The sequence below is a fragment of the Mesorhizobium sp. M0019 genome (assembly GCF_040323975.1).
GTDB lineage: Bacteria > Pseudomonadota > Alphaproteobacteria > Rhizobiales > Rhizobiaceae > Mesorhizobium.
Genome location: NZ_JAMYVK010000032.1, coordinates 1 through 54995 on the forward strand (window position 1 = coordinate 1; position 54995 = coordinate 54995).

Sequence of the window (54995 nt, forward strand, 5' to 3'; positions counted from 1 at the left end):
TCACAACCGTGCCGCGGCCCGAGATCGAGAACACGTCCTCGATCGGCATCAGGAACGGCTTGTCGAGCGGACGAACCGGCGTCGGAATGTAGGCATCGACCGCAGCCATCAGTTCGCGGATGGCGTCCTCGCCGATCTTCTTGTCGGAATCTTCAAGTGCGGCAAGCGCCGAACCCTTGACGATCGGAATGTCGTCGCCGGGGAACTCGTTCTTGGTCAAAAGCTCACGCACCTCGAGCTCAACCAGCTCGAGCAGCTCGGCGTCGTCGACCTGGTCGACCTTGTTCAAGAACACCACGATCGAGGGCACGCCGACCTGGCGGGCGAGCAGGATGTGCTCGCGCGTCTGCGGCATCGGGCCGTCGGCGGCCGACACCACCAGGATCGCGCCGTCCATCTGCGCGGCACCGGTGATCATGTTCTTCACATAGTCGGCGTGGCCGGGGCAGTCGACATGGGCATAGTGGCGGTTGGCGGTCTCGTATTCGACGTGCGCCGTCGAAATGGTGATGCCGCGCGCCTTCTCTTCGGGCGCCGCATCGATCTGGTCATAGCGCTTGTATTCGCCAAAATACTTGGTGATCGCCGCCGTCAGCGACGTCTTGCCGTGGTCGACGTGACCAATCGTGCCAATGTTCACATGAGGCTTAGTGCGCTCGAATTTACCTTTTGCCATAGTCTCTTTCCTTGGACGGCCTGGGGACGGCCTGGACCTTCAGTTCAGTCGAATGCGGGGCGATTAGCGACTAAGGCCGAAAAACACAAGTGCCTTGTCGCCGAGCGCGCTCGCCCGGCCCGAACGCGTGATCCGGTTTCGGAGAATGTGGCGTGAATATAGGAACGAACAAGGGCAAATGGAATGGTTACGGCGGCGGCTGACGGCTTTGCCGGATTTACAGCCGGATCTGGCCCATTGCCGCCCTGGCGCCGGTCTGATTTCGTGGGCCGATGCATTTCATCCCGACTGCCATACGAGGCCCGCTGTTCATGGTCGTTTCGACCGGGTCCTACATTGTCAACGACACGATGATGAAGCTCGCAACCGCGGGACTGCCGCCCTATGAGGTGCTGTTCCTGCGCGGCGCTGCGGCAATATTGTGGGGCATTCCGCTGCTGTTCATGCTGGGCTACGGCAAGCAGATCCCGCTGATCCTAGACGCTAAGGTTTTGCGCAGGAACCTGCTCGAACTGGGTGCGATCCTTTGCTACGTGGTGGCGCTCGCCAACATGCAGATCGCCGATTCGACCGCGCTCGGGCAGATCACGCCCTTGCTGATGCTGGTCGGCTCCTCGATGCTGTTTGGCGAACGGATCGGCGGGGTACGCCTGGCGCTGATCGGGCTCGGCTTTGTCGGCGCGGTGATGGTGGCACAACCGACAATGCAGGGGATTTCGGTCTATGCCCTGCTGGCGCTAGGCAATGCCGCCCTGTCCGCGGCGCGCGATCTGGCCGGACGCAAGGTCGCCGCCGACGTGCCGGGAATGGTCGTCGCTATTTCCGCGGTGATTGTGGTGCTCGCGGGCGCCGGGGCAGCTCATTTGCTTTCCGAGCAGTGGGTGGTGCCTGAAATCCGTCACCTGCTGCTGATGGGCGGCGCCGGACTGTTCCTGATCTTCGGCCACTTCTTCATCTTCATGGCCTATCGCGTCGGGCCGACCAGCGTGGTGGCGCCGTTCTACTATTGCTTTACCGTCTGGGCGGTGATTTCAGGCTTGGTGGTATTCCGGCAGCTCCCGAATGCGCTGGCCATCTGCGGAATCCTGCTGGTGGTGGCCAGCGGGTTGACCATCGTCTCGCTCGACGAGCGCAAGCGCCGGTTGACCGTCGTCGCTTGAAACTGAAATCGGCCTGCACAATGGGAGGAGCGCGTGACAAGCCCGGATGACAACCAGAATTCACGCAACCGCAGGCTTATCGGAAAATGCCTGTGCGGCGCCGTTCAGTACGCGGTGGCGGACGCGTTCGTCTATGCCGCGAACTGCCACTGCTCGAACTGCCGGCGCACCACCGGCTCGGCCTTCAAGCCATTCGCCGGCATCGAGCGCGACAGGCTGAGCCTGGCGAGGGGCGAGGACAATCTCACGATCTTCGGCGACGAAACCGGCCATGACGCGCACTGCAAGACCTGCGGCTCGTTGCTCTATTCGGTGGTCCGCGACGGTGCCTTCGTGCATGTCGCCATGGGAACCCTCGTCGACGAGCCGACCATCCGCCCGATGCAGCACATCTTCGTCGGCTCCAAGGCGAAGTGGTTCACGATCACCGACGATCTGCCGCAATACAGAGAACACGCGGTCGCCGGAGATGCCGGCGAATAGCTGACCGTTAGAAAACGCTCAACCAAATTATCGTTTCGTTTTCGCGTCGGCCGCCAACGAAACTATACTGTGCTCCGTCACTGAACTTATGTCGCGGGGATTTCTGTGGCATTGCCGCCCGACTGGTTGCCCAATGTTGCGATGAAGCGCGTCATTTGCCACTGGACGGCCGGCTCGCATTCGGCCGGCGATACCGACAAGGATGCGTATCACATACTGGTCGAGGGGAATGGCCTCCTGGTCAGGGGTCGGCCTTCGATCGCGCTCAATTCGGGCCGGGTAAAACCGGGATATGCCGCTCATACGCTCAACGGCAACGGCGGCTCGATCGGGGTTTCGCTCTGCTGCATGGCCGGGGCGGAGGAAAGGCCGTTCGATGCCGGCCGCTATCCGATGACCAGGGCGCAGTGGGACGCGATGACCGCCGTTGTCGCCGAACTCTGCAAATACTACCGCATCAAGGTCACGCCCAAAACGGTGCTGTCGCATGCCGAAGTCGACAGCAATCTCGGCATCGAGCAGCGCGGAAAATGGGATTTCACCCGGCTGCCCTTCGATCCGACGATCAGCGGCGCAAGCGCCTGTGGCGAGCGGCTGCGCCGCGACGTGACGGCGGCAATGGGCGCGATGCCAAATCTGCCGGTGAGGATTGGGCGCGATGCCGTATGGCAGCGATTGCTCGAGGAATTATGGCCGATCATGGTGAGAGGGCTGGAAGCCGGCCTCAACACGCTGATCCGCGAAGTCCTCAAAAGGATCAGATAGGCGGTCGGCATTCACCCGAATGCCGACGCAACTGCCGGACGGCTTCTACAGAGCCCTCTTGCCGCTGAACTGATGATAGGCCCACAGGACAACCACCGCACCGACCACGGCTACGATCAGGCTATAGATGTTGAGCCCGGTAACGCCCGACGCGCCAAACGCGCTGAAGATGAGCCCGCCGACGATAGCGCCGACAATCCCAAGCACGATATCGAGCACAAGGCCTTGCCCGCTTTTATTGACGATCTTGCTGCCTATGAAGCCGGCGATGACGCCGAGAATAATCCAGCTTAATATTGACATTTTTCCTCTCCGTTCCCCGCACTCGATTACTTCCACATTATTAAGCAAAGCTCAAGCCAACTTGAAAATCATGATTACGGAAAGCTCAAACCGGCTTGAAATTCGCCGTGGATGCGTCATTGTCGGAGACGGACGGGCAATTTGACATGGAGATCCACAATGGGACTGTTTGACAATGCCGTTCCCGGCGGCAACGTCGCCAAGCCGCTGATGATCGCGCTCGGCGCACTTTTGGTGGGAAAAATGCTGAGCGGTGGAAGTTCCGCCCAGACGGAGGCAGCGCAAAGCCCTGCCCCCGTCCCGCCTGATACAACCGCATCCGCCGACGGCGGACTGCTCGGCGGTCTGGGCGGCCTGCTCGACAAACTGAAGGACGCCGGCCACGGCAACGTTGCCAATTCGTGGGTCGGTACCGGTCAGAACCAGCCGATCAACCCCAGCGATCTGGGCAGTGCTCTCGGGCCACAAATCATTCAGGAGATCGCGCAAAGGACGGGCCTGAACCAGCAGGATCTGCTCAAGCAATTGTCCGCGGCCTTGCCAGGGCTTGTCGACCAGTTGACGCCGAACGGGCAAGTGCCGCAGCAGAACCAGCTCGCGTCCATATTCAGCAAATTCGCGAGCTGACGCCTGTCGCCCAACACCGCCTGCGGTTCGGGACAACGATAACACAGATTAAGATGCGCGTCCGTCTGGACGCGCAACGAATACTTTGAACTATCGGCAAAGCGCTTCGCTTGGGGCTGCCTGCTTCGGCATCGTGCGCGAGTGCGCTGCGGCTGGGGGAAATCTGGAGCGGGTAGCGGGAATCGAACCCGCATATTCAGCTTGGAAGGCTGCTGCTCTACCACTGAGCTATACCCGCGCCTTTCAGTCAAGCATCGGATCCGCTCCGACGCTCGCTCTGCGTTTCAGGGCTTCCGGGCCGGCAGTGGTGGAGAGGGTTGGATTTGAACCAACGTAGGCATAGCCAACGGATTTACAGTCCGTCCCCTTTAACCACTCGGGCACCTCTCCAGTCTGCCGCCGGAGCCATGCAACGAGGCATCGACGCGTCGCGGCTGCCAAAGCAGCCCTTCCGCGCAGCGCCTTATGGCGGCAGCGCCCAAAACTGTCAACCGCAACAGTCCGGCAAAAAGCGCTGAATCTCACGCCTCGCCCGACAAGCAGCTTATGCAGCTGTATCCATGGCCGGACGACACGGCTATAGAAGCCGGCCATGAGCAACGACAACAAATCGAAGACCCCGAAAGACACCCACTACGCCAAGCTGCGCCGCGCGCATCGCGACGAGAAGAGTGGCGGCGCGCCAGCGTTCAGGCCGCGCCAGCCGGTGCCGCCCGGCGAGAACCCGGCGGATGGGCTGGTGCGGCTTTACGGGCTGCACACGGTGCGGGCCGCGCTCGACAATCCGCGCCGCAAAATCAAGAAGATGTTGGTGACGCGCAACGCTGCCGAGCGGCTGGCAATCGCCGACCTTGGCGCTTTGCCCTTCAAGGCGGAGTTGGTCGAACCCAGGGACATCGACAAGGTCACCGGCTCGGATGCCGTGCACCAGGGCGTGCTGATCGAGGCCGAGCCGCTGAAACCGAAACGCCTCGATGCGCTCGGCGACACCAGGCTGGTGCTGGTGCTCGATCAGATCACCGATCCGCACAATGTCGGCGCGATCCTGCGCTCGGCGGTCGCCTTCGGCGCCGGCGCACTGATCACCACGGCGCGCCACAGCCCGCAGGAATCCGGCGTGCTGGCGAAGTCGGCCTCCGGCGCGCTTGAGCATATCGACCAGATCGAGGTGAAGAACCTCGCCGATGCGCTGGAGCAGCTGCACCAGGCCGGCTTCCAGACCATCGGGCTGGATTCGGACGGACCGGCGGAGCTCGAAACCAGCTTTGCCGGCGACAAGATCGCTCTGGTCCTGGGCGCCGAGGGCAAAGGCCTGCGCCAGAAAACGCGCGAAACGGTGACGACGCTCGCCCGCCTCGACATGCCGGGCGCCATCCGTTCGCTCAACGTGTCGAATGCCGCGGCGGTGGCGCTTTATGCGGCGAGGAAATTTTTGAAAGAGTGAATGGTGAATGGTGAATGGTGAATGGTGAATGGTGAGACTGTGCGTAAGTCGTGACCAATTCACTACCAACTACTCACCTATCTGCAACTGACTACCTATTCACTATTCACTATTCACTATTCACCCACTTCACATCCCGCCATTCGCTCCAGCGCCTTGACCAGCGCCGAATGATCCTCCTTTGACCCGCCATTCGCCGCGCACGAGTTGAACAATTGCTGCGTCGTTGAAGTGTTGGGCAGGGCGACGCCGAGCGCTTTCGCGCCTTCAAGGGCGAGATTCAGGTCCTTCTGGTGGAGTTCGATGCGGAAGCCGGGCGCGAAAGTGCGCTTGATCATACGCTCGCCATGCACTTCCAGGATGCGCGAGTTTGCGAGCCCGCCCATCAGCGCCTGCCTGACCTTGGCCGGGTCGGCGCCGGCTTTTGAAGCAAAGACAAGCGCTTCGGCGACGGCCTCGATGGTCAGCGCGACGACGATCTGATTGGCGACCTTGGTGATCTGGCCGACGCCGTTGGGTCCGACCAAAGTGATGTTCTTGCCAAGCTTCTCGAAGATGGGCCTGGCGCGTTCGAAGGCTTTTTCCTCGCCGCCGACCATGATGGTCAGCGAAGCCGCCTTGGCGCCGACCTCGCCGCCCGACACCGGTGCATCGAGATAGTCGCAGCCGACATCGTTGATCTTTTTTGCGAATTCCTTGGTCTCGATCGGCGAGATCGAGCTCATGTCGATGACCAGCTTGCCTTTAGTGAGGCCTGACGCGACGCCATTCTCAGCGAACAGCACGTCGGCGACCTGCGGCGTATCCGGAACCATGGTGATGACGATGTCGGCGGCACGCGCGACGGCATCATGGCCGGTGACGGCCTTCAGGCCCTTGGCGACGAGGTCGGCCGGCGGTTTCGAGCGGTGGTCGCTGGCGACGACCTGATAACCGGCGTCTAGCAAATGCCCCGCCATCGGCGCGCCCATGATGCCGAGGCCGATGAAGCCGATGATTTCCATGTCTTTCTCCGTTTCTTGTTAAGGGGGCGTTCCTGCGCGCCCCCCTCTGGCCTGCCGGCCATCTCCCCCACGAGTGGGGAGATCGGCAGTTGCCGCGCCGGCCCTTAAACTTTCCCGACCTCGAAAATTGGCGAAAGCGGCGGTGACATCCAATCTCCCTCCTTGTGGGGGAGATGCCAAGTTTTGGCAAAGAGGGCAGGCCAGAGGGGGGGCGCGAAGGAACGAGACGTGCGACACGTAGCGTCTACGCCGCCGCACTCCCCTGCCCGGCCGCGTCCTGAAACCACCCGAGCCCGGTTTCCGTTCCGCCCTTGGGCTTGTACTCCGCACCGACCCAGCCGGCATAGCCGATGCGGTCGATGTGGTTGTACAGGAAGGGAAAATTGATCTCGCCCGTCCCCGGCTCATGACGGCCGGGATTATCCGCAAGCTGGATATGCGCGATGCGGTTGAGGTTTGCCTCTATGGTACGGGCGAGATCCCCCTCCATGATCTGCATGTGATAGATGTCGTATTGCAGGAACAGGTTCTTCGATCCGACGCGGTCGATCAGGGCCAGAGCCTGGTCCGAGTAATTCAGGAAGAAGCCCGGAATGTCGCGGGTGTTGATCGGCTCGATCAGCAGCCTGATGCCGGCCTGCTCCAGCTTTTCGGCCGCGAAAGCCAGGTTCTCGGCGAAGACGTCTTCCAGCACGGAGCGATCGACGCCTTGCGGCGCGATGCCGGCGAGGCAGTTGACCTGCTCGCAGCCAAGCGCATGGGCATAGGTGACGACCTTGGCAATGCCCTGCCGGAACTCCGGGATGCGGTCGGGCAGGATCGCGATGCCGCGCTCGCCCTTGGCCCAGTCGCCGGCAGGCAGGTTGAACAGGACCTGCGTCAGCCCGTTCTTCTTCAACCTGGCCGCGACGACATCCGGCGCATGGTCATAGGGGCCGATATACTCGACGCCCTTGAAGCCCGCGCGGGCGGCGGCATCGAAGCGGTCGAGGAAGTCATGCTCGTCAAAGAGCATCGAAAGATTGGCTGAGAACCGTAGCATGGCAGTAGTTCCTCATATGCGGCTTAATCGAGCATGACGATCGCCGTGGGGGCATCTTCGTGATGTTCGGCTAGCTCCTCGAATTCGGTGATCTTGTCGATTTCGGTACCCATCGAAACGTTGGTGACGCGCTCGAGGATGAATTCGAGCACCACCGGAACCTGGTACTTGTTCATCAGGCGCTGCGCCTCCTTGAACGCGCCGGCGAATTCCTCCGGCCGGCGCACCCTGACGGCCTTGCAGCCCATCGCCTCGGCAACGGCGACGTGGTCGACGCCGTAGCCCGCCTCTGGATCGCCCTGTCGATTGACGTTCTCGAAGGCGAGACTGACTTCGAAGTCCATCGAAAATCCGCGCTGCGCCTGGCGAATCAGCCCGAGATAGGCGTTGTTCACGACGACATGGATGTAGGGTAATCCGTGCTGTGCGCCGGCCGCCAGTTCCTCGATCATGAACTGGAAATCATAGTCGCCGGACAATGCCACGATGGTGCGGTCCGGATCGGCGGCCCGAACACCGAGGGCTGCCGGCAGCGTCCAGCCGAGCGGGCCGGCCTGGCCGCAATTGATCCAGTTGCGTGGCTTGTAGACGTGCAGGAACTGCGCCCCGGCGATCTGGGACAGGCCGATCGTGGTGACATAGGTGGTGTCGCGGCCGAACGCCTTGTTCATCTCCTCGTAGACGCGCTGCGGCTTCAGCGGCACCTGGTCGAAATGGGTCTTGCGCTTCATTGTCTTCTTGCGCTGCCGGCATTCGCCGGCCCAGCCCGACCAGTCGCGCAATTTTCCGGCCGTCCTCCACTCGGTGGCGACGTCGAGCAGCATTTTCAGCGCCGCACCGGCGTCCGAGACGACGCCGAGGTCCGGCGCGAAGACGCGACCGATCTGCGTCGGCTCGATGTCGACGTGGATGAATTTCTTGCCCTTGGTGTAGACGTCGACCGAACCGGTGTGGCGGTTGGCCCAGCGGTTGCCGATGCCGAAAACGAAATCGGCTTCGAGCATCGTGGCATTGCCATAGCGGTGCGAGGTCTGCAGCCCGCACATGCCGGCCATCAGGCGGTGGTCGTCGGGGATCGCGCCCCAACCCATCAGCGTCGGGATGACAGGCACGCCGGTGACTTCGGCGAATTCGATCAACAGATCGGACGCATCGGCGTTGATGATGCCGCCGCCGGCGACGATGACAGGCTTTTCCGCCGCGTTCAGCATCGTCAACGCCTTCTCGGCCTGAGCGCGCGACATTGCCGGCTTGAACGGCACCAGCGGCTCGTAGGCATCGATGTCGAACTCGATCTCGGTCAGTTGCACATCGACAGGCAAATCGATCAGCACCGGCCCCGGCCGCGACGAGCGCATCAGATGGAACGCTTTCTGCAGCGCCATCGGCACCAGATAGGGTTCCATGACGGTGACCGCCCATTTGGCGACGGGTGCGGCGATCGCCGCAATGTCGACGGCCTGAAAATCCTCCTTGTTGAGACGCGCGCGCGGCGCCTGCCCGGTGATGCAGAGGATGGGAATTGAATCGGCAGCGGCCGAATAGAGGCCGGTGATCATGTCGGTGCCGGCAGGACCCGAGGTGCCGATGCACAGACCGATATTGCCCGATCTGGCGCGGGTAAACCCTTCGGCCATATGCGAGGCCGCCTCGACGTGACGCGCAAGGATGTGGCGGATACTGCCCCTCGCCTTCAGTGCCGAATAGAGCGGGTTGATCGCAGCACCCGGCACGCCGAAGGCACAGGAGATGCCTTCCTTTTCGAGAACGAGAACCGCTGCGTCGACTGCGCGCATCCTGGCCATGTCAGCCTCCACGGAATTGTTGATAGCCGATGATGCCAGCGCACCAATGATTTTTCAATTTTTTCAGAATATTTTTCCATTTCTAGAAAACAGCTCTTGTTGGTTGAATTGATTGGCCTTTTTGTTTTCCATGAATTCGCTTCGTAAATCACTGGAAAACTTTTTCATTGCCTGTTTGGGCGAACAGGGCGAAGAATGGCCCGATGGAAACCACCGAAAAACGCCAGCGCGGCCGGCCGCGCGCCTTCAACGGGCCGTCCGAGGCCGCATCGGTGCAGTCGCTGGACCGGGCGCTGCGCATCCTGGCAATCGTCGCCGATGGCAGTGGCCTGTCGCTGAGCGAGATCGCCGCCAGTTCCGGTCTGCCGGCATCCACCGCCTACCGCATGCTGACGACGCTGGAGAACCATGGCATGGTCGAGTTCGACGGCATCGACCAGCTGTGGTCGATCGGCGTCGAGACCTATCGCATGGGCGCGGCGTTCCTGCGCCGCCGCAAGCTGGTCGACCGCGCCCGTATCGTCATGCAGGAACTGATGGAGAAGACCGGCGAGACCGCCAATCTCGGCGTCGCCGAGGACGATTGCGTCGTCTTCGTCAGTCAGGTCGAGACGCACCAGGCGATCCGCGCCTTTTTCCGGCCGGGCACGCGCAGCTCCTTCCATGCCTCGGGCATCGGCAAGGCGGTGCTGGCGCATCTCGAGCCGGAGCGCGTCGCCACCATCCTGCGCCGGGCCGGGTTGGAGCGCTTCACCGAAAATACGCTGTCCGACATCTCGGCGCTCGCCCGCGACCTGGTGACGATCAAGCTGCGCGGCTGGTCGGTAGACGACGAGGAGCGGCATCCCGGCATGCGCTGCGTTGCCGCCGCCATCTTCAATGAATTCGGCGAGCCGATCGGCGGCGTTTCGGTCTCCGGGCCGACAGTACGGGTCACGCCGGAACGGCTGGCCGAGATCGGCCCGCTGGTGCACGATGCGGCGGCGGAGGTGACGAGGATGATCGGCGGCCTGCCGACCCCTCCCGGCCTTGGCAGCGAATCGAGCGCATGGCAGCGCTGACCAGCACCGAATGGTGCGACATCTGCCAGGATGGCCAGAGCTAGCCCCCGGGCACCGCGCTCTTGGTCGATAGGTCGTAGAAATCAAGCAGCATCGCCAGCCCAACTCCGCAGGCGGTGAAGATGAGGCCGGCAATGAAGATACGATTGGCGCGTTCATAAACGCGCCGTTGTAGAGACGTTACGTTGAGCAGCAACCGCAGCGCTCGTATCTGCAGGGCAATGCCGATCAAAATCGGCACGACGGCGGCCAGGTGATAGATTTCCCATGGTATCGGGTTGGCGGCCCAATGCGTGATGAAGCCCAGCGAGAACGCCAGCAGGATGCCGACGGTGGTGATTGTGCCGTTGCGGAAAACCGTCTCGATCGGCTCTTCGTTCGGATCGTGCTCGCCCAAGCGCCCTCTCCCTGTTTCGGTATCGGTGCAGATTAGGCTGTTGGGAAATCGCTGTACATCGGCAAGAGTGTTGGCGAATGCTGAAGCGGCATCCGATCTCGCCTTAAGTGGGCGATGTTCGACAGGACAGAGAGGCTGACGGAGCGCGGCTTTATTCCAGCTTGGGTTCCTCGCCCCACGGAAGTGGGGAGAGGTGGCGCGGCGAAGCCGCGACGGAGAGGGGACCGCGCCCTACGAAGGGCCCCCTCTCCGGCCGCGGAGCCTGTCCTCGGGCTTGCCGAAGGCAAGACCCGTGGGCGGCCACCTCTCCCCCGCTTCGCGGCGGGCGAGGAACCCAGGTCCTAAGAGGTCGGAGGAACAACCCCTCTGCCCTGCCACTCAGACACGCCGAAAAAGGGGCAGTGGGGTGCCCCTTCTTCCGGTTGCCTGAAACGGTCACCTCCTCCCAAGCTGGCATAGTGGCCCTCAAAGCCGGCAGCGATGGCGATAGCCGTCGTAGCCGACATAGGTGTCCGAGTACGGGTCGTAGCTCTGGTAGCGATTGAGGCAGCGCCTGACGTGCCACGAGCCGCCGTCTTCCTCGATATAGACGGTGCGCGGCTGGGCCAGCGCGCTGCCGAGCAGGAAGCCGCCGACACCTGCGGCAATGCCGATGCCGAGGTGCTTGTGCTTGTGATGGGCGGCCGACGGCTGAACGGTGCCGACCAGCATGGCGGCGGCGACAGTGGTGGCGACGAGGCCGGAAATGATGGTGCGCTTGAACATGACGATCTCCTTGTTGTGGGAGGCGATCCAACCGCCTCTTGACCATCAGTCGTCGCAACAAGGAAAAAGGTTCGAAGGTCCTTCTGGATTTTTTCGAAGAGAGAAATCGCGCGGTCTGATGCGCGACCACGAACGGTCGCGCCGTCGACAGTTCACCGGAACAACCGGCAGGCCTCAGCCCATGCCGGTGATATGGCGAAGCCAGAAGGCGAGCGCGATGAAGCCGATGATGGTGGTGACGCCGGTCCAGTCGATATTGGCGTGCTTCAGGTCCTTGATGAGCTTCACCAGGAGAACCCAAGCCACGACGACGAGCGGGAGAATGATGACAAACCTGATCATGCGACAGCCTCGCTGATGCGATTGCACCTTCGATCAATATAGGAAGCGAATTGGCCGTTTTCAGGACGCCTTGGCGGCAGAACCGGCGCGTTCGCGGCGGCCGAAAACGGAGTTTTGTCTTTACTGGCGCGGCAAATATGGTAACCGGAGCGCCGTGCCCTTGTAGCTCAGCTGGTAGAGCAGCGGTTTTGTAAACCGAAGGTCGGCGGTTCGATTCCGTCCGGGGGCACCAGTACGGGCTTCTTGAGACCTCCGGGGCGCTTGATATCTGCTCATCCCCGATATCCACAGGCCGGGGCCGTCAGGATCGGTAGCACATCAGCTTCAACGCATATATTCCCTAGCGGAAACCATAGTTCCCTAGCGGAAAACCTAGGAGTCTTCGTTGGAGCAGAAACGCACGACCGCCCCCTTCATCAACGGCATATTTGGCGGATTTATCGTCTTCGCCTTCGCGTTCGGTTTCCGTTTCCTGCTAAGTCCCGATCCCGATCCAACATCAAGAGCAACGACAAGCCTTTCAGTACTGGCCTTCGCCATTTGTTTCGGCGCAGCCTTCCTCCGCGAGCACCGGCGCCAGATTGCCGCCGCCAGAGAATATATAAGCCGCCCAAGATCGTATTAGGGGCGTACGTGTCGGGACCGTCCTCGTCGGGTCACCAGAAACTTCCGTGAAATTGCTGGCAAAATCTGTCGCCAGACAACGAGTTAGCATCTCATATCTAGAGACGCTGAGCCCGGGCGTGACTTCGCCGTTGCAGAGCCGTCATTTCGGCCCTCTCTCCCGGCCTCGGCCATCTCGTACCATTCGATTAAATTGCTCCTTTGTATATTAGCACTCGCTCAATTAAGCGCGCCGACAATGTCGGTGCGGCGGGCCAAAAACCAAAGGGTGTTGTCATGCGAAGTGATTTCGCCGCGGCGCGCGAGCTTTTGGAGTGCGCACAAAACCGCCTCTGCGGCGCGGATGAAACGAGCCGACGCGTCAACGAGGCCCTCGACGCGCTGATTGAAGAAATAGCCATCGCGGAATTCCGCAAGGCGCCACTGACGGTCGTGCCGTTTCCGCGAGCGCGGCCGCCTAAGCATGTTCGGTAGAGCGCTGATCGCCCGCGTTGACGAAGAGCCGGCAACTGGTGTTTCCGCAATCGCCCGTTGGAGCGTCGTTGAACGACCAAGCCTTTGACGATAGAGTTGCCGGGCAGTGGTGCTCTGAAACTCCGGAGCCGATCCATGTCACGCTGTGGAGATGTCTACGAGAACAAGGTGACCGGCGAATATGCGGTCATCCTGCGTGGCACCGAAGACCGCGGCCAGGGACCTGGCATCGCTCATCTGACCGCCCGGCCGGGAGCCGCAGTGGTGGGCGAGCACTTCCACCCGAACCTGACGGAACGGTTTTCCGTCCTCCGTGGCCGTCTCGACGCTTGCATCGCCGGGAAGACTTTGTCCCTGGGGCCTGGCCAATCCGCCACGGTCGAAGCAGGCGTCGCACATGATTGGTGGAACAGCAGCAAAACCGAAGAAGCGCATGTCCTGGTCGAAGTCGACCGGGCGCCAGGTGCGGACAATGTCGACCCGAACCGTTTCGAGCTGCTGATCGGCATGCTCTTCGGCCTGGCCAATGCCGGCAAGGTGGACAGAAAAGGTAGACCTTCGCCGCTTCAGGCAGCAGTCATCGCCAGAGAATTTGCCGACGTGATCGTCTTCACGCACCCGCCACCTGCGATTCAGCGAGTGGCGCTGGGGATCCTGGCGCCACTCGGCCATCTGCTTGGCTATCACGCGATCGACCCCGTCTACTGCAAGCCGCACGGGCATGTCATGCCGGCTCCTGAAATCCTCGCTCGAGCAGGCCTAACGGCTGGGTGATCCGGGTCCATACTAGGCGCCCGGCATTTTTATCGGCAGGATGCTGCCATGTCGCGAACTCTGATCGTCGTTGGTCTCAGCATAGTTGCCTTAGGCCTGCTGTGGCCTTGGTTGGCCCGGACCGGCCTTGGCAGGCTGCCCGGCGATATCGTGATCGATCGTGAGAACTTCAGGCTTTATGTCCCTATCACCACGGGGATACTGGTCAGCATCGTGCTCTCGGCCATTCTATGGCTGATCAACCGTTAGGCGATGCTCCGGCTGCGGCGATTTGTGTTGCAGGCCCTACTCGCCCTTGATCTTCTTACACTCCGATCGCCGCCACCAATATCCTGTTCTGCCTGCGTATCGCCGTGCGCAGTTCGGCAATCCTCGCCTCCTCGCGCTTCACGAATTCGATGAACATCATGTTCATGTTGTTGAAGATGAGTTCGCCGAGCGCCGGCCCGTCGATGTCGCGGCGCACCAGGCCGAGCGCCTGCAGGCGGACGATCAGCGCGCGGATCTGCTCGGTCAGGGCGCGGTCTAGCGCGGTATAGGCCTGGCCGAACGGGCTGTCGGGCAGTTGCGTCGAGATCGCCATCGCCTGCCGCCACATCTCCTTGCTGAGATAATGCAGCGAGTGCTCGATATAGATGCCGAGCAACGTATCGAGAGCGTCGCCGACATTGGCCGGCGGGTTGGCGACGACGCCGCGCCCGGCATTCAGCACCTCGTTGACCTCCATCGAGACGATGGCGCCGAGGATGTCGCCCTTGTTCTGGTAGTAATTGTAAATCGTGCCGACCGAGACCTCGGCCTGCGCGGCGATGGTCTCGATCTTGGCGCCCTCATAGCCGGCATCGCGGAAAAGCGCCGCCGCCGCCTCGATGATGCGGCGGTGCCGATCCGCCTTCTGCCTTGCCCGCAATCCGCTCATATCGGCTGTTTGCCACAAAAACAGAATTGACTCAATTTTAGAATTGGTTCAATTTTTTCCTACAAGCCAAAAAGGCAAGGGAGAACACTCGATGTCCGTCAATCCAAAGACCCCCAATCCAACCGTCAGGAATCCGCTTTCCGTTCTGAAGAGCCATCTCCAAGGCGCCTGCGCCGCGGCAGCACTGCTGCTGGCGGCGGGCAGCCTCGCTCAGGCGCAGGATCTCAACGCACTGATCTGGTGCGATCACGCCGATCCGGCGCTGCTCCAGCCGTTCGAGGAGGCCAACGGCGTCAAGGTCAATGTTAAGGAGTTCGAAGGCACCGGCGCCGGCCTGGCCATCGTCGATCAGTCGCAGCCGGGCGACTGGGACGTGATGGTGATCGACAGCATCGACATACCGCGCGGCGTCGAAAAAGGCCTGTTCGAACCGCTACCGGAAGACAAGCTGCCGCTGGCCGACCTGTTTCCGCAGGTGAAGATGGATAGCTCCACCGTCGTCGACGGCAAGCGTTACGGCATCACCGAAAAGTTCGGCTACAACACGATCGGCTACAACAAGACCAAGGTCGACCCGGCCGACATGCAGTCGATGGCGGCGCTGACCGGCGACAAATACAAGGGCAAGATCGCCATCTACGATTATTACCTGCCGGTCATCGGCATGGCCGCACTGGCGATCGGCAAGAAGACGGCGGAACTGACCGAAGCCGACCTTCCCGCCATCAAGGAAGAGCTGCTCAAAATGAAGGCCAACGCCAAGCTGGTCGGCGAGGTGACCGCCAGCCAGACGGCACTGGCGACCGGCGAGGTCGACATACTGGTCGGCGGCGGCGAATGGGTGACGGCGGGGCTGGCCAAGGAAAACCCTGCGCTGGACTTCTCTATCCCGAAAGAAGGCGCCGTGCTGTGGTCGCAGTCGCTGGCAATGTTCAAAGATTCCAAGAACAAGGAGCTGGCGCTTAAATTCATCCAGTACATTATGAGCCCCGAAGGCCAGGCGCGGCTCGCCACCTCGTCCTGCTATTGGGGCATGCCGGCCAACAGCAAGGCGGCGCTCAGCGACGAGCAGAAGAAGATCCTGCGCTTCGACGAGCAGCCGGAATTCCTCGCCCGCGCCCAGTCCTATCCGGCGCCGAATGCCGATCTCGACAAGAAGATGCAGGACGTCTGGACCGAAATGCTGCAGGCGCAATGACCGGCTGCTGGTCGTGAACGCCGCCAACAGCGGGCGTGCCCTGCCCTGGGCGCTGGTCACGCCGGCGCTCGGCTGGACGTTGCTGTTCTTCGTGCTGCCCTTCGTCGCTATGGCGGTATCCAGCCTGACGGCGCATGACCGCGGCGGCTTCACGCTGTCCAACTACAGCCAGTTCTTTGCCAATCCGTCCTACTGGCAGGCGATGGTGAACTCGCTGCAGGTCACAGCCATTGTCACCGTGATCTCGGTGCTGCTTGCCTATCCCTTTGCCTGGATCCTGGCCGAGCAGGTGCCGGAGCGCTGGCAGCGGCTGGCGCTGATGCTGGCCGTGCTGCCCTTCTGGACCTCCTATGTCGTGCGCTCCTATTCGTGGCTGCTGGTGCTGGCACAGAACGGCGTCGTCAACCGCGCGTTGACCGGCTCCGGCCTGTTCGGCGAACCGCTGCAGCTCGCCAATACGCGGTTGGCCACCATCACCGGCTTCGTGCATTTCTTCGTCATGCTGTTGACGCTGACGATCTTCGCCAATCTGAAGCAGCTCAGCCCCAGCTACCGGAAGGCCGCCGCCGACCTCGGCGCCGGGCCGCTGCGGACTTTCCTGCATGTCGTTCTGCCGCTGACGCTGCCTGGCATCATGGTCGGCGCCTTCCTCACCTTTGTGCTGTGCATCGGCGACTACATCACGCCGCAGATCCTCGGCGGCAACAACGAGCTTTTGATGCCGCAGCTCGTCATGATGCAGATCGGCCGGCGCGGCGACTTTTCGCTCGCCTCGGCGCTGTCGATCATCCTGATGGCGGTGGTCACCATCGCCTACCTCGCCTGCGCCCGCTGGCTGAAGATCGAGCGGGCCTGACCATGCGCGCTTTCATCCGCCTCGTCTCCGGCCTTTACGCCATCGCCATCTACGGCTTCATCTTTCTGCCGGTCATCGTTCTGGTGCTGTTTTCGCTGCAGGCAACCTCGTTTCCGATCCCGCCCTTCACCGGGCCGTCGCTGCGCTGGTACGAGGCCGTGCTCGCCGACACGCGGCTGACTTCGGCGCTGGTCAATTCGCTGCTGGTGGCGGTCGTCTCCTCGACTGTCGCCGTCACGCTTGGCTTTCTCTCCGCCTGGGGTTTTGCGCGCTTCGCCTTGCCGGGCTCGGGCCTGATGCGCGGGCTGATCACCTTGCCCTTGACCGTCAGCTATCTCATCATCGGCATGGGGCTGCTGGTGCTGTTCAACTGGGCCGGCGTGCCGAAGTCGCTCACTGCCGCCGGCATCGGCCATGTGGTGATCAACCTGCCGCTCTGCTTTGCCATCGTCTACAGCCAGATGGGCGACCACCAGATCAACATCGAGCGCGCCGCGCGCGACCTCGGCGCGCCCGAATGGAAGGTGCTGCTTTTGATTACCGTACCCGTTATGGCGCCGGCGCTCTTCGCCGGTTTCTTCCTGTCGATGACCTTCTCCTGGGACGAGTTCGTCATCTCGTTCCTGTTGACGCGCTTCGATACGACGCTGCCGGTCGAGATCTGGAACCTGCTGCGCTCCGGCCTCAATCCGAAGACCAACGCCGTCGGCTCGCTGGTCTTCGCCGTCTCAATCGTACTGGTGGTATTGTTCGAGCTGATGCTGTTGCGGAGGAAGCCGGCATGAGTGCGCCACTGGTCGATATAAGCTCCGTCTCGCATCGCTTCGGCCAGCACACGGTGCTGAAGAACGTCTCGCTGACGATCGAGCCGGGCAGCTACACGATCCTGCTCGGGCCGTCCGGCTCCGGCAAGACGACGCTTCTGTCCATCCTCGGCGGCTTCGTCACGCCGAGCGAAGGCAAGGTGCTGATCCGCGGCGAGGACTGCACTGCCGTGCCACCGGCGAAGCGGCCGACGACGACCGTGTTCCAGGATTATGCGCTGTTCCCGCATATGAGCGTTGGCAACAATGTCGGCTTCGGGCTGCGCATGCGGGGTGTCGATGGCGCAACCCGGGCAGCAAGGGCACGCGAGGCGCTGGCGCTGGTTGGGCTGGCCACTGCCTTCGACAAGAAGCCGCACCAGCTTTCCGGTGGTCAGCGGCAGCGCGTGGCGCTGGCGCGCGCCCTGGTGGTCGAGCCGGCGGTGCTCCTGCTCGACGAGCCGCTCGGCGCGCTCGACCTGAAATTGCGCCGGCAGATGCAGGACGAGTTGAAGGCGATCCAGAAACGCGTCGGCACCGCCTTCATCCACGTCACCCATGACCAGGAAGAGGCGATGGCGCTGGCCGATCATTGCGTGGTGATGAACGACGGGCGCATCGAGGACGAAGGACCGCCCGAGCGCGTCTATGCACGGCCAGCGACGCGCTTTTCCGCGACTTTCATGGGCGAAAACACGCTGTTATCGGGAACGGTGACCGAGGCGAAGAGCGGCAAAGTCACCGTCACCACGAAGCTTGGGTCGCTCTCTTTGCCCGGCACATTGCCGGCCGGCTCGACCGTTGCGCTGGCCGTCCGGCCGGAGCATCTTGTTCTCGGCGCTGCCGGCGGTGCTGTGGCGCTCGGTACGGCCAAGGTCAGCGACGTCGTCTTCCAGGGCAGCTTCAAGCGTGTGCTGGGGACCTCCACGACCGACCCGGCGCTGCACTTCATCGCCAAGGTTCCCTCGGCATCGGCCGTCCAGCCGGGCGACGTGGTCGCGGTATCGTGCGATGCTGGCGACATCATCCTGCTTGCGGACCAAACATGAGCACGCTTCCAATCATCGACGCTCCTGACTGGTACGAAACCATCCGCATGGGCGATGGCGTGACGCTGATCCACGAGCCGTGGATCAAGCCGTTCTTCCGCTGCAACATCTGGCATGTGCGCGGCCGCGACCGCGATCTTCTGTTCGACACCGGCCTTGGCCATTTCAGCCTGCGCCGCCACGTGCCGCTGGTGACGGAGCGCAAGCTCACCTGCGTGGCCAGCCACACCCATTTCGATCATATCGGCTGCCATCACGAATTTCCCGACCGCTGCGTGCACCCGGCCGAGGCCGAAATCCTCGCCGATCCACGCAACGAATGGACGGTTGCCGACCGCTATGCCACTGACGAGATGTTCGACGGCATGCCGCAAGGTTGGGACACGAAGCGCTACCAGATCCTGCCCGCACCAGCCGGCCGGTTGCTCGAGCAAGGCGACATCGTCGATCTCGGCGACCGTGCCTTCGAGGTCATCCACACGCCCGGCCATTCACCCGGCGGCATTGCGCTCTACGAAAACAGGACGGGTATCCTGTTTTCCGGCGACATCATCTATGACGGCCCGCTGATCGACGACGTCTATCACTCCGATATCGACGATTATGTCGAAACGCTGCTGCGCATGCGCGATCTCGATGTCTCGGTCGTGCACGGCGGCCATTTCCCGAGCTTCGGCAAAGTCCGCTATCGCCAGCTTGTCGACGAGTATCTCGCGCAAAAGCGCCAGGCCGGCTGCCATCTGTTGCAAGCCCGATAAGCACTGGCGCTGTGGCGTCAAAGCGCCCTTTGCGGACAGGGTGTCCCCGCCGCGTCGCCGCAGCGTGAGGCCGTGGGCTCGGGTCTAAAGCTCTTTTCCTCCGACTGGCGCACCAGTTCCGCGAAAGCCAGGGCAAAACTTGCCAGCATCAGGAAGACAATAATCAAGCGTGCCAGCGGCAATAGATCGGCCTCGACTGGTTAGCCCCCACGCCGCCCGTCCGCTGCCGGCTAACATGATCGATATGGCTTTACGAGAGTTTAAGGCGAGTCTTAACCATCACATCATTTTGTCCTCCGACATGATGCGCGAGTGCGGCTTGTTTGGTCGCCATCTCCAGGCACCTCCCTCCCTTTGCAGAAATGCCCACCCATGCTAACCCGGCGCTGGCGCGGCCCAGCAACCGGTCGCCGCCAATCGGTCGCCAGACGGTCGTCGCCAATCGGTTGTCGTTGAGAGCCATGAGCAAAACCGCCAGCCGTTTCGCCTTCGTCTCATCCGGTACAGCCGACGCCAATGCAGCGCTGGAAAGCCTCTCTGCACGTTACGGCCAGGCATCCGTCGAAGAAGCCGGGATCGTCGTGGCGCTCGGCGGCGACGGCTTTCTGCTGCAGACCCTGCGTGAGACGATGAGCACGGGAAAGAAGGTCTACGGCATGAACCGTGGCACCATCGGTTTCCTGATGAACGAATACCGCGCCAGCGGCTTGACCGGGCGCATCGCGGCGGCCGTTGCCGAAACGATCCGTCCGCTGGAGATGCAGGCAGTGACGGCCGAAGGCGAGACGATTTCGGCGCTCGCGATCAACGAGGTCGCGCTTTGGCGCCAGTCCTACCAGACGGCCAAGATCCGCATCACCGTGGATGGGCAAGAGCGGCTGGAAGAATTGCACTGCGACGGCGTGATGATTGCGACGCCGGCCGGCTCGACCGCATATAATCTGTCGGCGCACGGGCCGATCCTGCCGCTCGACGCTCCGCTGCTGGCGCTGACCCCGGTCAGCCCGTTTCGTCCGCGCCGCTGGCGCGGCGCGCTGCTCTCCAACAAGGCGATCGTGCGTTTCGACATTCTGGAGCCGGAAAAGCGGCCGGTGAATGCCGCCGCCGACCACACCGAGGTCAAGGCGGTGACGACGGTCACGGTGAGGGAATCGCCGACGGCAACGGCGACGCTGCTGTTCGATCCCAACCATTCGTGGAACGAGCGCATTCTCGCCGAACAGTTCAGGTATTGAGCCGGCGCAGCGGCCACTGCGCAAATTAAGCATCGCGATTAAGATTACGACTTCACAATCGCGCCAATCCCGCCCGTTTGTGTTGACAAATCGTGGGCTTGCGCCTACCTGCAATACCGATCTTGCAGGCGCGCGGCGCTTGCCGCGACTGCATATGTTGCGCCCCCGAACCAGCCAAAGACAGCCAAACTTGTCCTCAGACACCCAGATCGCTCAAGAAGCGTTGACCTTCGCAGACCTCGGCCTGTCGCCGAAGGTCCTTTCCGCAGTTACCGATGCCGGCTACACCGAGCCGACGCCGATCCAGGCTGGCGCCATCCCTCACGCCTTGCTGGGCAAGGACGTGCTGGGCATAGCCCAGACCGGCACCGGCAAGACGGCGTCCTTCGTCCTGCCGATGCTCACCCGGCTGGAAAAGGGCCGCGCCCGCGCCCGCATGCCGCGCACGCTGATCCTCGAGCCGACGCGCGAGCTCGCCGCGCAGGTCGAGGAAAACTTCGTCAAATACGGCAAGAACCACAAGCTCAATATCGCACTGCTGATCGGCGGCGTGTCCTTCGACGAGCAGGACAAGAAGCTCGAGCGCGGCGCCGATGTGCTGATCGCGACCCCCGGCCGCCTGCTCGACCATCGCGAGCGCGGCAAGCTCCTGCTCAACGGCGTCGAGATCCTCGTCATCGACGAGGCCGACCGCATGCTCGACATGGGCTTCATCCCCGACATCGAGCGTATCTGCGAGATGATCCCGTTCACCAGGCAGACGCTGTTCTTCTCGGCGACGATGCCGCCGGAAATCACCAAGCTCACCGAGAAATTCCTGCACGCACCGGTGCGCGTCGAAGTGTCGAAGGCTGCATCGGCCGCCACCAACATCATCCAGCGGCTGGTGAAATCCGGGCCAAAGCCCTGGGACAAGCGCGAGACGCTGCGCAATCTGATGAAAGCCGAGGATGCCGAGCTGAAGAATGCCATCATCTTCTGCAACCGCAAGATCGAGGTATCGGAGCTGTTCCGCTCGCTGCTGAAATATGATTTCGACGCCGGCGCTCTGCACGGCGACATGGACCAGCGCGCGCGCATGCAGATGCTGGCCAATTTCCGTGACGGCAAGCTGCGCTACCTCGTTGCTTCGGATGTCGCGGCGCGCGGCCTCGACATTCCCGATGTCAGCCATGTCTTCAATTACGACGTGCCGATCCACGCGGAGGATTACGTCCACCGCATCGGCCGTACCGGCCGCGCCGGGCGCTCGGGCAAATCCTTCACCATCGCGACCAAGTCGGACACCAAATACATCGACGCCATCGAGCGGCTGATCGGCACGAAGATCGAGTGGCATGACGGCGATTTGTCGACGGTCGTTGCCAGCGAAGGCGGCGAGGATGAGGCCCCGCGCCGTGGCCGCGGTGCGCCACGCCGTGCCGGCCGCAAGGACGACGCCAAGGACAGGGGCGAGCGCAAACCGCGTGAACGCCACGTCAAGCGCAGCGAAGAAGCAGCGCCGGAAGCGGTTAGCGAGGAACAGCCGGTCGTGGCCGAAGCCGCGGTCGCCGGCATCGGCGAGCGGCGTACCCGCAAGGACGCGATCCGGTCGGAAAACAGCGAACGCCAAGCTTCACCTGAACGGAAGGCATCGCCGGATCGCAACGAACGGCGCGCGCCGGAACGGGGCGACACCAGGCCGCAGCGCGAGCGCCCTGCCCGCCAGCGCCAGGAAGACAATGACGCGACCGTCGGCTTCGGCGACGACATGCCGGCCTTCATGCGGATCGTCGCCAAGGTCTGATGCTGCAGCGCTTGTGCGTCCTGCGGACGCGCGAAGCACCGAAACCTGCATAAGACAGCCTCGCTTCGCGCTGAGATGGGGTTAGTCCGGCAGGCCCGCCTTGCGAAGGCCTTCGATATATCTGCTGCGATCGTCCGGTCGATAAAACGGCGGCAGCACCTCGGCGAGATTCGAAAGCCGCAGCGAGGGATCGAACTCGCAAAGCCGGGCCATCATTTGCTGCGCTTCCGTTAGGCGCCCCGCAAGGGCATGACCGGCCGCCACTACACGCATCGCGCTCACGTAGTTCGGCTGGTGCCGCAGCGACTTTCCCGCCCAAGCGACGGCGTCATCGTAGTGGCCTGCACAAAAATGAGCGAGCCCGGTGTTGAACTGCCAAGCGAACAGGCGTGGATCCAGCGGGCTCAGACGCATGGCGCCCGCAGCGTGCTCGATGGCCTTGCCTGGCTCGCCCAAGCAAGCCCTCACCCAGCTGCTGACGCCCAAAGCAGCGGCCAAGTTCGGGTTGAGAGCGAGCGCGCGATCGATGCAAGCCGCACTATCATCAAGGTCGCCGCCTACGTAGCCGAGGACGTATCCACCGTAGGAAAGCGCAATTGCATCGTCCCTTCCGAGTTCGACCGCTCTCCTGGCCAGTCGAGTAGCTTCGGCAATCTCTTCTGCACGGTCGACCATCCAGCCGTTGCTTTTTCGGGTAGCATAGCACCGCGCCGCCCGCGCATGGGCTATCGCGAACTCCGGGTCACGGTCGATCGCCTTCATGAAGAGGCGCAAGGCGTCGTCAATGGCCGATCTACTAGTGATCGTTCGGTCAAAGGCCGCCAGCCCGCGGAGATAGTAGTCATAAGCATCGAGGCTTTCTGTCGGTTTGCGTTTGGCACGCTCGATCTCAGCCTCCTCCATTTTCGGTGTGATTGCGCCGACGATGCTCGAGGCGACCTGGTCCTGCAGATTGAAAACTTCGGCGAGCGTTCCATCAAAACGGTCGGCCCAGAGATAGGCCCCCGTCGAGGTGTCGATGAGCTGCCCGGCGATGCGCAGGCGGTCGCCCGCCCGGCGAACACTTCCCTCGACCACATAGCGCACGCCCAGCTCACGCCCGACCTGCTTTATATCTATGGACCGTCCCCTGTAGGTGAAGCTCGAATTCCGTGCGACCACGAACAGGTGACGAAAGTGAGCCAAGGCGGTGACAATGTCTTCCACCATGCCGTCGGCGAAATATTCCTGCTCCACATCACCGCTTAGATTCTGAAACGGCAGCACCGCAATCGACGGCTGGTCGTCGCGCCTCGTCGGGACCGCCAGAACCTGCGCCAGTGATGCGGCGCCAGAGCTTGGCTCCGGCCGCTGACGTTCAGTTCTTTCACGGGACTGCAGGGAAGCCGCAAGTGAGCTTGTCTGCTCCTCTGGGTCCGCATTCAGATGTTTTTTTAAAGCTGCCCGACACAGCTCGAACTGGCGCAAAGCGGCGTTTTCGTGGCCCCGATGAGCGTGGATGCGGATAAGCGCCCGATGGGCTGCCTCCGCCGTCGGATCCGAGGCGAGCAATCTCTCCGCGAGCCCTTCGCAGGCCGTCTCTTCCGCTGAGCCGGGTGCGGGCAGCGCCAGGCTCAGCCGATCGACCAACTGCAGCGCCTTGCGCTGATACTTGCTCAGAAGGGGTCCAAACCACTCGTCCAGTTCGTCAGGAATCGTTTGCCCGGCAAGCAGCTCACCGCGATAGAGATCGGCGGCGAAGGCGAGATCGGTGGTTCGGCCCTCCTCTAATTTCCGGTCGAAGATCGAGATGTCCGCCTCATCCGGTCCGGCAATCAGCGCAACGGTTTCCTGATCCCCATCGATGTAGACGGTGGCATCCAAGCTGGCCGGGAACGTGCGCCTGATGTCGACCAGCGCTTGCCGCAGACTATTGCGGGCCTGCCCATTGCTTCGCCCCGGCCAAAAGACTTCGGAAAGCTGCTCGCGACGATGGCCGCGGCGGCCTGCGAGAACCAGAGCAGCAAAAAGAAGCGAAGTCTTGCGTGTGGCGAACCGGACAGGCCGATGCTCCGGGGAAGTAACCTCCAGGCCACCAAGCAACCGGATGCGCACAAATCGTCTCCAGACTTTGACCGCAGCGACAGAATAGCATCTCGGTAGATTGATTTAACACCGATTTAACGGCGGATCGTCGGACTTCTCCCAGTTGTTCACGCACAGCCGAACAGCCCGAAAACGCCTGCGTGGCACGCTCCCACCCACAAACTGGAAATGGGAGACCAAAACAATGGCTCACACGGAACCTCGCGCCGCCCGCAGCATGTCCAACCGCTTGCTTGCGTCTAGCCTGAAAGGCGCAGCAATGATGATCGCTGCCTTCACGGGATGGCGGCGGACCGTCGCGAGACGCAGGGCACTGGCAGATCTGACGACCGAACAGCTGAAGGACATCGGTCATTCGGAGGTCCATCAACCCGCACTCGATGCCGCCACGGCTGTTCTAATCACGAACTTAATGTCGATGAGGTAAGATCGGCGTTGAGTTTGGTCTAGGCCCTAAAGATTCCTGAGTTCCAGGCGAGACGCCAACAGATCCAGAAAAGCGCGAACTTTGGCTGAGGACGACCTGCCTTCCGGCCACACGGCGTGTATCGGCACCGGCACCGGCTCGAATTCGGTTAGAACCAGTTCCAGGCGGCCATCGTCCACCAGGTGTTTTACCTGCCAAAGCGGCGAGTAGCCCAGACCCAATCCGTGAACCGCGGCCGCATAGATGGATATCATCAAATTCGACCGGAAAGTGCCCGCGACCTTCACCGGCCGGGGCTTGCCTTCAATCTGAAACATCCATTCGCCCGGGCGGCCGTCGACGGTTCGCACGATGCATTCATGCTCACGCAATTCGAGCGGATGGGCCGGTCGGCCGTGTTGCTGGAAGTAGGCAGGTGCGCCGAACACCACGCGTCGCAGCGCGCCCAGGGGCTTCGCACGTAAATTGGAATCCGGCAAATTGCCGATCCGGACAGCCAAATCGAGGCCCTCGGCATCAAGATCGACAAATTCATCGGAAAGCTGGAGGTCAACCTCAACCCGGGGATATGTCCGCATATAGTCGGCGATAACCGGCACGAGGAAGTCCGGGCCGAACAGAACTGGGGCACTCACACGCAGGATGCCCGATGGCTCCGACCGTCGATTGGCCGCCTGAAGCCTGGCTTCGTTAATTTCCTCGACGGCGGGTTTGATGCGCTGGAAAAAGGCCGCTCCGGCTTCGCTCGGCGTCGAGCGGCGTGTCGTCCTGTGCAGAAGCTCGACCCCGATGGATTCCTCCAATGTCGCCAAGGACCGGCTGACCGACTGCAGCGAGCGGTTCAGCCGGCGTGCGGCAGCCGTCAGACTGCCATGCTCGACAATGGCAATGAAGGCTTCGAAATCATCTATCCGGCTCATCGCCTATTTCTCCCGAAAACCGGGAGAAACTATGGCAAAATCGATGAATTGTAACGCAGTTCGCTAGATTTTATCTTCCCTGCACAGGCCGAAAGGCAGACTCGAGGGAAGGAGATTGCCATGCGAACACCCAGTCCAACGGTCCTGGTAGTAGGTGCCACAGGCCGCGTTGCCGGTTTGGTGGTGCCTGAACTCGTCGGCCGCAATACCAGGATTCGGGCGCTTGTTCGTGACGCCGCGAGTGCCGAAAAAGCCCGAAAAGCCGGCGCATCCGAGATCGCGATCGGAGATCTGCGCAACCATCAGAGCCTTGAGCAGGCCGTGAAAGGTGTCGACGGTGTCTTTCACATCGGACCGGCCTTTGCTCCCGACGAAGCCGCCATGGGAGTTGCCATGGTTGAGGCGGCGGCGCGAGCAGGCGTTCGAAAGTTCGTCTTTTCGTCGGTGATCCAGCCGACCAATACGAGGCTGGAAAACCATGCAAGCAAGGTACCCGTCGAAGCTGCCCTCTATTCGACGAACATGGAGTACACCATTCTGCACCCGGCCAATTTCATGCAAAATATCGCGGCGGCCTGGCCGTCTGTCGTCGAGCACGGCGTTTTCGCCGAGCCGTTTCCAAGGACGGCGAAGCTCGCCCGCGTCGACTATCGCGATGTGGCTGAAGTGGCGGCAATCGCACTGACCGAAGCGCGTTTGTCCTATGCGACCCTCGAGCTGTGCGCCGACGGTATGCACAGCCGCGAAGAGGTCGTCGCCATGATGAGCGAAGCGCTTGGCCGGCCGGTTTCGGCCGGCGAGCCGACATTTCAGGACTGGGCGGCGAAGGCCCGCCTTCCCTATACTGACCGGCAGTTGCAGATGCTGGCCAAAGTACACAGCCACTACGCCAAATACGGCCTCGGCGGGAACAGCCAGGTGTTGCGCGCCGCCCTTGGCCGCGAGCCGCGTTCGCTGCAAAGCTTCATTCGGGAATTGGCGCTGCAGGCGGCATATGCCGCCTGATCGTCCTCACAGTAACGCTGACGCACATTTTTTCTGATTGGGAGATTTCGATGCAAGCATCACCGGATCGAGCCTTCAAGTTGAGAAAGCTGCCGCCCTCCTACGGCGCGGTGGTGATGCCGTTGGTTCTTTCGATTCTGATGTCCTCGATTGTCTCGGCGGTTTCGACGGCAGTCGGCGCAGGCTGGACGAACGGGTTCATAGCGGCCTGGAGCTATGCGTGGGGCGCTTCATGGCTTGTTGCGTTTCCCAGCCTGCTGATTGTGCTTCCGATCGTGCGCCGGATCGTTGCCGCAATTGTCGATCAGCCGGCCCGGTCCTGATATCGCGAACGAAGGGCGCCGGCGGCCGGTGGTCCGGCATAACCATTGGAGCGGCCCCGGACGGGGCCGCTCTCGGTTCATGTGCTTGCCTCAGGTGAGCGGCGACAGCTGGATCTCGACGCGGCGGTTCTGAGCCCGGCCGGCAGCCGTCGCATTGGAGGCGATCGGACGCGTCTTGCCGAAGCCGGTGACGGCGAAGCGGCGGGAATCGACGCCCTGCCCGGACAGATAGTTGGCGACCGCCAGGGCGCGGCGCTGCGACAGGTCGAAATTGTGCTCGTCGCCGCCGGTCGAGTCGGTGTGGCCGAACACGTCGACCGTGGTCTGGCGGAACTTTTTCAGCACAAGGGCCACTGAATTCAGCACCGGATAGAAACCGGCCTTCACCGCGTCCTGGTCGACGTTGAAGGTGATGTCGGACGGCATATTGAGGATGATCTGGTCGCCAGTGCGGGTGACGCTGACGCCGGTGCCCTGAAGCTGTCGGCGCAGTTCGGCCTCATTCTGGTCCATGGTGGCACCAATGGCACCGCCGGCAAGCGCGCCGATGCCCGCGCCGATCAGCGCATTGCGGCGGTCGTTACCGCCGGCAAGCATGCCGAGCCCGGCACCCGCCAAAGCACCGAGACCGGCGCCGGCAGCGGTGTTGGAAACCTTCTGTTCCCCGGTGTAGGGATCGGTGGTGCATGCGCTCACGAGCACAGCCGTCGCCACGACGGCGAGCACAATCTTTTTCATATGGTGGTCCCTCTCCATTCCACGGCCGCGCAACGGCGCACCGCATCAGCCCTTCCAGCGACTTGTACCATGAAATGCGGCGAAAAACGGACCAGCAAAAGCCGTTGCCGCGGCTTTCCCCGGCTCAATTCCACACGCCTGCAGCGGCTCGCGCGACCACCCCAATTCGACCGGCTACCAGAGATTCTTGCCGTCGATGACCACCACTTCGACCTTGTCGAAATCGAAATCGTCGAACAGCCGCGAGTTCACGCTGATCTTCGGATTGTCGAAATTCGGCTCGCCTGTCGACCAGTCCGGCGTCTCGGTGAAGGTGCCGCAGCCGCAGGTGGCGCAAAAACCGTGTTTTATGGTTTTCGATCCCCACTGGTAGAACGAAACATTCTCCGGCGGGCTGGTGAGTCTGAATTGCGATGGGGTGTAATAGGCCCACAACGAACCGCGTTTCGAACAGAAGGAACAGGTGCATCGCGTCACTGTCTGCGGCGCTTGCGAAACCTCGAACGTCGTCGCCTTGCAGTGGCAGCTTGCCTTGATGGTCATGAATTGGTCCCTCACAATGCCGCCGCCCCGTACGGCAAAGGCAGCATAAAGAAACGCTCCTGACAACTGCCGGTCAGCAGGCTTGTGAGCCTGCGATGCACAGATCGAAGGCCCATCGATCCAAAACCGCTGCACACGCTCGGGTCAGCCCGTGGGCAAGCTTTTGGGTGTCATGCGCTAGTAGGACGATGGGGGCACGAACAGGCAGATGGTCTTTCCGTCATTGGCACCGGCAACGGAGCACCAATGATATTCGCCGTCGGGCGAATTCTTGATCCGCTTGTCGCTATAGGCCACGACTTCCCCGGTTCCTTTGATGACATAGCCCTCGGGACGTTCGCTGATCGATGTCTGAGAGACCTCGCGGCAATCATAGCCCGAGCAACAGGAGAACGGATAGCTCCAGCCTTGCGGCATTGCCGCGGTCGGCTTGGCATCATGCGCCAGAGCAGGCGCCGCAAATGGAATGGCGGCAGCAATCAAAACCACTGCCGCGACAAGTGAATTCAGGAGTCGGCGCGCCGTGCGGGCGACTGGGGCCGGTCTGGTTGTGAGAGCAGGCATGAGCGCAGTTCCTATCAACGGTTGTCAAGCATTTCGCTTGCCCGTTCCCGGAACGTGTCTTCCCAGTGGCCGGATCGTCAGGTCGCAGATACGCCGCGTCCGGCCATAAATGCTTTTTTCCTCCCCAGCGCATGAATGCTGGGCTGATTCCTTGGTTGGCGCAAGGAATTGCTGTCGCAACCGAACGCCGACCTCTGCAACTGGAACCAACCTGCCGTCCTGATTGACGAAACCTGGTCAACCCCGGCAGCGGGATCGCCAATAACGGGATTTGGCTCGCGCTGGTTCCAGGCTTGGCACCGGCAGGCCCGAGGCATCCGCGTCAAAAGCCGAAATCGATTTTGAAAAACTCTACGAAAAACAAAGTTGTAGAACGACAGGTAGGTGCAAATTGAGAGCTCGTCACTCTCGCACGATGGCCGTAACTCTCGCGTGATGAACCCACATTCCTGCCGGATTGGTGCCCGGCGGCCTCAGTCGATATCGGCCACCGTTTCGCCGGCGCCACCCTCGATCCGCTGCGACAGCGAGGCTTCCATGAAATCATCGAGGTCGCCGTCGAGCACGCTCGACGGGCTGGTGCTCTCGACACCGGTGCGCAGATCTTTCACCAACTGATAGGGCTGCAGCACGTAGGACCGTATCTGGTGGCCCCAGCCGATATCGCTCTTCGACGCTTCGGTGGCGTTCGCCACAGCTTCGCGCTTCTTCAGCTCTTCCTCGTAAAGCCGCGAGCGCAGCATTTCCCAGGCCTTGGCCTTGTTCTTGTGCTGGGAGCGCTCGGCCTGGCAGGCAACCGCGATGCCGGTGGCGAGATGGGTTATGCGCACGGCCGAATCGGTGGTGTTGACGTGCTGGCCGCCCGATCCCGACGACCGATACGTGTCGATACGGACGTCGGATTCGGAAACGTCGATGTCGATCGTATCGTCGATGACGGGATAGACCCAGACGCTGGCGAAGGAGGTGTGGCGGCGCGCATTGCTGTCATACGGCGAAATGCGCACGAGACGATGCACGCCGGATTCCGTCTTCAGCCAGCCGTAGGCGTTGTGGCCCTTGATCAGCAGCGTGGCGGACTTGATGCCGGCTTCTTCACCGTCATGCACTTCCAGCACTTCGACCTTGAAGCGGCGGCGCTCGGCCCAGCGCGTATACATGCGCAGAAGCATCGAGGCCCAGTCCTGGCTTTCGGTGCCGCCGGCGCCGGCATGAACTTCCAGATAGCTATCGTTGGCGTCCGCCTCGCCCGACAACAGCGTTTCGATCTGGCGCGCCTTGGCCTCGCCGCGCATCGAGCGGATCGCCGCCTCGGCCTCCGCAACGACGCCCTCGTCGCCCTCTTCCTCGCCAAGCTCGATCAGGCCGATATGGTCTTCCAAGGCCTGGGTGAGGCCTTTGACCGCGGCAATACCTTCCTCGAGGCCCTGACGCTCGCGCATCAGCTTTTGCGCTTCCAACGGCTCGTTCCAGAGGCTCGAATCCTCGGCACGGACGTTCAGGTACTCAAGCCGCTTTATGGCTTGGTCCCAGTCAAAGATGCCTCCTCAGCAGGGTGATCGCCTGCCTGATCTCGTCGACAATGTTTTGCGTTTCCGCGCGCATGGCTGGCTGTTCTGTCCTGTTGCTGGATGGCGGTTTGGTGGCGCGATACATAGGGACGGCACGGTCTCCTGTAAAGCGCCGGCCCCTGTAATGTACCGGCCCCTGTAAAGCGGAATGGACCGGCTCGACCATGATCGTCAAGCCGGCTCGACCCGATGTAGCGACTGTCAGTAGAGCCCGCCGCCGCCCGACTGGATGGCCTGGTTGGCCTGCGGCGACAGCGCCCCGCCGGTGGCGTTGGAGCCGTCCGCACCCATGCCGATCACCCAGTAGCTGTCGGCGGGACCGGTACCCGGTTTGAAGGCTTCGATGATGGTTCCGGCGTCGCCCGCGTTGGCCCGCATGCCGGTCTTGCGATTGATCGCAATCAGCTTCATGCCTTCCGGAACCTTGAAGTCGACATTGGGCGTGCCATCCAGCGCCACGCGCATGAAATCCTTGAAGATCGGCGCGGCAAGGCCGCCGCCGGTCGCGCCCTTGCCAAGACCTTTCGGCTGATCGTAGCCCATATAGAGGCCGACAACGAGGTTCGGCGTATAGCCGATGAACCAGGCATCCTTTTCGTCGTTGGTCGTTCCGGTCTTGCCGGCGATGTGACGGCCAAGCTCGTTGATGGTGGCGCCGGTACCGCGTTGCACGACGCCCTCCATCATCGATGTGATCTGGTAGGCGGTCATCGGATCGAGCACCTGCTCGGAGTTGTCGACCAGCTCCGGCTCTGGCTGGTCCTGCCACTCGGCGGCATTGCAGTTCGAGCAGCCGCGTTCGTCCTGCCTAAAGACGGTCTTGCCGTAGCGATCCTGGATGCGGTCGATCAGCGATGGCTTGATCGACTTGCCGCCATTGGCCATGATCGAATAGGCCGACACCATGCGCATCACCGTCGTCTCGCCGGATCCCAGCGCCATCGGCAGATACGGCGCCAGGTGGTCGTAGACGCCGAAACGCTCGGCATATTCCACGACCAGCTTCATGCCCATGTCGTTGGCAAGCCGCACCGTCATCAGGTTGCGCGATTTCTCGATGCCGGAGCGCAACGTCGCCGGGCCGGCCACCGTTCCGTCGTAGTTCTTGGGCGTCCAGGTCGTGTTGCCGCTCTGGATGGTGATCGGCCCGTCCATGATCACCGACGCGGGCGTATAGCCATTGTCGAGGGCGGCCGAATAGACGATCGGCTTGAACGACGATCCCGGCTGGCGCATGGCCTGCGTCGCCCGGTTGAACTCCGACTGCGCGTAGGAGAAACCGCCGACCATGGCCAGGACGCGTCCGGTATGCGGGTCCATGGCGATCAGGCCGCCTTCCACTTCGGGAACCTGGCGCAAGCTGTAGCTGTTGTCCGAGCCGTCGTTCTTCTGCACGAAAATCACGTCGCCCGGCTTCAGCACGTCGGCGGGCGACTTCGCCTTGACGGTCCTGCCGTCGACCACGTGGCGCATGGCGAAGCTCATGTCTTCCTTGCTGACGGTGCCTTCGACGCGGTCCTTGACGATTTCGCCGGAGATCTGGCGCGTCGGCTGCAAGCCGATGGACAGGCCGGTGGCCGAGCTGTCGAGCACGACGGCGAGCGACCATTCCGGCACGTCCTCCAACCGCTTGACGTTGCCCAGCGGCACACCCCAGTCGCCGGAAACGTCGATGCTCGTGACCGGCCCGCGGTAGCCGCGCAGCGTGTCGAACTTCATAAGTCCGTTCTGCATGGCCTTGCGGGCAATCAGCTGCATCTTCGGATCGAGCGTCGTGCGGACGGAAAGGCCGCCCTCGTAGAGCGCATTCTCGCCATAGCGCGCGATGATCTGGCGACGCACTTCCTCGGTGAAATACTCCCCGGCGAAGAGATAGTTGCCGGTGCGGCGCGGCGTGACGCCGAGCGGCTCGGCCTTGGCCTTCTCGCCTTCCTCATGCGTGACGTAACCGTTCTCGACCATCTGGTCGATCACCCAGTTGCGGCGCTCCAAGGCGCGATCGGCATGCTTGAAGGGATGATAGTTGTTCGGCCCCTTTGGCAGCGAGGCGAGATAGGCGGCTTCGGCCACGGTGAGCTCGTTCACCGATTTGTCGAAATAGGTTAGCGCAGCACCGGCGACGCCATAGGCGCCGAAGCCGAAGAAAATCTCGTTGAGATAGAGCTCGAGAATGCGATCCTTCGAGTAGGCCTGCTCGATGCGGAAGGCGAGGATCATCTCCTTGATCTTGCGCTCGTAGGTCTGGTCTGAAGACAACAGGAAGTTCTTCGCCACCTGCTGGGTGATGGTCGAGGCGCCGACCTGGCGCTTTCCCGAGCCAACATTCTGCAGGTTGACGACAATGGCCCGGCCAAGGCCGGTCACGTCGATGCCGGGGTGATTGTAGAAGTTCTTGTCCTCGGCCGACAGGAAGGCCGCCTTGACACGGTCCGGGATCGCCTGAATCGGCAGATAAAGCCGCCGCTCACGCGCATATTCGGCCATCAGCGCGCCATCCGACGCGTGGATGCGGGTCGTCACCGGCGGCTCGTATTTGGCCAGCACCTCGTAATCGGGCAGGTCCTTCGACAAATGGCCGATATAGATCGCCACGCCCGCCGCGACCAAAAGGGCCAGCGTCGTGCCGATGCCGAAGAAATAGCCAATGAGACGAATCATACCCGCTCCAGTCCTTGGTTCGGGAATTTCCTAAACGAAGCCGCCCTTCACGCAAGCTTTCGGGACGATCCCAAACCGTAATCGCAAAATCCATGTCGCGACCATGTGGGCAAAATACGGCAGCGCGGGATTTCGGTTTCGAATGCCGGAAATAAAAGCACAGGGTGTTGTCGCCGTGCAACGCTGCTTCAGGTTGTGGGCGCCGGCGGACATTTCAGCCTCCGGCCCCCGTTCCGCTCTTGGCCGAAGCAAACAGGGCAACGGCGTTGGTTATGCTCTGGGTCGCCTTGTTGCGCCAATCGGCGCTGAGCAATTGCGCTTCGTCCTTGGCGTTCGACAGATAGCCGAGTTCGACCAGCACGGATGGAACGTCCGGCGCTTTCAGCACCTTGAAGCCGGCAGAACGCTGCGGGTTGTTGATCAGACCGACGCTGGTGGAAAGCTGTCCGACGAGAGTATGGGCGAAGCTCATCGAAAAATTATGCGTCTCGCGGCGGATCAGGTCGATCAGGATATCGGTCACTTCCTTGCTGTCGTCCTTGATCTCCATGCCGGCGAACTGGTCGGAAAGATTTTCACGGTCGGCAAGCGCCTGCGCCTCGGGATCGGAAGCCTTGTCGGACACGGTGTAGACCGTTGCGCCGCGAATGCCCTTGAGGCTGATCGTGTCGGCATGGATCGAGATGAGCAGGTCGGCCTCATGCTGGCGGGCAATGCGCACGCGGTCGTCGAGCCGCAGGAACATGTCGGTCTCACGTGTCAGGAACACGTCGTATTTGCCGCCGGCGGCGAGCTTGTCGCGCAGTTCCATTGCGAAGGCGAGCGTCACGTTCTTCTCGACCGTCCCGTTCAGGCCCTCGGCGCCGCCGTCGATGCCGCCATGGCCGGGATCGATGACGACGGTGAAACGATGGCCCGGATTGGAGACCGGCCCGGTACCGACCCTGCCGGCCTTGTCGGCGGAGACCGTCGAGCCGGTGGTCAGCGCCTGATTGGCGAGCGCTGCGTCGAATTCCCGCTGCGAGGCCGCCGACATGTCGATGGCGATGCGGTAGCCGTTGCCGTCATCGTTCTTGAGCACGTCGAGATTGTCGACGGCGAACGGTCCCTTGCCGGTGAGAATCAGCCGCGATTTCCCCTCGCCGAGTCCGCCGTAACGCACGGCGCGGACAAGCCCGCGCGGCTTCATATCCTTGGCATTGAGGGCGAATCTCGTGGCCGGGAGATCGATGACCAGGCGATTGGGGCCGCGCAGCAGGAACCATTTGATGTCGGGCTCGCGGTCGAAATTGATGACGATACGCATCTTGGTGGCATCGCCGGCCATCTTGTAGCTTATGGCACCGAGCGGTGCGTCGGCAGCACGCGAAAGCGGCGAAAAGACCAGGCAAACCAGGATCAGCGGCAGCAGGCAGGCGGTGCGGAAGAACCAGCCTCCATGATGACGGCCCTTGTCTGCGAAGCCTGCCAGTCCCATCTTTCTACCAATCGCTCCCGTTGGCGTCATGCCCGATCGCTTGTCGAAGTGCCCTATTGCTTGTCAAAGTGCTGGCAGGCCGCGAACTCGATTAACGATTGGTATCCAGAGAAGGTTAACCAAGCCTTTTCATGGAAGGCTTGGGACCGGGGCTTCCGCTGCGGAACGGCTTTTTGCCGGCATCGGGAATCGGGGTTGCCTTCCAACCCGCCAAATCATAAAAGCGATGGTGGATCACTGCAATCCTGGAACCGTCCTCCTCCGCAGCTTCCTGCTACAGGTCAGACGCAAGACGGCTCCTTTCGCTTCAGGCGAAGAAGGCATCGGTGATCGCGACGATTTTCGCAGGCGTGCTCCCGTGGCGGGGGAATCGCCTGCGTGAGCAAAACGGCCGGGATTGTCCCGTGCCGGCTCTGTATGAGCAAACAAGCTGGTCCGGTTTTTCCCGGGCTTTGGTTCAAAAGGTTCTGCTGGTGACGATGGCTTCAAGCGCAATCATGGAAAGGTCCGCAACAAACCGCGCCACTACGGCTGCGGGCGGCACCGCCATGGCGCTCAGGCAGCGGCCGGCGGACGTTCAATTGTCCGGCACCCATGTTCCAGGTCCACGGCAGCGGGCAGTGTCCTGCAAGCTGCGGCCGACGGCTGCCGGGAGGAAACGAAATAATGCCCAACAAAATGCTGATAGACGCCTCCCACCCGGAGGAAACACGCGTTGTCGTCGTTCGCGGTAACCGTATTGAAGAATTCGACTTTGAATCCCAGGACAAGAAGCAGCTCAAAGGAAATATCTATCTCGCCCGCGTAACGCGCGTCGAACCTTCCCTCCAGGCAGCCTTTGTCGAATATGGCGGCAACCGTCACGGTTTCCTCGCCTTCAGTGAAATACATCCCGACTACTACCAGATTCCGGTCGCCGACCGTCAGGCGCTGCTGCGTGCGGAAGCACAGGAAGCCCAGGACGAAGAGGACGAGGAAGCTGCCGAAGGCGAGGACCGCCAGAGCCGCGACCGTGGCAAGCGCGGACGCAGGCGCGGCGGCAAGAGCCGCGACCGCGGCGAGCACAGGCGCGAGGCAGGCGCGGCCGACGGTGAGAATGGCGAGAACGGCGAAGATGCCATCGCAGAAAAGCTGGATGCCGTTGCCGACAACACCACGTCCGACACTGCCGGACAGAGCGAGGATGCCGCTGGACAGATTGAAGAAGTCGCTGATAGCGGCGAGACCGGGCCTTCCGAAGGCGGATCGAGTTCCATCGCTGCCAGCGTCGATGCCGACGTAATCTCCGAAGCCGTCCCACAAGTCGAGACAAGCGGGGCCGAGACAAGCGGCGAAGCAACCTCCGAAGACAATGACCGCGGCATGCTGGAGGAGGTGCAATCCTCGCATCCGGACGATCACGAGGTCGAATCGGTCGGCGCCGAGGACGCGCTCGAAGAAGTACGCAACCGCCGCAAGCCGGTGCGCCGCCAGTACAAGATCCAGGAAGTGATCAAGCGCCGGCAGATCCTGCTGGTGCAGGTCGTCAAGGAAGAGCGCGGCAACAAGGGCGCGGCGCTGACCACCTACCTGTCGCTGGCTGGCCGCTATTCGGTGCTGATGCCGAACACGGCACGCGGCGGCGGCATTTCGCGCAAGATCACCAATGCGCAGGACCGCAAGCGGCTAAAGGAAGTTGTCGCCGATCTCGAAGTGCCGCAAGGCATGGGTGTCATCCTGCGTACGGCAGGCGAAAGCCGCACCAAGGCAGAGATCAAGCGCGACTACGAATATTTGATGCGGCTTTGGGAAAACGTCCGCAATCTGACGCTGCAATCCACGGCCCCTGCCCTGGTTTACGAGGAAGGCAGCCTGATCAAGCGCTCGGTGCGCGACCTTTACAACAAGGATATCGACGAGATCCTGGTTTCCGGCGAAGAAGGCTACCGCGAGGCCAAGGACTTCATGCGCATGCTGATGCCGAGCCACGCCAAGGTGGTTCAGCCGTTCCGCGACACGACGCCGATCTTTGTGCGCAACGGCATCGAAGCGCAGCTCGACCGCATGCTGCAGCCGCAGGTGACGCTGAAGAGCGGCGGCTACATCATCATCAACCAGACGGAAGCGCTGGTCGCCATCGACGTCAATTCGGGCCGTTCCACCAAGGAGCACTCGATCGAGGACACCGCACTTCACACCAATCTGGAAGCCGCCGAGGAAGTCGCCCGGCAATTGAGGCTGCGCGATCTCGCCGGCCTCATCGTCATCGACTTCATCGATATGGAGGAGAACCGCAACAACCGCTCCGTCGAGAAGCGGCTGAAGGATCACCTCAAGAACGATCGTGCCCGCATCCAGGTCGGCCGCATCTCGCATTTCGGCCTGATGGAGATGTCGCGCCAGCGCATCCGTGCCAGCGTGCTGGAATCGACCATGAAGCCTTGCCCGCATTGCGGCGGCACCGGCCATGTGCGCTCCGATTCGTCGGTCGCGCTGATGGTGGTGCGGGCAATCGAGGAATTCCTGCTCAAGGATTCGCGCAGCCACATCACGGTGCGGACGCCGGCGGCGACCGCGCTCTATGTGCTCAATCACAAGCGCGGCACGCTGGTGGAATTCGAGCACCGCTTCGGCGTGACCATCACCATCGAAGCCGATGACGCGGTCGGTGCACAACACTATGCCATCTTCCGCGGCGCGCTGGCCGAAAAGCCGGAAGGCTTTGTCGAGGCGCGCACGTTCCCGGCCTATGTCGAGCCGGAAGAACCCGAGGACGAGATCGTCATCGAAGAGGAAGACGAGGCACCGGTGCAGGCCGAGCAGCCACGCCCTGCCCAGCAGCCGCAGCAGCCAAGGTCCGGCGAGGACGGCGAAGGCCGCGATCGCAAGCGCCGCAAGCGCCGCAGACGGCGCGGCGGCAAGGATCGTGAACACGGGGATCGTGAACACGGGGAACGTGAACATGGCGATCGCGAGCATGGCGCTGCTGTGGAAGGTGCTTCCGTTTCGGCGCCGATAGACGATGCCTTCGTAGCCGCCGGCGATCAAGGCGCCGAAGCGGAACGTGAAACGCCGGCAGGTGTTGTGGCCGAAACGGCGGAAGCGGCGGACGACGGTCACGGCAAGAAGCGCCGGCGCGGCAAGCGCGGCGGCAAGCGCAATCGCCGTGAGGACGGCGAGGACGGCTTGGAAGCTGCCCCCGGCGAGCCAGCCGCCATGACGGAAGGTGCCGTGTCGGAAGCAGAGCCCGTAACCGGCGAGCCGGAAGGTGCGCCGCCGGCCGAAGAGCTTGCGGTGCTCGCTTCGGCGAATGACGACATGCCGAGCGCCGAAAAGCCGAAGAAGCCGCGCCGTGCCGCCAAGCCGAAGAAGGTTGCGGCGGATGCAGTTGCCGAGATTGCGGGCGCCGAGACATCGGCTGCCGAGGCCGCCTCCGTGGCTTCCGGCGAGACCGCTGCGCCGGCTTCGCAGGAGACTGAAGTGGCGGCTGCCGAGGAAACGCCGAAGGTCCGGCCGTCGCGGCGCAAGCCCGTACCGGTGGATGCTCCGGTCGTGCCGGTCGTCTCCTCGATCGTCCCCGACGAGGCAAAGACCGAGGAAGCAAAGGCCGAGGACAAGCCGAAGCGTGCCGGCTGGTGGCAACGGAAGGGCTTTTTCTAAGCCTTTCCGTGCATTAGCCAGACTTTCTGATTAAAAAAAAATCCCGCGCTGCCGATCGGCTGCGCGGGATTTTTTGTCCCAATTCCAGGCGACAGGCACCAGAGCGGAATGCATTCAAATTGAATGGGGCATTCCGCTCTAACTGTTTGTTTTGCCGCATTTGTGCGGACGCCAAATGATTCCATTTGGCTGCAAAATGCTTATGGTGCGAAGATCGACCAGTTCATCGTCTTCGCCAGTTTTTCCAGCGCGATCGAGCCCAGCCTGGAATTGCCGTTGGCATTAAGGCCAGGCGACCAGACGGCAAGCGAGGCGACGCCCGGCACGATCCCCAATATGCCGCCGCCAACGCCGCTCTTGCCGGGAATGCCGACGCGGAAAGCGAAGTCGCCGGAGCCGTCATAGTGGCCGCAGGTCAGCATCATCGCGCCGATGCGGCGGGCGCGCTCTGCCGAGACGACGGAATGCCCGGTCGCCGGGTTCTTGCCGCCATTGGCAAGGAAGCGGCCAGCCAGGGCCAGTTGCCGGCAGCTCATGGCGATAGCGCAATGGTGGAAGTAAACGCCCAGCGCCAGTTCCGGCGCGTGATTGAGATTACCGAACGATTTCATGTAATTGGCAAGTGCGAAATTGCGAAAGCCGGTGGCGCGTTCGGACGCCGCGACCTCGCGGTCGATGATGATCGTGTCGTCATCGGCCAGGAACTGGATTAAGCGCAGGATCTCGCCGATCGCCTCGCGCGGCTGATGGCCGGCAAGCAGGATGTCCGAGACCACGATGGCGCCGGCATTGATGAATGGATTGCGCGGAATGCCGTTCTCGTGCTCGAGCTGGACGATCGAGTTGAACGGATTGCCCGAAGGTTCGCGCCCAACCCGCTGCCACAGCGCGTCGCCGACATTGCCGAGCGCCAGCGTCAGCGTGAACACCTTTGAGATGCTCTGGATCGAAAACGCCTCGTCGGCATCGCCTGCGGTCAGCATGCGGCCGTCATTGGTCACCGCGGCAATGCCAAATTTTTTCGGATCGATCTTGCCGAGCTGGGGGATATAGCTGGCGACGTCGCCGCGATCGGTACGCTCCGCCATTTCGGCAGCGACCTCGCGCAACGCATGTTCGAGTTGGGGCGCCTGTTCAAGCTCCGGCATCGTCGCCCCGCTACTTCAGCCAGCGTTCGATACGCGCCATCGCCTCGACCATGTCGTCGTGGCTGCCGGCATAGGAAAAGCGCATCGTGCGATGGCCTTGCAGCGGGTCGAAATCGCGGCCCGGCGTCGCAGCCACATGCGCCTCGGCAAGCATCCGGCGCGCAAACGCCATGCTGTCATTGGTGTGCCTGGTGACGTCGCAGAAGGCGTAGAACGCGCCGTCCATGGGCGCGGCCAAAGCAAAGCCGAGCTCCGGCAGGCGTTGCATCAGGAGCTCGCGGTTCCAGGCATAGCGCGCCTTCACCGCTTCCAGCTCTGGCGTCGCCTTGAATGCCTCGATCGCGGCAATCTGGGACAGTTCGGGCGGCGAGATGTAGAGGCTCTGGGCGATGCGCTCGACTGGCCGCACCAGTTCCTGCGGCAGCACCATCCAGCCGATGCGCCAGCCGGTCATGCAATAATATTTCGAGAAGGAATTGATCACCGTCACATCCGCGCCGAAAGCAAGCGCCGTCGTGTCGGGCGCCGCATAGGCCAGCCGGTGATAGATTTCGTCCGAGATGACGGCGATGCCGAGCTCTTGCGCCGTCTCGACCAGCGCCTCGAGATCGCCGGCGGGAATGACCGCGCCGGTCGGGTTGGCCGGGCTGGCGAACAGCACGCCCTTCAGCGGTTTTTCGCGATGCGCGGCTTGCAGGTGCTCGGCATGCAGATAGGCGGCGCCGTCCAACTCGATCTCGGCGATGTCGATGCCGAGCGCGGCCATGATGTTGCGATAGGCAGGATAGCCGGGCGCAGCGATGGCGACGCGGTCGCCTGGATCGAACATTGCCAGGAAAGCGAGGTTGAAGGCAGCCGACGATCCGGTGGTGACGGCTATCCGCTCGGGCGAAACGTCAAGCCCGTAGTGCTCGCCATAATGCGCCGCGATCGCCTTGCGCAGGCCGGCGAGGCCCAGCGCGTCGGTATAGCCGATGCGGCCTGCTTTCAAGGCATTGGCCGCCGCTTCGCGAACCCCGGCCGGCGCCGGATCGGAAGGCTGGCCGACGGCCATGGAAACGACCGGCAGGCCCTTGGCTTTCAGCCGATTCGCCTCGGCCAGGATGTCCATGGCATGGAACGGTTCGACCGCGCCGCGGCGCGAAAGCGAAACAACCATTTTTCAATCCACCACACTTGTCCGCACGTGCCGGCCATGCTGGCCGCGCCGCACAAATGCCCGATTGGTGTGGGGATCACAAGTTCGGTAAGTTTAGGCTGCCGACTTTTCATCCTTCGCCCACTCGTCTACCAGTGGACCTGCCATGTTGAGCCGACCCAAATCGACGATCGCCAGGACAGCGCGCGCCCTCGCGACGCTTTCGCTTGGCGCGGTGGTCGCCATGGCCGGCTCGGTCAATGCCTTTGCGCAGAATGTGCCGGTTGTGCGCGATGCCGAGATCGAGGCGCTGGTGCGCGATTACGCGCGGCCGATCTTCAAGGCGGCGGGCTTGTCGGGCGACGCCATCAACATCGTGCTGGTCAACGACCAGAGCTTCAACGCCTTTGTTGCCGGCCGCCGCCTGTTCATCAACACCGGCGCGCTGATGACGGCCGAAACGCCCAACGAGATCATTGGCGTCATTGCCCACGAGGCCGGCCATATCGCCGGCGGACACCAGCAGAAATTGCGAGAACAGCTCGAGCGCGCCAAGACGATGGCGATCCTGGCGACGCTGCTTGGCGCCGGCGCCATGGTGGCCGGCGCCACCAGCAACAGCCGCGGTCTCGCCGGCGCCGGCATGGGCGTGGTGGCCGGCGGCGGCGAGATGGCGCAACGCAGTATCCTCGCTTATCAGCGCACCGAAGAGATGACCGCCGACCGTTCGGCGATCACCTATCTCAATGCAACCGGCCAGTCCGGCATGGGCATGCTGAAGACGTTTGGCCGCTTCCAGAACGCATTGTCGCTCTCGGGCGCGCAAGTCGATCCCTACAGGATCAGCCATCCGATGCCGCAGGAGCGTATCGCCAATCTCGAAGTGCTGGTGAAGCAGAGCCCTTACGTCGACAAGGTCGACCCGCCGGCACTGCAGCAGCGCCACGACATGATGCGCATCAAGATCGCCGCCTACATGCAGGGCCAGGCGGCGGCGTCGCGATTGATGCGCAAGAACCCCGGCAGCCTCGCCTCACGCTATGGCGACGCGCAGATGACCTATCTTTTCGGCAATCTGGCGTCGGCGCTCACCAAGACCAACGCGTTGATCAAGGAACAGCCGAAAAATCCCTATTTCCAGGAATTACGCGGCGACATCCTGATGAAGGCGAACCGGCCGAAGGATGCGGCGGACGGCTATGCCAAGTCGGTCAGCCTCGATCCGGCGCGATCGGGGCTGCTGCCGGTCTCTTACGGCCAGGCGCTGATGGCGATCGGCACGCAGGATTCGCTGAAGAAGGCAGTGGCGCAGATCAACACCGGCCTCGGACGGGATCGCGAAAACGCCGCCGGATACCGCTACCTGGCACAGGCTTACGGGGAACTCGGCAACATCCCGGCCGCCGAGCTTGCAACCGCCGAAGGGCATTTCTATTCCGGCGACTACAAGAATGCGAAGATATTCGCCATGCGGGCGCAGCAGAGCATGAAGCGGGGCGAGCCGGGCTGGCTTCGCGCGCAGGACATTATAAACTACGCACCATCAGGTAAGAAGAAGTGAACCTTTCGGACGCAGGCTGCGACACAGCCAAACCGGGCGGACCCGAACACAGGCAAGAGGATCGAGGATCATGACCAAGGCAATTCTGCTGGGCACTACCGGAGTGGCAGCGGCTCTCGTCATGCTGGCGTTCGGCTTCGTCGCCGGCAATCCGCAGACGGCGAAGGCCGGCACGGCACAGCTTGCCCAGACGACGTCCTCAGGTACCAAGCTCGACCGTGCCGAAGTCGAAGGCATCGTCCGCGACTATCTGCTGAAGAACCCGGAAGTGCTTCTGGAGGCACAGCAGGCACTCGAGGCCAAGCAGAAGGAAGAACAGCGCGTCGCCAGTCTCGGCGTCATCAAAGACGCCAAGGACCAGATCTTCAATTCCTCATTCGACGGTGTTGTCGGCAATCCGAACGGCAAGGTCACCATCGTCGAATTCTATGATTATAATTGCGGCTACTGCAAACGCGCCATCGACGACATGCGCGCGCTGACCAAGGCCGATCCGGACCTGCGCTTCGTACTCAAGGAGTTCCCGATCCTCGGCCCGGATTCGCAGAAGGCGAGCGTCGTCTCGATGGCCTTCCATTTGATGAAGCCGGAGAAATACGGCGAATTCCACAATGCGCTGCTCGGCGGCCAGGGGCGCGCCACCGAGGCGGCGGCAATCAAGGTGGCGCTGTCGCTCGGCGCCGACGAGGCGGCGCTGCGCGAAAAGATGAAGGACCCGAGCATCACCGAGGCCTTCTCCAAGACCTATGACCTCGCCACCAAGCTCGCCATCACCGGAACGCCGTCCTATGTCGTCGGCAACGAGGTGGTGTTCGGCGCGCTTGGCCAGGAAGTGCTGGCCGAAAAGATCGAGGCGGCGAAGGCCGCGCTCTGATCAGCATTCGGGTTTCGATTAGGCTGCGGGTTTCCGGCACCGGCCGTTTTTCCGGCTGTTGTGGACGGCGAAAGAACGCACTTGCGCTCTTTTCGCCAGCGTCTATGCCCATTATAGAGGGTCCGGCGCGCCGGCTTAGCCGCGCCGGGAAAGGTCGGCATATTTTGAAAACGGTTTTCGTCCTGAACGGCCCCAATCTCAACGCGCTCGGCAAGCGCGAGCCAGGCATCTATGGCGGCAAGACGCTTGCCGCGATCGCCGACGACTGCAAGCAGGCAGGTGCCGCACTTGGGCTGGAGATCGATTTCCGCCAGTCGAACCATGAGGGCGACCTCGTCGACTGGATCCAGGAGGCCGCCGACAAGGCCGCCGCGATCGTCATCAATCCGGGCGCCTACGGCCATACCTCGATCGCCATTCACGATGCCATCCGCGCTGTCGCGCCGCTGCCGGTCGCTGAGGTGCATCTCTCCAACATCCACGCGCGGGAACCATTCCGCCACGTCTCCATGGTCGCGCCGGTCGCCGTCGGCATGATCTGCGGGTTCGGGCCGCTCGGCTACACGCTGGCGCTGCAGGCGCTGGCTGCACGCCTATGACCGGCCAACAAACAGAAGGCTCGAAAATGTCGATAAAGAAGAACGGTGTTGACCAGCAGCTGATCCGCGATCTGGCGGGCATACTGAACGACACCAACCTGACCGAGATCGAGGTCGAGCTGGGCGATCTGAAGGTGCGCGTCTCGCGGCAGGCCCCGGCCGTCCATGCCGTCGCCACAGCTCAGCCGGCCTATGCCCCGGCAGCCGCGCAGCCTGCGGCAGCGGCCGCGCCGGCGACGCCCGACGTGTCGAAGAACGCCGTTGCCTCGCCGATGGTCGGCACCGCCTATCTGGCACCGTCGCCCGACGCCAGGCCGTTCATCGAAATCGGCCAGAAGGTCAAGGAAGGCCAGACGCTGCTGATCATCGAAGCAATGAAGACGATGAACCAGATCCCCTCGCCGCGCGCCGGCACGGTGACGGCGATCCTGTTTGAAGATGCGCAGCCGGTCGAATATGGTATGCCGCTCGTCGTGATCGAGTAGAGCCGGGAACAGGCGAAAGATGTTCCAGAAAATCCTCATCGCCAATCGCGGCGAAATCGCCCTCAGGGTGCTGCGCGCCTGCAAGGAGCTCGGCATCCAGACGGTGGTGGTGCATTCGACCGCCGACGCCGACGCCATGCATGTGCGTCTCGCCGACGAGAGCGTCTGCATCGGCCCGCCGCCGTCGCGCGACAGCTATCTCAACATCCACCAGATCGTCGCCGCCTGCGAGATCACCGGCGCCGACGCGGTGCATCCCGGCTACGGTTTTCTGTCGGAGAACGCCAAGTTCGCCGACATCCTCGCCGCGCACAACATCACCTTCATCGGCCCGACCGGCGACCATATCCGCATCATGGGTGACAAGATCGAGGCCAAGCGTACCGCAAAACGCCTCGGCATTCCCGTGGTGCCCGGCTCCGACGGCGCGGTCACCGAGGACAAGGAAGCCAAGCGCATTGCCGCCGCGATCGGCTACCCCGTGATCATCAAGGCGTCGGCCGGCGGCGGCGGGCGCGGCATGAAAGTGGCGCGTAGCGAGGCCGATCTCGAGGTGGCGCTGCAGACGGCACGCTCGGAGGCGGGTGCGGCCTTCGGCGACGACGCAGTCTATATCGAGAAATATCTGCAGAAGCCGCGCCATATCGAAGTGCAGGTGTTCGGCGACGGCGCCGGGCGCGGCGTGCATTTCGGCGAGCGCGACTGCTCGCTGCAGCGCCGCCACCAGAAGGTCTGGGAAGAAGCGCCCTCGCCGGCGCTCAATGCCGAGGAGCGCGCGCATATTGGCGGCGTCTGCGCCAGGGCGATCGCCGATCTCGGCTATTCCGGCGCCGGCACCATCGAATTCCTCTATGAGGATGGCGAGTTCTATTTCATCGAGATGAACACGCGCCTGCAGGTCGAACATCCGGTGACCGAGGCGATTACCGGCATCGACCTCGTGCACGAGCAGATCCGCGTCGCCTCGGGCGGCGGACTTTCGGTGCGCCAGGAGGACATCCGCTTCCACGGCCATGCCATCGAATGCCGCATCAATGCCGAGGATCCGCGCACCTTCACCCCCTCGCCGGGCACCATCACCCATTTCCACACGCCGGGCGGCCTCGGCATCCGTGTCGATTCCGGCGTCTATTCCGGCTACAAGATCCCGCCCTACTACGACAGCCTGATCGGCAAGCTGATCGTGCATGGCCGCAACCGCGTCGAATGCATGATGCGGCTGCGGCGCGCGCTCGACGAATTCGTCGTCGACGGCATCAAGACGACGCTGCCACTGTTTCGCGACCTCGTTGGCAACGCCGACATCGCCAATGGCGACTACGATATCCACTGGCTGGAAAAATACCTGGCCGAAGGCGAGTGACACAGGGGCGAAGCGATGACCCGTCCCTACGCACCCGGTTATCGCATCCCGACCGACCTTTTGCTTAAAGCCTATGCCTCCGGCGTCTTCCCGATGGCCGAAAGCGCCAATGACCCCGAAGTATTCTGGGTGCGACCGGAGACGCGCGGCATCATTCCGCTCGACGGGTTCCACATACCGAAAAGCCTGAGAAAGACGATCCGCAAGAACCTGTTCGAGTTCCGCATCGATTTCGACTTCGAGGCGACGATCGAGGCCTGCGCCGAAAGGCGCGAGGAACGGCGGTCGACCTGGATCAACGCACCGATCCGCGAAGCCTATATCGAGCTGCATCGGATGGGCCATTGCCATTCGGTCGAGGCCTGGCACAACGACCGATTGGTCGGGGGGCTCTACGGCGTATCGCTCGGCCGCGTGTTCTTCGGCGAGAGCATGTTCGCCAGGGAGACCGACGCGTCAAAGGCCTGCCTGGTTCACCTCGTCGAACGCCTGAAGGCGCGTGGCTTTGCACTGCTTGATACGCAGTTCACCACCGAGCATCTCAAACGCTTCGGCGCAATCGACGTGCCGCGCGGCAAGTACGAGAAGATGCTGGCCGAGGCGCTGAAGGGCGAGGCCGTGTTTTTTCCATAACCTGGAATGGTTCATCGTTTCACAGAAACGCAATTCCGGACGGAAAGCCGTTCACAGTTTCCTGGAATTGCTCTTGCGGCCGGTCAGCCTTTTTCTGCCGTCACCAGCGGCGTCTGTGCGTGGAACATCATCTTCCAGCCATTGACGCGGTGGACATAGCCGGTGCTGACCAGCGCCGCATAGGCTTCGCCATCTTGCCGCGTCGCACGCGCCTCGTAGGTCAGCATGACGATGTCGCTGCCCGGCTCGATGATGCCCTTGAGGTCGATGTCGAGATCGCGCCAGCGGTTCGGGTCCGTGGCAGTTGCGGCCAGATCGGTATTGCTCATCACCCGCGCCATCTGCGGGAAGGCCACCAGGCATTCGATATCGGCATTGGCCTTGAAATAGTCGGCGCCACCGCTCCAGAATCCCCTTTCGATGTCGAGAAGTTCGTTCTTGTTGGCCATCATCATGGCAACCTCCTCCGTAGAGAGGCACCAACGCTCGGGCAACACGGCGGTTCCGCAAGACGCGGTATCCGCCGCGCGCTGACAGATTCTAGTTGGTTTTGGGGGCGGCGGGTGCTGGCACGTCGGACTTCTGCTTGCAGCCCTTCAGCCAGATATCATAGACGGCATGCTCGACGGCGTTGATCCCGGGGCTTTCGGCAAACATCCAGCCGGTGAAGATACGGCGTATTTTCCGGTCGAGCGTGATCTCGTCGACCTCGACGAACGAATCCGTCTTCGGCTCTTCGTTTTCGGGCCGCGAATAGCAGATGCGCGGCGTCACCTGCAAAGCGCCGAACTGCACCGTCTCGTCGATGTAGACATCGAAGGTGATGATACGGCCGGTGATCTTGTCGATGCCGGCGAATTCAGCGACGGGATTGGTGATGCGCTCGGATACTGCGGGTGCTGCAGGCGCCACCGACGCGTCCGGCGCAGGCGGCGCCAATTCCTGCGCAGTAGCAAGCGCCACCATAGAAGCGAGAACGACCGCGGTTAATCCGCCCGTCAAAATTCGGCTGAACATGCTCATGCAAGGTCCGGTGGTTTGCGCCCGGGTGATTCTCTTAACGCCAAGGCTAGTTGCTGCTGTCGGATCAGCAAACAGCTAAACAGCAATTGTGGCGACAAAGGACCGCCCTCGTGGGGACCGCCCCCGTGGGGACCGCGCGCGTGTCGCGGCGATCGATCACGAACCAGGCGTCCAGGCGTCGTAGTCGCCCGTCACCTGCGGACGATGCTGGTTGGTCAGCACCGAGCCTTTCGGGCGATAGGCCGCGGGGCTGCCGGTGAGGTTCGGCACATGCGGCTTTTGCCAGTCGCGTGGCTTGTAGTCTTCGCTTGGCGGCGCAACGTCGACACGATGATGGATCCAGCCGTGCCAGCCGGGCGGAATCGCCGAGGCTTCCGAATAGTTGCGGTAGATGACCCAGCGACGGGTGCGGCCTTCCGAATCGACGCCGCCCTCATAGTAGACGTTGCCGACCTCGTCCTGCCCGACCTTCTTGCCGTGCCGCCAGGTGTGGAAGCGCGTTCCCAATGTCTGGCTATTCCACCAGGTGAAAAACTGCAGAAGGAAAGTTTTCATCCAAATCCTCGTGGCAAGTCCTTGAAGCAAGTCCTCGCGGCGGCTGCGGCGCCTGTTCCTGCTTATGGCGTCACGGCATTGCGAAGGCAAGGGTCTTGCCGCAACCGACGAGCAAATGGCTGGCGGGGATGCGAACGGTCATACGATCTTCGTGTGCCCCACGAAGCAGATGAAATGGGTTGTTGGCAACCTTACGCAGCGTTATCCTAGGGGGTGATGCTTCGTCGCCTCAAGGGCGGCAAATGAGAGGGGCTCATGTCATCGCTGGCGGGTACGGCCGGTCGCGCGTTGCCGCAGGTCGTTGAGGCGATCTACGATTCGATTGCCGACGTCGACCGCTGGCAGGCGACACTCGAGGCCATCTGCAACCTGGCGGAAGGCCAGCTTGCCATGCTCGCCGTCATCGACACGATCAGCAGCTCCGCGCGGTTTTCGGTGTCTTGCGGCGATCCCGCAGTTCTTGAGCCGTTGAAGCATGACTACGGCTCGCAAGTGCCGTTCTATGCGGCGGTTCCCAAGATGGAGATCGACGTGCCGTTCACCGTCGATTCGATCTACGCCCTGCAAGGCCCGGATACGCGACAGAGATGGCTCGAAAGCCGCATCGTGCGCGAATGGGTGCAACCCAACCGCCTGGACGATTTCTTCTGGGTGGCGTTGATGAAGCGGCCGACCCGGATCGGCACGTTGATGGTGGTTACCGACAAGGACAGGCGCCAGATTTCCCGCGAGGATCTCGAGCTTGTCAGCCTGCTGGCACCGCATGTGCGGCGCGCGGTGACCATCGGCGACCTGTTCGAAGCCGAGCGGCGCAAGGCCGAAATTTTCCGTTCCATCATTGAAAGCCTCGACCATCCGGTGCTGATCGTGGCCGAAGACATGACCATCATCTTCGCCAACCCGTCAGCCGAAGCGCTGCTCGCCGAAAATATCTCAGTCGCTTGCGTGCGCGGACAGCTTTCCTTCACCTATGCCAAAGCCAACGCCGCGATCGGCCGTGCCGTCCAGCTCGGCACGCGCGACGAATTCGCGCTCGGACCTTGCGGCATCAACATTCCCCTGGCCAGGACGGTCGTTCCGGCGGTGGCCCATGTCATGCCGCTGGCGCGGCGTGAAATCTCGGCGCGCATCTCGCAACGCGCCGCCGCAGCGATCTTCATCGCCGCAGCCGGTTCGACACCGACCCCGGCGCTGGACGCCATTGCGGCGCTGTTCGGACTGACCGCGGCAGAAAGGCGAGTCGCCGGTCACGTTGCCGCCGGCCTGACGCGAAAGGAAATCGCCGCGGCCGGCGGCGTCTCGGACGGCACCGTCAAGTCGCAGCTGGCGACGATCTTCGACAAGACCGGTACCGGCGATCAGCGCGAGCTCGAACTGTTGATGCGCGAATTGTCACCGCCGTTGCGCTCCAGTTGATTTGCGCAGATTCCTCGAACCGGCGGTGGTCCAAATGACTCGGCAGGTAAGTTTTTCAAACCTTTGAGACCATCGTCCGCAAAATCTGCGAAACGAAACCGGCATCGTTGCAATTCGGCCAAAATCATGGTGCGGTCGTTCGCGGTCCAGAAACGCGGCACTATGCTCGGCTGGAATGAAAATGGTTTCTGGCGCGGATCTCGATCTTTGACACCGACATCTACCGAGCGGCTGCTCCCCTACCTCTTTCTGCTTGGGCTGATCGTAATCGCGGTCGCTTTCCGGCCACTGCTGCCCGTCGACGAAACGCGATATCTCAGCGTCACCTGGGAAATGTATCTGAGCGGACAGATCTTCGTCCCGACGATGAATTTCGCGCCCTATCTGCAGAAGCCGCCACTGCTGTTTTGGCTTATCGACCTTGTCTGGAATATTTTCGGCGCCAGCCGGCCGGCGGCGATGCTGGTCATCTTCGCCGCCTCCTCGCTCGTCATCTGGCTGACGACGGCGTTGGCAAAGACCCTGTTTCCGGGCCGCGACGACATCGCGCGGCGCATCCCCTGGCTGGTTGCCGGAAGCAGCGTGTTCGTCATCTATTCGACGCTGATCCTGTTCGACCTGTTGCTGACGGTCTTCGTGCTCGCCGCGCTGTTGTCGTTGATTGCCTTTGCCCGCAGCGGCAACCGCTGGCAGGCCGTTCTGGCCGGGCTGTTCATCGGCATGGGCGTGCTGACGAAAGGCCCGGTGGTGCTGATCCATATCGGCGCGCCCATCCTGTTCTACCCGTTCTGGCGCGACCGGCGGGCGGGACTGACGACACCGAACTTCCTCGCTGGAGTGGGCCTGGCAGTGCTCGCCGCGCTGATTCCGGTGGCGATCTGGCTGGTGCCGGCGACCATCCTGACAAAAGGCAATTTCGTCTACGATCTCGTCTGGAACCAGTCGGCGGGACGTGTCACCGGCAATTTGCGCAATTCGCATGGCCGGCCGTTCTATTTCTATCTGCTGCTGCTGCCCGTCATGTTCATACCGTGGATCTTCATACCCGAGGTGTGGCGGTTGAAGCTGCGCACGCGGATACGCAGCCTGATCGACGCGAAGTCGCCGGATCTGCGCGCCTTGCGCCTGCTGTCATTCTCGTTCGTTGCCGTGTTTCTCGTGTTCAGCGCGATATCCGGCAAGCAGCCTCATTATGTCGTGCCGATGTTGCCGTTCGTGGTCATCCTGTTCGGCTATTTCATGGCGGAGATCCCGCTCGCCAGGCTGAAGAGCTCGGCCATCGTCATGCTTGTCATTTTCGGGATCGGCCACGCGGTGGCATCGGCAACCGCGTTCAAACGCTATGATCTGACGCCGCTCGCCAACTTCATCGACGAGCGAAAGGATGCGGACTGGGCCGTGGCTTTCGACTATCAAGGCGAAGTCGGCTTCCTGGCCCGGTTGCAAAAGCCATTCGAAAGCACCGACAAACCGGAAGAATGGCTTGGCTCGCATCCCAGCGGCTATGTCATCGACAAGGTTTCCAAGGATCCCGGCACTGCAGGGCAAATCGCGTTCCGGCTTCGCGTCGAACGCGGCTATCTCGTCGTGCTGAAGGGACAGCATTGACGATCGTCACCGGTATGCGAGTTCGTCCCCCGCGCGGGAGATGAAGGCGTTGCTGCTTCGTGGTTCCATCGCTCGATAGAACCGGGAGGTATTCATGCGCAAGCTCATCTCGACGACGCTTTTTGCCTTATCGCTCGCTGTGGCCGGCCTTGCCGCCGATCCGGCATGGAGCTTCAAATGTCAGTCCGGAACGATTGGGCAAGGCAGTTGCTCCTGCTCCGGGACCGCCGACTGCACCGATATGCGGCATTCCAAAATGTGCAAGGGCGACCTGAACTGCGGTTCGGGCAAATGCTCCTGCACGGCCGCATTGGTAGTCGACCCCGGCCCGAAAACCCCCAAGCCCAAGGTCGTCGCGCCGATGGCGACAACCAAAGGCGTCGTGAAGCAGTAGATATCCAATCCGAACGGACGGCGGCTCGACGTCGCTGGGCCGGCCCGATGTTTCGCAGTTCATCCCCCGTGCGGGCGATAAACCGCCATCGAACAAATGCTGCTGTCTAGCCGGAGGGTGGTTTCCAACCGAAAGAGCGAGGATACCATGTTGAAAACCTGCACGATGCTGTTCTTCGGCCTGATGGCGGCCACCGCGGCCGCCCAGCCGCCGCCTTCGGGGCCGCCGGTTCCCAGTGCGGCACTTGCCCCATGCAACGCCACACAATCGAACAGGCCCTGCAAAGCCGAACTCGGCGTGTTCCTGATCACCAACACCGTCCGCAACCTGGCGCAAGCCAAGGTCGACGCCACCAACGCACAGCTGGCCGCCCAGGGACGATCGTCACGCGCATCGATCGAATCGCTGAAGCAATGGCGGCCGTCGCGCTTTGCGACGCAGATGCTGAACCAGCCGAACAGCTGGTTTGTCAAAGTTCCTTACATCCTGACCATCAAAGTCTCGATCCCGGTGACCTCCGACCGCCACATCGGCATTCCCATAGACGTCAACGTCTTCTGCAGCGGCTGGCAGACCGATTCCAGCCAGGTCATCATCCGCTCGCAACCCGGCCCGGCGAGCTTCGAGGGCGGCAACATCCTCGAAGACGTTTTCAACGTCGGCAATTACATCGACGCTCAGGTACGCAGCTCGTTTTCGGCACCTCTGCCGGTGACGACGCCGGTTCCAAATTCGAAATGCTCGGCAATAGACGGCTCCGATGCCGGCACGCAGGCCACCGGCGATGATCTCATCTTCTGGACGGTGCCGCGGCGCAACCTGGTGGTGACGGACGCCATAGCCAAGCCGACGGTTGAAGTGACCTTCGACAGCCTCACACGCCTGCCAGCCCGCGACTTCCACAACAATGTCGTCTATGCGGAATCCGAGGCCATAAACCTCAACGTCTATGCCAATGAGGATGGCCGTCAGAAGGCGCTGACGATGCGCGAAGGCGACGTGGCTGCGCTGAACCTTCCCGCAGTACGGCTGGACGCGCGAAAATACGATTCGCTGGTCGTCATCGGCAATGTCGACCAGCCGCCGAACGACCCCAGAGACAGCGCCTTCGCGGTAGCGGCCAAGACTGCGGGATTCGGTGGCGGTTCCAAGATCATGCAGATCCCGAAGTGGTATTCGAGGCCGCCGGACCAGTTCAATCCCAAGCCTACATGGATCAGAGTTCCCGGCTATGAGCTGCACTATACGGTACGCTATCTCAACAGCGGCGGGCTGGCCGTCGATGGTGGAACCAGTACGGTCCGGCCTCCAAAAGTCGCCGTTCCGATAAAGACGCTCATCAAGCCGAAGACGCCCTGACGCGGCCGCTCGCGGATGACGGCGGCGGCTCAGATCGCTGCCGCCTTCCCCCGCGCGGCAGATGCGGCAGCGCCGGCATCATGGCCTGATCTTGCCGGAACAAATGCGCCGCTTCGCCCAAAAGCGAGCGGCGCCATCGATGGAGACAAACGATGCTGCACCTTCCCCACACCATGCCCGCCGTCCGGATCATTGCGGCAATCTCGCTGCTTGCCTTCCCGAACTTCCTGCCGCCGGTCACGAGCCCGGCGAACGCGCTGCCGGTCAGCCAATCCTGCAGGATCACCACGTATTACAAGACTGCGGCAAAGGCGACGGAGGTTGGCGTGCGCTCGACGTGCCAGGGCGTCAAAAAATGGGGCGTCACCTCGAAATATTACGAGGTCGAAAAAATCGAAGCCGCCACGCCCCCGCACACGTCGGGTGGCGGCGGCAGCCTGCCGTGCGAGTTTCTCGCTGCCGGCTGCTCCAACCTGCCTGAGAAACGCAACTGAGCGTCAGGCGAACGAGCTATCCGAGTTGCTTCTCCAAAACCAGCGCCGGCAAGCCCGAGGCGCCGCCGCAATCGGCCGTGTTGCCGGCGGGCAAGAACCCTCTCGCGCGGTAAAAGGCGATGGCCGGAGCATTTGCTTCCTCGACCTCGACGCGCAGCGTCCGGGCCTCCGGAAAGCTGGCCTCGATCTCGTCCAGCAGCGCCTGGCCGATGCCTTGCCTCTGCCAGGCCGGGTGCACGTAGAGCTGGTTCAGCATGACGATCGCGGGATCCGTGGTGGCGGCGGCAAAGGCCATGCCGCCGATGCTTTTGCCGTCGTCGGCGAGCAGGAACTCCGAGTTCGGCCGCGTCAGCCGTGCCTTGAGCGCGGCGATCGAATGCCATTCATCGGTGATTTCGGTAACCCGCGCCGCGCCGTAGATGGCGTCATAGGTGGCATGCCACGTCTCGATCAGCAATGCGCGCACCGCCGCCAGATCGCGCTCGCCGGCGGTGCGGACGAACATCCTACTCGATCCCGAGCCTAGCCTTGACCAGCTCGTTGACCGCCTGCGGATTGGCCTTGCCGCCGGTCGCCTTCATCACCTGGCCGACGAACCAGCCGGCCATGGTCGGCTTGGCGCGCGCCTGTTCGACCTTGTCTGGGTTGGCCGCGATCACCTCGTCCACCGCCTTTTCGATGGCGCCGGTATCGGTGACCTGCTTCATGCCGCGGCTTTCGACCAGCTGACGCGGATCGCCGCCCTCGTTCCAGACGATCTCGAACAGATCCTTGGCGATCTTGCCGGAGATGGTGCCTTCCTTGATCAGATCGATGACCGCGCCAAGCTGGTCGGGTGAAACAGGAGCGTTTTCAATGTCCTTGCCGGCCTTGTTCAAGGCACCCAGGAGGTCGTTGATGACCCAGTTGGCGGCGAGCTTGCCGTCGCGCCCGGCCGCCACCTTCTCGAAATAATCGGCGACCGCCTTTTCCGATACCAGGATCGAGGCATCGTAGGTCGACAGGCCAAGCGAAGCGATCAGCCGCGCCTTTTTGGCATCGGGAAGTTCCGGCAGGTCCTTTGCCAGTTCGTCGACATAGGCCTGGTCGAATTCCAGCGGCAGAAGATCGGGATCGGGGAAATAGCGGTAGTCATGCGCTTCTTCCTTGGAGCGCATCGAGCGCGTCTCACCCTTATTGGGGTCGAACAGCCGCGTTTCCTGCTCGATCCTGCCGCCGTCCTCGAGGATGGCAATCTGCCGGCGCGCTTCATAGTCGATGGCCTGGCCGATGAAACGGATCGAGTTGACGTTCTTGATCTCGCAGCGCGTGCCGAATTCGCCGCCGGGCCGCCGCACCGAGACGTTGACGTCTGCGCGCAGCGAGCCTTCGTCCATATTGCCGTCGCACGTGCCGAGATAGCGCACGATGGTGCGCAGCTTGGTGACATAGGCCTTGGCTTCATCGGCGGAGCGCATATCCGGCTTGGAGACGATCTCCATCAGCGCCACGCCGGAGCGGTTGAGATCGACATAGGACATCGTCGCATGCTGGTCGTGCATCGACTTGCCGGCGTCCTGCTCCAGGTGCAGGCGCTCGATGCCGACCTCGATGTCCTCGAATTCGCCCTGCCGGTCCGGGCCGACCGAGACGATCACCTTGCCCTCGCCGACGATCGGCTGCTTGAACTGCGAGATCTGGTAGCCCTGCGGCAGGTCGGGATAGAAATAGTTTTTCCTGTCGAAAACCGATTTGTGGTTGATCTCGGCCTTCAGGCCCAGCCCGGTGCGGATCGCCTGCTTGACGCATTCCTCGTTGATGACCGGCAGCATGCCGGGCATCGCCGCATCGACCAGGCTGACATTGGCGTTGGGCACGGCGCCGAAAATGGTCGAGGCGCCGGAAAACAGCTTTGCCTGCGAGGTCACCTGCGCGTGGACCTCGAGGCCGATGATGATCTCCCAGTCGCCGGTGGCGCCGGGAACCAGGCGCTTGGCGTCGGGCGTGCGGGTATCGATGATGCTCATAAGGGCCTGCATATTGAAATTGCGGATATGCGAGAACGC

At 62.3% G+C, this 54995-nt stretch carries 56 protein-coding genes and 3 tRNA genes; 32 read left to right on the top strand and 27 right to left on the bottom strand.

The features are described from left to right. The coding region (locus tag NKK47_RS21850) for a GTP-binding protein (protein WP_352578222.1) at nt 1-676 on the bottom strand (676 nt) is incomplete at its 3' end. Nucleotides 677-948: 272 nt separating this feature from the next. On the opposite strand from NKK47_RS21850, the gene NKK47_RS21855 reads away from it, so the two are divergent. From NKK47_RS21855 to NKK47_RS21865, 3 genes are all read left to right on the top strand, one after another. Beyond that, the gene (locus NKK47_RS21855) at nt 949-1836 is read left to right on the top strand and encodes a DMT family transporter (protein ID WP_352457477.1); all 888 of its coding nucleotides are present in this window, start codon (nt 949-951) and stop codon (nt 1834-1836) included. A gap of 33 nt (nt 1837-1869) precedes the next feature. Further along, nucleotides 1870-2319 (top strand): GFA family protein, encoded by a 450-nt coding sequence (locus NKK47_RS21860; RefSeq protein ID WP_352578223.1) that lies wholly within the window; start codon nt 1870-1872, stop codon nt 2317-2319. Nucleotides 2320-2424: 105 nt separating this feature from the next. After that, nucleotides 2425-3084: a peptidoglycan recognition protein family protein gene (locus NKK47_RS21865; protein ID WP_352578224.1), complete on the top strand. Its 660-nt coding sequence runs from the start codon at nt 2425-2427 to the stop codon at nt 3082-3084. 45 nt (nt 3085-3129) lie between these two features. Here the strand turns inward: NKK47_RS21865 and NKK47_RS21870 are convergent, their stop codons facing one another. Then, nucleotides 3130-3387 carry a GlsB/YeaQ/YmgE family stress response membrane protein gene (locus NKK47_RS21870; protein WP_023717513.1) on the bottom strand — a complete coding sequence of 86 codons (258 nt, stop codon included), beginning with the start codon at nt 3385-3387 and terminating at the stop codon, nt 3130-3132. Between the two features lie 159 nt (nt 3388-3546). Here NKK47_RS21870 and NKK47_RS21875 point away from each other — a divergent pair, with 159 nt between their 5' ends. Further along, complete coding sequence (locus NKK47_RS21875; protein ID WP_352578225.1) at nt 3547-4014, top strand: YidB family protein; 468 nt, start codon at nt 3547-3549, stop codon at nt 4012-4014. A gap of 164 nt (nt 4015-4178) precedes the next feature. On the opposite strand, the gene NKK47_RS21880 is transcribed toward NKK47_RS21875, so the two are convergent. After that, nucleotides 4179-4252: transfer RNA gene (locus tag NKK47_RS21880), tRNA-Gly, on the bottom strand. A 67-nt stretch (nt 4253-4319) separates the two neighbouring features. Then, a tRNA-Tyr gene (locus tag NKK47_RS21885) sits at nt 4320-4404 on the bottom strand. Between the two features lie 202 nt (nt 4405-4606). Between NKK47_RS21885 and NKK47_RS21890 the strand changes: the two genes are divergently transcribed. Continuing rightward, a complete protein-coding gene (locus tag NKK47_RS21890; RefSeq protein ID WP_352578226.1) occupies nt 4607-5458 on the top strand; it encodes a TrmH family RNA methyltransferase in 852 nt (283 codons plus the stop codon). Nucleotides 5459-5574: 116 nt separating this feature from the next. Here NKK47_RS21890 and NKK47_RS21895 read toward each other — a convergent pair whose 3' ends face one another. The 3 genes from NKK47_RS21895 to gcl form a co-directional block, all read right to left on the bottom strand. Further along, nucleotides 5575-6462, bottom strand: coding sequence for a 2-hydroxy-3-oxopropionate reductase (locus NKK47_RS21895; RefSeq protein ID WP_352578227.1), 888 nt, complete (start codon nt 6460-6462; stop codon nt 5575-5577). 244 nt (nt 6463-6706) lie between these two features. Beyond that, nucleotides 6707-7504 carry a hydroxypyruvate isomerase gene (hyi, locus tag NKK47_RS21900; protein ID WP_352578228.1) on the bottom strand — a complete coding sequence of 266 codons (798 nt, stop codon included), beginning with the start codon at nt 7502-7504 and terminating at the stop codon, nt 6707-6709. A gap of 23 nt (nt 7505-7527) precedes the next feature. After that, complete coding sequence (gcl, locus tag NKK47_RS21905) at nt 7528-9309, bottom strand: glyoxylate carboligase (protein ID WP_352578229.1); 1782 nt, start codon at nt 9307-9309, stop codon at nt 7528-7530. A gap of 203 nt (nt 9310-9512) precedes the next feature. Here gcl and bhcR point away from each other — a divergent pair, with 203 nt between their 5' ends. After that, nucleotides 9513-10370 carry an HTH-type transcriptional regulator BhcR gene (bhcR, locus tag NKK47_RS21910; protein WP_352578230.1) on the top strand — a complete coding sequence of 286 codons (858 nt, stop codon included), beginning with the start codon at nt 9513-9515 and terminating at the stop codon, nt 10368-10370. A 40-nt stretch (nt 10371-10410) separates the two neighbouring features. Here the strand turns inward: bhcR and NKK47_RS21915 are convergent, their stop codons facing one another. From NKK47_RS21915 to NKK47_RS21925, 3 genes are all read right to left on the bottom strand, one after another. Continuing rightward, a complete protein-coding gene (locus tag NKK47_RS21915) occupies nt 10411-10767 on the bottom strand; it encodes a hypothetical protein (RefSeq protein ID WP_352578231.1) in 357 nt (118 codons plus the stop codon). Nucleotides 10768-11232: 465 nt separating this feature from the next. Next, the gene (locus NKK47_RS21920; RefSeq protein WP_352578232.1) at nt 11233-11532 is read right to left on the bottom strand and encodes a BA14K family protein; all 300 of its coding nucleotides are present in this window, start codon (nt 11530-11532) and stop codon (nt 11233-11235) included. A gap of 174 nt (nt 11533-11706) precedes the next feature. Beyond that, on the bottom strand, nt 11707-11874 hold the full coding sequence (locus NKK47_RS21925; protein ID WP_352451069.1) for a hypothetical protein: 168 nt from the start codon (nt 11872-11874) through the stop codon (nt 11707-11709). Between the two features lie 156 nt (nt 11875-12030). On the opposite strand from NKK47_RS21925, the gene NKK47_RS21930 reads away from it, so the two are divergent. From NKK47_RS21930 to NKK47_RS21945, 4 genes are all read left to right on the top strand, one after another. Next, nucleotides 12031-12106 (top strand) — tRNA-Thr (locus NKK47_RS21930). Between the two features lie 153 nt (nt 12107-12259). After that, a complete protein-coding gene (locus NKK47_RS21935; RefSeq protein WP_156937488.1) occupies nt 12260-12499 on the top strand; it encodes a hypothetical protein in 240 nt (79 codons plus the stop codon). 608 nt (nt 12500-13107) lie between these two features. Next, on the top strand, nt 13108-13746 hold the full coding sequence (locus NKK47_RS21940) for a cupin domain-containing protein (protein ID WP_352578233.1): 639 nt from the start codon (nt 13108-13110) through the stop codon (nt 13744-13746). A 48-nt stretch (nt 13747-13794) separates the two neighbouring features. After that, nucleotides 13795-13995, top strand: a complete 201-nt coding sequence (locus tag NKK47_RS21945) for a DUF2905 domain-containing protein (protein WP_352451072.1) — start codon at nt 13795-13797, stop codon at nt 13993-13995. A 55-nt stretch (nt 13996-14050) separates the two neighbouring features. On the opposite strand, the gene NKK47_RS21950 is transcribed toward NKK47_RS21945, so the two are convergent. Further along, on the bottom strand, nt 14051-14665 hold the full coding sequence (locus NKK47_RS21950; RefSeq protein ID WP_023679909.1) for a TetR/AcrR family transcriptional regulator: 615 nt from the start codon (nt 14663-14665) through the stop codon (nt 14051-14053). Nucleotides 14666-14756: 91 nt separating this feature from the next. Here NKK47_RS21950 and NKK47_RS21955 point away from each other — a divergent pair, with 91 nt between their 5' ends. From NKK47_RS21955 to NKK47_RS21985, 7 genes are all read left to right on the top strand, one after another. Further along, nucleotides 14757-15863 carry a polyamine ABC transporter substrate-binding protein gene (locus NKK47_RS21955; protein ID WP_352578234.1) on the top strand — a complete coding sequence of 369 codons (1107 nt, stop codon included), beginning with the start codon at nt 14757-14759 and terminating at the stop codon, nt 15861-15863. A gap of 13 nt (nt 15864-15876) precedes the next feature. Next, complete coding sequence (locus NKK47_RS21960) at nt 15877-16719, top strand: ABC transporter permease (protein ID WP_502905029.1); 843 nt, start codon at nt 15877-15879, stop codon at nt 16717-16719. 2 nt (nt 16720-16721) lie between these two features. Then, the gene (locus tag NKK47_RS21965) at nt 16722-17504 is read left to right on the top strand and encodes an ABC transporter permease (protein WP_352457459.1); all 783 of its coding nucleotides are present in this window, start codon (nt 16722-16724) and stop codon (nt 17502-17504) included. Continuing rightward, entirely contained in the window at nt 17501-18571 is a 1071-nt protein-coding gene (locus NKK47_RS21970; protein ID WP_352578235.1) for an ABC transporter ATP-binding protein, read from the top strand. Before NKK47_RS21965 ends, NKK47_RS21970 begins: the two co-directional genes overlap by 4 nt. After that, nucleotides 18568-19329 (top strand): MBL fold metallo-hydrolase, encoded by a 762-nt coding sequence (locus tag NKK47_RS21975; protein ID WP_352578236.1) that lies wholly within the window; start codon nt 18568-18570, stop codon nt 19327-19329. The genes NKK47_RS21970 and NKK47_RS21975 overlap by 4 nt, the downstream gene beginning before the upstream one ends. A gap of 461 nt (nt 19330-19790) precedes the next feature. Continuing rightward, a complete protein-coding gene (locus NKK47_RS21980) occupies nt 19791-20564 on the top strand; it encodes an NAD kinase (RefSeq protein ID WP_023679915.1) in 774 nt (257 codons plus the stop codon). 190 nt (nt 20565-20754) lie between these two features. Continuing rightward, complete coding sequence (locus NKK47_RS21985; protein WP_352457456.1) at nt 20755-22350, top strand: DEAD/DEAH box helicase; 1596 nt, start codon at nt 20755-20757, stop codon at nt 22348-22350. A gap of 81 nt (nt 22351-22431) precedes the next feature. Here NKK47_RS21985 and NKK47_RS21990 read toward each other — a convergent pair whose 3' ends face one another. Further along, nucleotides 22432-24444: a BTAD domain-containing putative transcriptional regulator gene (locus NKK47_RS21990; protein WP_352578237.1), complete on the bottom strand. Its 2013-nt coding sequence runs from the start codon at nt 24442-24444 to the stop codon at nt 22432-22434. A 253-nt stretch (nt 24445-24697) separates the two neighbouring features. Here NKK47_RS21990 and NKK47_RS21995 point away from each other — a divergent pair, with 253 nt between their 5' ends. Continuing rightward, nucleotides 24698-24862 (top strand): YjiS-like domain-containing protein, encoded by a 165-nt coding sequence (locus NKK47_RS21995; protein WP_352578265.1) that lies wholly within the window; start codon nt 24698-24700, stop codon nt 24860-24862. Between the two features lie 26 nt (nt 24863-24888). Here the strand turns inward: NKK47_RS21995 and NKK47_RS22000 are convergent, their stop codons facing one another. Continuing rightward, nucleotides 24889-25782, bottom strand: coding sequence for a LysR family transcriptional regulator (locus NKK47_RS22000; protein WP_352457453.1), 894 nt, complete (start codon nt 25780-25782; stop codon nt 24889-24891). Nucleotides 25783-25902: 120 nt separating this feature from the next. On the opposite strand from NKK47_RS22000, the gene NKK47_RS22005 reads away from it, so the two are divergent. Together NKK47_RS22005 and NKK47_RS22010 are read left to right on the top strand one after the other, a co-directional pair. Then, entirely contained in the window at nt 25903-26787 is an 885-nt protein-coding gene (locus NKK47_RS22005) for an NmrA/HSCARG family protein (protein WP_352578238.1), read from the top strand. A gap of 50 nt (nt 26788-26837) precedes the next feature. Continuing rightward, nucleotides 26838-27110, top strand: a complete 273-nt coding sequence (locus NKK47_RS22010; RefSeq protein ID WP_352457451.1) for a DUF2798 domain-containing protein — start codon at nt 26838-26840, stop codon at nt 27108-27110. Nucleotides 27111-27200: 90 nt separating this feature from the next. Here NKK47_RS22010 and NKK47_RS22015 read toward each other — a convergent pair whose 3' ends face one another. The 7 genes from NKK47_RS22015 to NKK47_RS22045 form a co-directional block, all read right to left on the bottom strand. Further along, nucleotides 27201-27848, bottom strand: a complete 648-nt coding sequence (locus tag NKK47_RS22015; RefSeq protein WP_023679922.1) for a YiaD family glycine zipper/OmpA-like lipoprotein — start codon at nt 27846-27848, stop codon at nt 27201-27203. 174 nt (nt 27849-28022) lie between these two features. Then, nucleotides 28023-28391: a GFA family protein gene (locus tag NKK47_RS22020; protein ID WP_352578239.1), complete on the bottom strand. Its 369-nt coding sequence runs from the start codon at nt 28389-28391 to the stop codon at nt 28023-28025. A 177-nt stretch (nt 28392-28568) separates the two neighbouring features. Continuing rightward, nucleotides 28569-28955, bottom strand: a complete 387-nt coding sequence (locus NKK47_RS22025) for a hypothetical protein (RefSeq protein ID WP_031212810.1) — start codon at nt 28953-28955, stop codon at nt 28569-28571. Nucleotides 28956-29428: 473 nt separating this feature from the next. Then, nucleotides 29429-30560, bottom strand: a protein-coding gene (gene prfB, locus NKK47_RS22030; RefSeq protein ID WP_352578240.1) for a peptide chain release factor 2 whose coding sequence is annotated in 2 segments (ribosomal slippage) — nt 29429-30493 and nt 30495-30560 — 1131 coding nt in all. Because the reading frame shifts where the segments join, the coding sequence is not laid out codon by codon here. Nucleotides 30561-30727: 167 nt separating this feature from the next. After that, nucleotides 30728-33184 (bottom strand): penicillin-binding protein 1A, encoded by a 2457-nt coding sequence (locus tag NKK47_RS22035; protein WP_352457450.1) that lies wholly within the window; start codon nt 33182-33184, stop codon nt 30728-30730. Nucleotides 33185-33214: 30 nt separating this feature from the next. Continuing rightward, nucleotides 33215-33397, bottom strand: a complete 183-nt coding sequence (locus NKK47_RS22040) for a hypothetical protein (RefSeq protein WP_352457449.1) — start codon at nt 33395-33397, stop codon at nt 33215-33217. Nucleotide 33398: 1 nt separating this feature from the next. Continuing rightward, nucleotides 33399-34661 (bottom strand): N-acetylmuramoyl-L-alanine amidase, encoded by a 1263-nt coding sequence (locus NKK47_RS22045; protein WP_352570913.1) that lies wholly within the window; start codon nt 34659-34661, stop codon nt 33399-33401. A 666-nt stretch (nt 34662-35327) separates the two neighbouring features. On the opposite strand from NKK47_RS22045, the gene NKK47_RS22050 reads away from it, so the two are divergent. Further along, complete coding sequence (locus NKK47_RS22050; RefSeq protein WP_352578241.1) at nt 35328-38300, top strand: ribonuclease E/G; 2973 nt, start codon at nt 35328-35330, stop codon at nt 38298-38300. Between the two features lie 200 nt (nt 38301-38500). Here the strand turns inward: NKK47_RS22050 and NKK47_RS22055 are convergent, their stop codons facing one another. Both NKK47_RS22055 and NKK47_RS22060 read right to left on the bottom strand, forming a co-directional pair. Then, the gene (locus NKK47_RS22055) at nt 38501-39448 is read right to left on the bottom strand and encodes a glutaminase (RefSeq protein ID WP_352578242.1); all 948 of its coding nucleotides are present in this window, start codon (nt 39446-39448) and stop codon (nt 38501-38503) included. A 10-nt stretch (nt 39449-39458) separates the two neighbouring features. Then, entirely contained in the window at nt 39459-40607 is a 1149-nt protein-coding gene (locus NKK47_RS22060; RefSeq protein ID WP_352457445.1) for a pyridoxal phosphate-dependent aminotransferase, read from the bottom strand. A gap of 145 nt (nt 40608-40752) precedes the next feature. Between NKK47_RS22060 and NKK47_RS22065 the strand changes: the two genes are divergently transcribed. The 6 genes from NKK47_RS22065 to aat all read left to right on the top strand — a co-directional run bounded on the left by NKK47_RS22065 (nt 40753) and on the right by aat (nt 46101). Beyond that, nucleotides 40753-42147 carry a M48 family metalloprotease gene (locus tag NKK47_RS22065; protein ID WP_352457444.1) on the top strand — a complete coding sequence of 465 codons (1395 nt, stop codon included), beginning with the start codon at nt 40753-40755 and terminating at the stop codon, nt 42145-42147. Nucleotides 42148-42217: 70 nt separating this feature from the next. Continuing rightward, the gene (locus NKK47_RS22070; RefSeq protein ID WP_352578243.1) at nt 42218-43021 is read left to right on the top strand and encodes a DsbA family protein; all 804 of its coding nucleotides are present in this window, start codon (nt 42218-42220) and stop codon (nt 43019-43021) included. Between the two features lie 164 nt (nt 43022-43185). Continuing rightward, nucleotides 43186-43620, top strand: coding sequence for a type II 3-dehydroquinate dehydratase (aroQ, locus tag NKK47_RS22075; protein ID WP_031211260.1), 435 nt, complete (start codon nt 43186-43188; stop codon nt 43618-43620). 26 nt (nt 43621-43646) lie between these two features. Beyond that, nucleotides 43647-44105, top strand: a complete 459-nt coding sequence (gene accB, locus NKK47_RS22080) for an acetyl-CoA carboxylase biotin carboxyl carrier protein (protein ID WP_023674823.1) — start codon at nt 43647-43649, stop codon at nt 44103-44105. Between the two features lie 19 nt (nt 44106-44124). Further along, a complete protein-coding gene (gene accC / locus NKK47_RS22085; RefSeq protein WP_023674822.1) occupies nt 44125-45468 on the top strand; it encodes an acetyl-CoA carboxylase biotin carboxylase subunit in 1344 nt (447 codons plus the stop codon). Nucleotides 45469-45483: 15 nt separating this feature from the next. Beyond that, the gene (aat, locus tag NKK47_RS22090; RefSeq protein WP_023674821.1) at nt 45484-46101 is read left to right on the top strand and encodes a leucyl/phenylalanyl-tRNA--protein transferase; all 618 of its coding nucleotides are present in this window, start codon (nt 45484-45486) and stop codon (nt 46099-46101) included. A gap of 83 nt (nt 46102-46184) precedes the next feature. On the opposite strand, the gene NKK47_RS22095 is transcribed toward aat, so the two are convergent. From NKK47_RS22095 to NKK47_RS22105, 3 genes are all read right to left on the bottom strand, one after another. After that, nucleotides 46185-46553: a hypothetical protein gene (locus NKK47_RS22095; RefSeq protein WP_352578266.1), complete on the bottom strand. Its 369-nt coding sequence runs from the start codon at nt 46551-46553 to the stop codon at nt 46185-46187. 88 nt (nt 46554-46641) lie between these two features. Next, on the bottom strand, nt 46642-47124 hold the full coding sequence (locus tag NKK47_RS22100) for a DUF2155 domain-containing protein (protein ID WP_023674819.1): 483 nt from the start codon (nt 47122-47124) through the stop codon (nt 46642-46644). Nucleotides 47125-47280: 156 nt separating this feature from the next. After that, complete coding sequence (locus NKK47_RS22105; RefSeq protein WP_352458848.1) at nt 47281-47679, bottom strand: NADH:ubiquinone oxidoreductase subunit NDUFA12; 399 nt, start codon at nt 47677-47679, stop codon at nt 47281-47283. Between the two features lie 255 nt (nt 47680-47934). Here NKK47_RS22105 and NKK47_RS22110 point away from each other — a divergent pair, with 255 nt between their 5' ends. The 5 genes from NKK47_RS22110 (at nt 47935) to NKK47_RS22130 (ending at nt 52950) form a co-directional block, all read left to right on the top strand. Then, a complete protein-coding gene (locus NKK47_RS22110) occupies nt 47935-49095 on the top strand; it encodes a helix-turn-helix transcriptional regulator (protein WP_352578244.1) in 1161 nt (386 codons plus the stop codon). Between the two features lie 207 nt (nt 49096-49302). Then, nucleotides 49303-50703, top strand: a complete 1401-nt coding sequence (locus NKK47_RS22115; protein ID WP_352570905.1) for an ArnT family glycosyltransferase — start codon at nt 49303-49305, stop codon at nt 50701-50703. 94 nt (nt 50704-50797) lie between these two features. Further along, a complete protein-coding gene (locus tag NKK47_RS22120; protein ID WP_352570904.1) occupies nt 50798-51097 on the top strand; it encodes a hypothetical protein in 300 nt (99 codons plus the stop codon). A 147-nt stretch (nt 51098-51244) separates the two neighbouring features. Next, nucleotides 51245-52456 carry a hypothetical protein gene (locus tag NKK47_RS22125; RefSeq protein ID WP_352578245.1) on the top strand — a complete coding sequence of 404 codons (1212 nt, stop codon included), beginning with the start codon at nt 51245-51247 and terminating at the stop codon, nt 52454-52456. 152 nt (nt 52457-52608) lie between these two features. Then, nucleotides 52609-52950 carry a hypothetical protein gene (locus tag NKK47_RS22130; protein ID WP_352578246.1) on the top strand — a complete coding sequence of 114 codons (342 nt, stop codon included), beginning with the start codon at nt 52609-52611 and terminating at the stop codon, nt 52948-52950. 16 nt (nt 52951-52966) lie between these two features. Here NKK47_RS22130 and NKK47_RS22135 read toward each other — a convergent pair whose 3' ends face one another. Continuing rightward, nucleotides 52967-53455, bottom strand: coding sequence for a GNAT family N-acetyltransferase (locus NKK47_RS22135; protein ID WP_352578247.1), 489 nt, complete (start codon nt 53453-53455; stop codon nt 52967-52969). A gap of 1 nt (nt 53456) precedes the next feature. After that, the gene (gene gatB / locus NKK47_RS22140; RefSeq protein WP_352578249.1) at nt 53457-54956 is read right to left on the bottom strand and encodes an Asp-tRNA(Asn)/Glu-tRNA(Gln) amidotransferase subunit GatB; all 1500 of its coding nucleotides are present in this window, start codon (nt 54954-54956) and stop codon (nt 53457-53459) included. Between the last annotated feature and the right edge of the window lie 39 nt (nt 54957-54995).

Excerpts from the sequence above, each read along its gene's own strand:
- aat (WP_023674821.1), top strand. The coding sequence starts at position 45,484 with ATGACCCGTCCCTACGCACCCGGTTATCGCATCCCGACCGACCTTTTG.
- NKK47_RS21975 (WP_352578236.1), top strand. The coding sequence starts at position 18,568 with ATGAGCACGCTTCCAATCATCGACGCTCCTGACTGGTACGAAACCATC.
- NKK47_RS22025 (WP_031212810.1), bottom strand. The coding sequence starts at position 28,955 with ATGCCTGCTCTCACAACCAGACCGGCCCCAGTCGCCCGCACGGCGCGC.
- NKK47_RS22110 (WP_352578244.1), top strand. The coding sequence starts at position 47,935 with ATGTCATCGCTGGCGGGTACGGCCGGTCGCGCGTTGCCGCAGGTCGTT.
- accB (WP_023674823.1), top strand. The coding sequence starts at position 43,647 with ATGTCGATAAAGAAGAACGGTGTTGACCAGCAGCTGATCCGCGATCTG.
- NKK47_RS22065 (WP_352457444.1), top strand. The coding sequence starts at position 40,753 with ATGTTGAGCCGACCCAAATCGACGATCGCCAGGACAGCGCGCGCCCTC.
- NKK47_RS22050 (WP_352578241.1), top strand. The coding sequence starts at position 35,328 with ATGCCCAACAAAATGCTGATAGACGCCTCCCACCCGGAGGAAACACGC.
- NKK47_RS22035 (WP_352457450.1), bottom strand. The coding sequence starts at position 33,184 with ATGATTCGTCTCATTGGCTATTTCTTCGGCATCGGCACGACGCTGGCC.
- NKK47_RS22070 (WP_352578243.1), top strand. The coding sequence starts at position 42,218 with ATGACCAAGGCAATTCTGCTGGGCACTACCGGAGTGGCAGCGGCTCTC.
- accC (WP_023674822.1), top strand. The coding sequence starts at position 44,125 with ATGTTCCAGAAAATCCTCATCGCCAATCGCGGCGAAATCGCCCTCAGG.
- NKK47_RS22135 (WP_352578247.1), bottom strand. The coding sequence starts at position 53,455 with ATGTTCGTCCGCACCGCCGGCGAGCGCGATCTGGCGGCGGTGCGCGCA.
- NKK47_RS22045 (WP_352570913.1), bottom strand. The coding sequence starts at position 34,661 with ATGGGACTGGCAGGCTTCGCAGACAAGGGCCGTCATCATGGAGGCTGG.
- NKK47_RS22005 (WP_352578238.1), top strand. The coding sequence starts at position 25,903 with ATGCGAACACCCAGTCCAACGGTCCTGGTAGTAGGTGCCACAGGCCGC.
- NKK47_RS22000 (WP_352457453.1), bottom strand. The coding sequence starts at position 25,782 with ATGAGCCGGATAGATGATTTCGAAGCCTTCATTGCCATTGTCGAGCAT.
- NKK47_RS22020 (WP_352578239.1), bottom strand. The coding sequence starts at position 28,391 with ATGACCATCAAGGCAAGCTGCCACTGCAAGGCGACGACGTTCGAGGTT.
- NKK47_RS21925 (WP_352451069.1), bottom strand. The coding sequence starts at position 11,874 with ATGATCAGGTTTGTCATCATTCTCCCGCTCGTCGTCGTGGCTTGGGTT.
- NKK47_RS21955 (WP_352578234.1), top strand. The coding sequence starts at position 14,757 with ATGTCCGTCAATCCAAAGACCCCCAATCCAACCGTCAGGAATCCGCTT.
- NKK47_RS22105 (WP_352458848.1), bottom strand. The coding sequence starts at position 47,679 with ATGAAAACTTTCCTTCTGCAGTTTTTCACCTGGTGGAATAGCCAGACA.
- NKK47_RS21920 (WP_352578232.1), bottom strand. The coding sequence starts at position 11,532 with ATGTTCAAGCGCACCATCATTTCCGGCCTCGTCGCCACCACTGTCGCC.
- NKK47_RS21895 (WP_352578227.1), bottom strand. The coding sequence starts at position 6,462 with ATGGAAATCATCGGCTTCATCGGCCTCGGCATCATGGGCGCGCCGATG.
- NKK47_RS21970 (WP_352578235.1), top strand. The coding sequence starts at position 17,501 with ATGAGTGCGCCACTGGTCGATATAAGCTCCGTCTCGCATCGCTTCGGC.
- NKK47_RS21945 (WP_352451072.1), top strand. The coding sequence starts at position 13,795 with ATGTCGCGAACTCTGATCGTCGTTGGTCTCAGCATAGTTGCCTTAGGC.
- NKK47_RS21995 (WP_352578265.1), top strand. The coding sequence starts at position 24,698 with ATGATCGCTGCCTTCACGGGATGGCGGCGGACCGTCGCGAGACGCAGG.
- bhcR (WP_352578230.1), top strand. The coding sequence starts at position 9,513 with ATGGAAACCACCGAAAAACGCCAGCGCGGCCGGCCGCGCGCCTTCAAC.
- NKK47_RS22060 (WP_352457445.1), bottom strand. The coding sequence starts at position 40,607 with ATGGTTGTTTCGCTTTCGCGCCGCGGCGCGGTCGAACCGTTCCATGCC.
- NKK47_RS22055 (WP_352578242.1), bottom strand. The coding sequence starts at position 39,448 with ATGCCGGAGCTTGAACAGGCGCCCCAACTCGAACATGCGTTGCGCGAG.
- NKK47_RS22100 (WP_023674819.1), bottom strand. The coding sequence starts at position 47,124 with ATGAGCATGTTCAGCCGAATTTTGACGGGCGGATTAACCGCGGTCGTT.
- NKK47_RS22125 (WP_352578245.1), top strand. The coding sequence starts at position 51,245 with ATGTTGAAAACCTGCACGATGCTGTTCTTCGGCCTGATGGCGGCCACC.
- NKK47_RS21875 (WP_352578225.1), top strand. The coding sequence starts at position 3,547 with ATGGGACTGTTTGACAATGCCGTTCCCGGCGGCAACGTCGCCAAGCCG.
- NKK47_RS22130 (WP_352578246.1), top strand. The coding sequence starts at position 52,609 with ATGCTGCACCTTCCCCACACCATGCCCGCCGTCCGGATCATTGCGGCA.
- hyi (WP_352578228.1), bottom strand. The coding sequence starts at position 7,504 with ATGCTACGGTTCTCAGCCAATCTTTCGATGCTCTTTGACGAGCATGAC.
- NKK47_RS22040 (WP_352457449.1), bottom strand. The coding sequence starts at position 33,397 with ATGTCCGCCGGCGCCCACAACCTGAAGCAGCGTTGCACGGCGACAACA.
- NKK47_RS22095 (WP_352578266.1), bottom strand. The coding sequence starts at position 46,553 with ATGATGGCCAACAAGAACGAACTTCTCGACATCGAAAGGGGATTCTGG.
- NKK47_RS21870 (WP_023717513.1), bottom strand. The coding sequence starts at position 3,387 with ATGTCAATATTAAGCTGGATTATTCTCGGCGTCATCGCCGGCTTCATA.
- NKK47_RS21980 (WP_023679915.1), top strand. The coding sequence starts at position 19,791 with ATGAGCAAAACCGCCAGCCGTTTCGCCTTCGTCTCATCCGGTACAGCC.
- NKK47_RS21950 (WP_023679909.1), bottom strand. The coding sequence starts at position 14,665 with ATGAGCGGATTGCGGGCAAGGCAGAAGGCGGATCGGCACCGCCGCATC.
- NKK47_RS21940 (WP_352578233.1), top strand. The coding sequence starts at position 13,108 with ATGTCACGCTGTGGAGATGTCTACGAGAACAAGGTGACCGGCGAATAT.
- NKK47_RS22015 (WP_023679922.1), bottom strand. The coding sequence starts at position 27,848 with ATGAAAAAGATTGTGCTCGCCGTCGTGGCGACGGCTGTGCTCGTGAGC.
- NKK47_RS22120 (WP_352570904.1), top strand. The coding sequence starts at position 50,798 with ATGCGCAAGCTCATCTCGACGACGCTTTTTGCCTTATCGCTCGCTGTG.
- gcl (WP_352578229.1), bottom strand. The coding sequence starts at position 9,309 with ATGGCCAGGATGCGCGCAGTCGACGCAGCGGTTCTCGTTCTCGAAAAG.
- NKK47_RS21965 (WP_352457459.1), top strand. The coding sequence starts at position 16,722 with ATGCGCGCTTTCATCCGCCTCGTCTCCGGCCTTTACGCCATCGCCATC.
- NKK47_RS21855 (WP_352457477.1), top strand. The coding sequence starts at position 949 with ATGCATTTCATCCCGACTGCCATACGAGGCCCGCTGTTCATGGTCGTT.
- NKK47_RS22010 (WP_352457451.1), top strand. The coding sequence starts at position 26,838 with ATGCAAGCATCACCGGATCGAGCCTTCAAGTTGAGAAAGCTGCCGCCC.
- gatB (WP_352578249.1), bottom strand. The coding sequence starts at position 54,956 with ATGAGCATCATCGATACCCGCACGCCCGACGCCAAGCGCCTGGTTCCC.
- NKK47_RS21890 (WP_352578226.1), top strand. The coding sequence starts at position 4,607 with ATGAGCAACGACAACAAATCGAAGACCCCGAAAGACACCCACTACGCC.